Below are 56,323 nucleotides of genomic sequence, written 5' to 3' on the forward strand. Positions count from 1 at the left end.
ACGACGTGCGCGAGGAGAACCGGGAGTATGTCGCGAAGGTGGACGACCAGGTGGAGGGCAACGCCGAACTGACCTCCATGCTGCACGCTCTCGAAGAGCGGTACGACGCCTACATGGCCGGATCGAACCTCGGCCAGCCGATCATCCACCCCGGCGATCTGCCCAGCGCGGACGAGCTCGCCGCAGAGCTGGAGCGCTTCCTGGCCGACCGTCGCACCGACGATCACCGCCGGGACGACGACCGCCGCGGCGACGAGTGGCGAGGCGACGACCGCCGCGGTCGACGCTGAGCGGAATGCCCACCGTCCCCGCGACGTTATGGATGCTGTGGGGATCCTGATGGACTGTTGCGCACGGTCTGTCCGATGATGTATGCGACAATGGATCCCTGACCCGTTGTCGAATCGCGGTCGGCTCGTGACGAGGCGACCACGGACTTGACAAGGGTCTTACTCCTGTCCGAAAACCCGACGCCTGCGTCGGTGAAAGGCAAGACGTGACCTCAGGCACGAAGACCACCCGCTCCCGCAAGGTCGAGGAGGAGGAAGCCACGGAGTCCGCCACGGAACAGGCGACGACCACGACCGCCGCCAAGAAGGCGGCGTCGAAGACTCCGGCCAAGTCGAAGGCGGCCCCGAAGAAGGCGTCCAAGAAGACGGCGTCCGATGACGACGAGGAGATCGACGACGACGTCGAGCTCGACGACACCGACATCGAGGACGCATCGGACGACGATTCCGGCGACGACGCCGCCGAGTCATCGACCGGGGCGACCGACAAGAAGGGCGATGACGACGAGGACGATGAGGACGGCACCACGAAGCCGGCCTTCTCCGAGCCCCTTCCCACCGGCGCCATCGTCATCTCCTCGAGCGACGAAGACGATGTCCCTGTCTACTCGACGCAGATCACCGGCGCGACCGCCGATCCGGTCAAGGACTATCTGAAGCAGATCGGCAAGGTGCCGCTGCTGAACGCGGCCGAAGAGGTCGAGCTCGCAATGCGGATCGAGGCGGGACTGTTCGCCGAAGAGAAGCTCTCGCACATGTCGGCGTCGGAGAAGTCCAGCCAGCTCGGCCTGGACCTGCAGTGGGTCGCACGCGACGGCCAGCGCGCCAAGAGCCACCTGCTCGGGGCCAACCTGCGTCTGGTCGTCTCGCTCGCCAAGCGCTACACGGGCCGCGGCATGCAGTTCCTGGACCTGATCCAGGAAGGAAACCTCGGTCTGATCCGCGCGGTCGAGAAGTTCGACTACACCAAGGGCTTCAAGTTCTCCACGTACGCGACGTGGTGGATCCGTCAGGCGATCACGCGCGCGATGGCCGATCAGGCACGCACCATCCGTATCCCGGTGCACATGGTCGAGGTCATCAACAAGCTCGCCCGTGTGCAGCGGCAGATGCTGCAGGACCTCGGACGCGAGCCCACGCCCGAGGAGCTCTCGCGCGAGCTGGACATGACGCCCGAAAAGGTCATCGAGGTGCAGAAGTACGGCCGCGAGCCGATCTCGCTGCACACCCCGCTCGGCGAGGACGGCGACAGCGAGTTCGGTGACCTCATCGAGGACACCGAGGCCGTCGTTCCGGCGGATGCCGTCGGGTTCACCATGCTGCAGCGCCAGCTCGAGTCCCTTCTGGACTCGCTGAGCGAGCGCGAGGCAGGCGTGATCCGCATGCGCTTCGGCCTGGGCGACGGACAGCCCAAGACGCTCGACCAGATCGGCGACACCTTCGGCGTGACACGCGAGCGGATCCGTCAGATCGAATCGAAGACCATGGCGAAGCTCCGTCACCCCTCGCGGTCGCAGTCGCTGCGGGACTATCTCGAATGAGCGCCGAGGTCCCCAATGACGGCAAGGCGCTCACTGTCACCGTCGAGGGGACGACGTTCGCACGGATTCCGATCCGTACGCGCGTCGTCATGCCCGGCGACAGCCTCGATGAGGTGATCGCGGAGTACGCGGCCGACCAGGTGACGGACGGCGACCTGCTGTTCATCACCGAGAAGATCGTCGCGATCACGCAGGGCCGTTCGTACACGCTGGACGAGATCCGACCGCGTCGCCTGGCTCGATTCCTGTCGAAGTACGTGACGAAGACCTCTTACGGCATCGGGCTCGGCATGCCGGAGACGATGGAGATGGCCCTTCGGGAGTGCGGTACCCCGCGCATCCTCTTCGCTGCGGCGATCAGCGCGGTGACGAAGGCGTTCGGACGCCGCGGCGACTTCTACCGCATCGCCGGCGACAAGGCGCGTGCGATCGATGGTCCGACCAACGGCACCATCCCGCCCTACGACCGTGCGGTCGTTCTGGGCCCGACGCGCCCGGCCGAAGTGGCCGCACGCGTCAAGTCGCTGCTCGGCCGGAACGTTCAGGTCGCGGTCGTCGACATCAACGACATCGGCGGGAACATTCTCGGCTCCACACTCGACAGGGCAGGGGAGCGTCAGCTCGTGCGGATCCTTGCCGACAACCCTCTGGGCCAGGGCCGCGAATCCACCCCCCTCGGAATCATCCGGGCGGCGTGAGACCGCGCCGACAGACGCGAAACGCCGGCGACCTCGTGTGAGAGCGCCGGCGTTTCGCGTCGGCGATCAGAAGCCCATCGCGGCGCGGTAGCGAGGAAGGTGACCGTGGCGGATCCCCGTCGCGGAAGGCTTGTTCTCGAAGACACCCGCGCCCCAGTTGCCCTCGACCAGGACCGGTCCGGTGGGGGTGACGACGACGTCCCAGCCGACGTAGCGCACCTCGGGGATCACGAGTGCGACGTCGGTGATGAGTGCACGCACCTCTTCCATCATCGGAAGCCGGTAGTCGGCGATGCGGAAGCCGGTGTCGGGGTGGGTCTCGAAGAGTTCGCCCGCGGTCGAGTAGCCCATGCCCATCGCTCGCCCGTCCTCGTGGAGCGCGGTGTAGAAGCCGCCGAACGACGCCTGGTCGCTGACCTGACCGCGACCGAACTTCTGCGCCATGTTGATGATCTCGACCGTGCCGTCGTCCTTGACGAATGTCGTGACCCGGGTCGTGTTCGCCGTTCCGGGAGCGATGGCTTCCAGGTCCGGGTGCTGCACGATGCGCTCTTCGATGAGCACCTCACCCTTCGCCAGCAGCTCGGCGTGGAACGCGGGCCAATCACTGACGGCGCTCGCATCGTAACGACGAACCCCGAGCCCGGACTTGCTCACCGGGACTTTGGCGATGAACACGGGATGCCGCTGGGCGAAGGCCTCCAGCTCGTCGGCGTTGCCGTCGACAAGCTCCAGCCACTGACGTCCCAGGAAACGGTCGAAGTCGCGGTTGAAGTCGACTTTGTTGTGGAAGCGATGCACCTGGGCGGGATCGTCGTAGCGGTTCGAGAGCTCCAGCGCGAGGGGACTGGTGACCCAGGTCGCCCGTTCGGCGCGCGTCAAGATGGCGAAGTCGAACTCCATGTAGTCGTTGAATCCCACGCGATGTCGCGCGGCCGACCAGAGCATGTCGGCGAACACGAGCGGATAGCTCTTGTCGTGTACGCGAGCGGTGAAACGGGCCCTCTCACGCACCGACGCGAGATCGAAACCGCGCGCACGCTCGAACAGCACCTCGAATCGGTGCAAGAGAGGAAGGCCTCGACGCGTCATGACAGAGTCCTTCCGGGACAGGTGGAGAAGGGGAACTCCGCCAGTCTACGTGGGAGGCCTCAGCGCGCGTCGGCGAGACGAGCCGTCTCGTCGTGCCAGGAGGTCGCGACAGCGCGCAGCTTCTCTTCGTACTTGCGTCCGTGGTGCGCGCAGAACAGCAGTTCGCTGCCGTTGACCTCGGCCGCGATGTAGGCCTGGGCGCCACACGAGTCGCAACGGTCCGTCGCGGTCAGTCGGTACTCGAGGACGTCAGGCTCAGCGGTGGTCGACATGCTCATTTCGGTTCCTCCTCGGTACATGAGATGCGGTGCGATGTCATGACATACAACCACGCCGTGGGGTCAGCAATGCCGCGATCCGGTTACATTTCGCTGTGCGCGTACCCCGCCCCCGCGCTCATCGTCCGCGGTAGTCGGGGCCTCTGTGTGTCGCAGCCGAGGTGTCCGCGGGGCTGGATACGCTTGAGAATTGTGACCGCCGAGTATTCCGCCCACCACCTCCAGGTGCTCGAGGGCCTGGAGGCTGTCCGCAAGCGTCCCGGCATGTACATCGGCTCGACGGACTCGCGCGGGCTCATGCATTGCGTCTGGGAGATCATCGACAACTCGGTCGACGAAGCCCTCGCGGGCTACGGCTCGCGAATCGACATCGTCCTGCACTCCGATGGCAGCGTCGAGGTCCGCGACCGTGCGCGCGGCATCCCGGTCGACGTCGAGCCGCGAACCGGGCTGAGCGGCGTGGAGGTCGTCTTCACGAAGCTGCACGCCGGCGGGAAGTTCGGCGGCGGCTCGTACGCGGCGTCGGGTGGCTTGCACGGCGTCGGCGCCTCCGTCGTCAATGCCTTGTCCGAGCGCCTGGATGTCGAAGTCGATCGCGACGGCAAGACCTATGCGATGTCGTTCCGTCGTGGAGAGCCCGGCCAGTTCGCGGGGCCCGGGCCCGAGTCGCCGTTCACCCCGTTCGAGAAGGCCTCGCAGTTGCGGGTCGTCGGCAAGGCTGCCAAGGGCGTCACCGGAACGCGCATCCGCTACTGGGCCGACCGTCAGATCTTCACCAAGGATGCGACATTCCACGCCGAGGAGCTGGAGCAGCGGGCGCGTCAGACGGCGTTCCTCATCCCGGGTCTGGAGATCGCGATCATCGATCAGCGCGGAGAGGAGATCGTCGAAACGTCCCATCGCTACGACGGCGGCATCTCCGAGTTCGCGGACTTCCTCGCGCCCGATGCGGCGATCACCGACACCTGGCGACTGACCGGGTCGGGGACGTTCACGGAGACCGTGCCCGTGCTGCAGGCGGGCGGAGCGATGGTACCGACCGACGTCGAGCGCGAATGCGAGGTCGACATCGCGTTGCGCTGGGGGACGGGCTACGAGACGGTCACGCGCTCGTTCGTGAACATCATCTCGACACCCAAGGGCGGAACGCATCAGGCGGGCTTCGAGCAGGGCCTGATGAAGGTCGTCCGCAGTCAGGTCGAGCAGAACGCCCGACGCCTCAAGGTCGGCGCGGGGGAGAAGCTCGAGAAGGACGACATCACCGCCGGCCTGACGGCCGTGCTCACCGTTCGCCTGCCCGAACCGCAGTTCGAGGGCCAGACGAAGGAGATCCTCGGCACGCCCGCGGTCCGCTCCATCGTCGCGAACGTGGTGGCCAAGGAACTCGCCGAGCGATTCTCCTCGAGCAAGCGCGACGACAAGGCGCAGACCGCGCTGCTGCTCGACAAGGTCGTGTCCGAGATGAAGGCGCGGATCTCGGCTCGCACGCACAAGGAGACACAGCGTCGCAAGAACGCCCTCGAGTCGTCATCGTTGCCGGCGAAGCTCGCCGATTGTCGCACCTCCGACGTGGAGCAGTCGGAACTGTTCATCGTCGAGGGTGACTCCGCTCTGGGAACGGCGAAGCTCGCGCGTAACAGTGAGTACCAGGCGCTGTTGCCCATTCGTGGCAAGATCCTCAATGTCCAGAAGGCGTCGATCAGCGACATGCTCTCGAACGCGGAATGCGCGGCGATCATTCAGACGATCGGCGCGGGCTCTGGCCGAAGCTTCGATCTCGAAGCGGCGCGTTACGGCAAGATCATCCTGATGAGCGACGCGGACGTGGATGGCGCGCACATCCGCACGCTTCTGCTGACGCTGTTCTTCCGCTACATGCGTCCGCTGATCGAGGCAGGTCGCGTGTACGCCGCCGTCCCGCCGCTGCACCGGGTCATCGTGGTCAATCCCGGTTCGAAGCCGAACGAGACGATCTACACCTACTCGGAGCAGGAGCTGCACACGCTGCTCGCGAAGGTGCAGAAGTCGGGACGGCGCTGGCAGGAACCCGTCCAGCGCTACAAGGGGCTCGGCGAGATGGACGCGGACCAGCTGGCCGAGACGACGATGGACCGTTCCGGACGGCTGCTGCGACGCGTGCGAGTACAGGATGCCGAGGCGGTCTCGGGCGTGTTCGAACTGCTGATGGGCAGCGACGTGGCACCACGTCGCGACTTCATCGTCACCTCCAGTGACCGACTCGACCGTGAGGCCATCGACGCCTGAGCTCGTCCGGACCCTCAACGACGCGGGGCCCGAGACCGATCTGGGGGGATTCGGTCTCGGGCCATCGCCGCGGCTACGGGGGACATCCGGATGACGTCGAGCCCCGAACGGTCTCTTCGTCCCCGAAATCACGGACGTCTCGCGCCGTGCCCTGTGAAGAACCGACTGGGGATCAGTTCTTCGGCTAGCAAAAGGTTAGGCGCGCATAGGCGGCGCCAACGTGAACCATCGGTGGAACCGACTGCGACTTTCGTCTACTTCGACGCGTATGCGTAAGTTTTTTCCTGATCAGCCTGAAAGGGGCAGTGACGCGCTCACGACCCACCCCTGGGATTTCCGTTCCGATTCGAAGGTGCCGCCGAACAGTCGGAAGCGCTCTCGAAGACGCATGATGCCGTAGCCCGACGCCGGGAGTCCGGCGGTGCGCGCCGGCGGTGAGTCGTCGGCGAAGGTGAGGTGCACCCAACCGCGCTCGACGCGGAGAACGATGGAGACCGTGTGGGCGCCGGTGGCGTGCTTGAGCACGTTCGTCGCGCTTTCGCGGATGACACGGGTCAGCGCAACAAGGGATGCACTCGGCAGTCGGAGGTCGGCGGGCACGTCCGCGGTGACCGCGATACCCGCCTGTCCGAGTTCTTTCGTGACCGCGGCGATCGTGCCGGTGATCCCGTCGGGCGACGAGACGCGCTCGGGGGAGAGATTCTCTTCGCCGCGCACCATCCCGAGCACGCGACGAATGTCGGTGAGCGCTTGCACCGCGGCTTCGCGGATCGCCGTCTGCGACTGCGACCGCGTCTGCACGTCTTCGGTGCGGTCCAGGACCGCGGCGTGCAGGGCGACGATGGTGATCTCGTGGGCGACGATGTCGTGCAGCTCGTCAGCGATGAGGTCCCGTTCGTGTTTGAGCTGCTCGGCGACCTCGCGCTCGCTCACCTCGAGTTGTAATGCCAAAGATTGAGCCCTCTCGAACTGTCGCCGGATCGCCAGCCCGATCGAGAGACTGACGAGGCTGAGGAGGGCTATGACAAAGGCGCCGAGGGGTTGGAACCCGGTCTCGGGCCGAGCAAGAACGGCGGCGAGCCATGCCGCCAATGTCACGACGTACACGGCGGTGAGCATCGCGCTGCAGGTGAACGCAACCAGCCCCACGACTGCTGCCCCCGCAAGGAGGCTGTCGGAGACTCCGGTGATGCCGGCGATGAGAGCAGCCACGGAGAGGACGACTGTCGCGACCGGCGGCCGCCACGCGAAGATAGCGACAGCCAACGTGATGGTCGTCGTCACGATTGCTGAAACCACGCTGTTGGCGATTCCCGTACTCGCCCGGAAAAGCGAGTCGATCACAACCGCCGCAGCGACGAGAATAATGACAAGCCGACGCGCCAACGGGCGTAGTGGCTCGTATGCCCAAAAGGGCGTCCGCACATAACGGAGCAGGTTCTGACGGACGGAGGTCACATCGCGATTATCTCGCGAACGCGCCGCCACTTACTTCCAGAGACCCAGCTGCTGTCCGATCCAGTACCACATGTGTTTCACCTCCTGCAATCTCTCGAATCGATTCTTCAAACAGAGGTCATCTCGCACGACCGACGGATGGCTACATCGATAGCGACTTTCGTCGACATCGCGCGGAAAAGAACGAGTACGGGCGCTTCGTAAGATGGTGCTGTGACCGAACCGATTCGCGTGATCATCGTCGACGACGAGTCGCTGGTGCGCGCCGCACTGCGCGTCTTCCTGGACTCCTCGGACGGGTTCGATCTCGTCGGCGAAGCCGACAACGGCATCGACGCGATCGCGCTGGTGCGCAGCGCTCACCCCGATGTCGTGCTCATGGACGTGCAGATGCCCAAGATGGACGGCATCGAGGCCACTCAACGCCTCACGCGTGAGTTTCCCGGTATCAAGATCGTCGCACTGACCACGTTCTCCTCGGAACGGGTGATCGTCCCCATGCTCAGCGCCGGCGCTGCGGGCTTCCTGGTGAAAGACACGTCGCCCGACCGCATCCTCGACGCGGCGCGCCTCGCTCACGAGGGCGGGTACGTTCTTTCGCCGCGCGTCGCGAAGGAGCTCGTCAGCTCGGTGCAGCAGAACGAACCGCCCGCACCGCGCCAGCTCGGCCGCGACGAAGAACTCACCGAACGCGAGCTGGAAGTGGTCACGCTTCTCGCGCAGGGAATGTCCAACGCGGAGATCGCCGCGGCGATGTTCGTGTCCGAAGCGACGGTCAAGTCACACCTCGGCCGCATCACGGCGAAGTGGGGCGTGCGCGATCGCATCCAAGTGCTGATCCGCGCAACCCAGTACGGTCTCGTCTCTCTGGGCTGACGACCGTCAGGCGATCGCCGTGCCGACGGCCGCGACGACCGCATCCAGTGGCTGTCCGGAGGCATCCCGCTTCGCCCCCGGCTCCGGCAGAGTACGCACGGCGCCGTCCGCCGCCAATGCCCGCGGATGCGCACCGATCCAGGCGAGAGTGAGGACGTCCTCGCCCTTCAGAAAGCGCTGAGCGCGCACGCCGCCGGTCGCGCGACCCTTCGGCGGGAACTCATCGAACATCGACACCTTCGCGCTTCCCGCGTCTGTCCCGGCGATCGCCTGGGAGGACCCGGCGATGGTGACGACCACCGCGTCCGCCGGTTCGGTCACCACGTCGAAGGCCACGACGGAGGCTCCCGCGCTCAAACGGATGCCGGCCATGCCGCCCGCCGCGCGCCCCTGCGGGCGCACGCTCGCCGCGTCGAAGCGCAGCAGCTGGGCGTCGGAGGCCACGAAGACGAGCTCGGCGCCGTCGGGGGCGACGGCGGCGCCGACGACGAGGTCTCCGTCCTTCAGCGCGATGATCTCGGCCTCGTGCTTGCCGGGCGCAAGCTCCGAGGTTGCGACACGCTTGACGACACCCTGGGCGGTCCCGAGGGCGATGACGATGTCGCCGAGGGGCACGACGGCCACGACGTGCTCGCCCGATGCCAGGCCGAGGTACTGGTCGGCGCGTGTGCCTGCCCCGAGCTGCACCGCATTCGCCGGCACCGACGGCAGATCGACAGGGGTGAAGCGCACCAGGCGGCCGCGCGTGGTGACCGCGCCGAGCTCGCCCCTCGTGGTCGTGTCGACAGCGGAGAGGATGCCGTCGTGCTTCGCACGCCGTGTCGGAGCGACGATCTCGCCGGAATCACCGAGTTCGGCACGCACCATCCTCCCGGTCGCGGACAGCAGCACCCGGCACGGGGAGTCGGCGATCTGCAGGTCGGCCGCCGCGGCGCTGCGAGAGCGGGCCGCCACGGGTCCGCCGTTGAGCAGAAGCGTGCGGCGGGGTGTGCCGAACGTCTCCGCAGCGGCATCCAGCTCTCGGGCGACCTGCTGACGGAGGAGCACATCGCTGGCCAGCAGCGCCTCGAGGTCGGCGATGTCCTTCTTGAGGGTGTCCTGTTCGGACTCCAGCTCGATGCGGGAAAAGCGGGTGAGACGCCGCAGACGCAACTCCAGGATGTATTCGGCTTGCACCTCGGAGAGGTCGAAGACGCTCATCAACTTCCCGCGGGCCTGCTCGGTGTCGTCAGAGGCGCGGATGACCTGGATGACCTCGTCGATGTCGAGGATCGCGATCAGAAGACCCTCGACGAGGTGGAGACGTTCCTGCTTGCGGGCGAGACGGTAGCGGCTGCGACGCGTGACGACCTGGATACGGTGGTCGAGGTACACCCGGAGGAGGGGCTTGAGGCCGAGCGTCTGCGGCTGCCCGTCGACGAGGGCGACGTTGTTGATGCCGAAGGAGTCCTCGAGCGGAGTGAGCCGGTAGAGCTGCTCGAGCACGGCTGCGGGGTCGAACCCCGTTTTGATGCCGATGACGAGGCGCAGACCGTGATTGCGGTCGGTGAGATCGTTGACGTCCGCGATGCCCGTGAGCTTCTTCGCGTTGACGGCATCCTTGATCTTCTCGATGACGCGCTCGGCACCCACCATGTACGGCAGCTCGGTGACGACGATGCCCGTGCGACGCGGGCCGAGCGACTCGATGGATGCCTTCGCGCGCGTGCGGAAGGTACCGCGTCCGCTCTCGTAGGCCTCGGTGATGCCGTCGAGCCCGACGATGATGCCGCCGCCGGGGAGATCCGGGCCGGGGACGAACTCCATGAGCTCGGCGGTGGTGGCGTCGGGGTTCTCGAGCAGATGGATCGCGGCGGCGACGACCTCGTTGAGGTTGTGCGGAGCCATGTTGGTGGCCATGCCCACCGCGATGCCGGAGGCACCGTTGACGAGCAGGTTGGGGAAGGCGGCGGGGAGGACGGCTGGCTGCTGGAACTGACCGTCGTAGTTGGGCACGAAGTCCACGACGTCCTCGTCGAGGTTCTCCGTGAGAGCGAGCGCGGCCGGAGCCAGGCGCGCTTCCGTGTACCGCGCCGCCGCGGGTCCGTCGTCGAGCGAACCGAAGTTGCCGTGACCGTCGACCAGCGGCACCCGCAGCGCGAACGGCTGAGCGAGGCGCACGAGCGCGTCGTAGATCGCCGAGTCGCCGTGCGGGTGCAGCTTTCCCATCACTTCGCCGACGACGCGCGCACTCTTGACGTGCCCTCGGTCGGGCCGAAGACCCATGTCCGCCATCTGGAACAGAATGCGCCGCTGCACGGGCTTGAGGCCGTCGCGAGCGTCGGGAAGAGCACGCGAGTAGATGACCGAATACGCGTACTCCAGGAACGAATCCTGCATCTCGGCGGAGACGTCGACGTCCTCGATGCGGCCGTGATCTTCGGGGATGGACGCGGTGCGCGAAGCTGCCATGGATCTGCGGTTCCCTCGGTGCTCGGGTGGGCCGGGAAGTGGGGCCGCGCGCCATATGCGAGACTGGCCCCGATGTCGTTCAGCCTACCCGCGGACCCGCCCACAGCCCGGAGCCTCACCGCCATCGTGCCGCAATTGCTTGCGTCACTGTCCGACGCCGGTGACTGGTTCGTCTCGGCCCGGTCGGCGATCCTGGTCCTGGTCGACGGACTCGGGCGCGGCAATCTCACCGCTCGTGCCGGACACGCACGTTTCCTGACGGCGGCGATGACGAAGAAGGATGCCGCGCGCAGCACGTTCCCCTCGACGACGGCCACCGCCCTCACCGGGCTTCTCACCGCGACCGACGCCGGCACCCACGGCATCGTCGGATACCGCGCCCGCATCCCGGGAACCGATGTCGCCCCCAACCAGCTCAAGGGGTGGGAGACCGACGGGCTCGACCCGATGACCTGGCAGCGCGCGCAGCCGCTGCTGGAACGGGAGGCGAACGCCGGTCGGCCCACGTTCGTGGTGAGCAAGGGCCTGTATCGCGACAGCGGCTTCACGCGGGCGATCCAGCGCGGGGCCGAGTTCGTCGGCGCCGCGACCCCGGCCGAGCGCCTCACCGCCGCCGCCGCACGCGCGTCGGCGAACCCGGGCGCGCTCGTTTACGTCTACATACCGGAACTCGACACCCTCGGTCACGCGCACGGCTGGGAATCCGAGCGATGGCTGCGGGGGCTGGAGGAACTCGACGCGGACCTTCGTCGGTTCGAAGCGATGCTCTCGCCGGGCGTCGGCGCGCTCGTCACGGCGGATCATGGAATGGTCGACGTGCCGGCGCATCGGCACGTGCTGCTGCGCGACGGGGACCCGCTGTTGCATGATGTGGCCCTGGTGGCCGGCGAGCCTCGAATGCTGCAGCTCTACACGGCGGACGGCAGCGCCGCGGCCGTCGCCGCGCGCTGGCGTGAAGCCGAGCAGTCGCGCTCGTGGGTGATGACACGCGGGGAGGCGATCGACGCTGGCTTGTTCGGCCTCCACGTGCACCCCGATGTCCGCGATCGCATCGGCGATGTGCTCGTCGCGGCCCGGACGGCGGTGGCCTATTACGACGACCGCGTCGCCGACAAGAAGCCGCAGCGCATGATCGGCCAGCACGGATCCTGGACGGATCAGGAACGCATCGTTCCTCTGATCAGACTCGGTGCCTTCGCGAACGGCTGATCATCCGGCCCCGCGACGCCCCGTCGACTCACCCGTCTTCGGTGCGCGCTCCGAAGACGATCTCGTCCCACGACGGCATGGAGGTGCGCCCCTTGCGGCGCGACGAGTCGCTGATGACGGTGTCTTCGATCGCGGATGCCGTGTCTTCGGCATCCGTCCCCGCTTCGTCATAGCCGGGCTCGAGCGCGTCGAACAGAGCCACGGGGGAGTGCGGACGCTCGGTCGCGGGCTCCTCCTCGGGCATGGGCTCGCGCTGGCCGCGACGGCGGCGCAGCGCCTCGAGCAGATCCGCTGTCTCGGCGGACGTCACCGCGTGATCGGGGGCGCGCTTGATCGCGGCATCCTGGACCGCGGGAGCGACCGGCACCCGCACGTCCGGTCGCGCGATGTCAGCGTCGGGCACGCCGGCGTCGGCGTCCAGACGGCGCGGGCCGAACGCCCCCGAGTCGAAGCGCGAGGCGTCCTTCAGCGGAGAGGTATCGAGCGCGCGCAGGCGGGGGATCAGTCCTTCGGGCAGCGAGCCCTGACGCGAGAGCTGGGTCGCATCGGCGTTGAGCGGAGCGAGACTGCTCCGGCGCGGGTCGAAGCTCCAGCGTGCATCGTGGTCGACGTCGTTCGCGGTGAACTCCAGCTTGACGACCCAGCCGTCCTCGTCCTTCCAGCTCGTCCAGCGTTCGCCGCTCGCCCCCGCCTCGGCGAGCTTCGCACGCACCGCGACCCCGAAGGTCGGCTGCGCCGCGGCATCGAGTTCTCCCGCGATGAGCACCGGGACGGCCAGAGCCTGCCCCACGATGTGCTCACGCTCGGCGAGGACGGGACGTTCGAAGCGCTGCACGTCTTCCAGGCGAGCGCCCAGAAGCTCCGCGACCTCCTGAGCCGACAGCCCGGAACGGATGTGAGCCTGGATGTCGCGGGGGCTCGGGCGCGCCGCACGCGGCTCGCTGTCGCGCTGTGAGCGACGCAGCTGGCTGCGCAGCGTCTCGTCGATCGGCAGCGCGTACCGTTCGCCGGACTCCGTGGCGAGAACGAGGACGCCTTCCTCGGTTCCGATCACCTTGAGCTGTTCCATGCGAAACACCCTCCCGTTCCCTGTTCGGGCACGATTCGATTGCCGGGCCCATGCTGTCACAGCAGTTCGTCGCACTCGGGAATATCGCGGGCGCGCCGCGAGTTCCATGCGACGCACCCGCCGGAAGCGGGCACGCGCACGACGATCATTTGCGAAATCCGAACCCGTCGTGCAAACTATCGCCGCCCCACGTCGGTCCCCCCGGCCGCGAGTCGGCACTTTGGCAACACACCTGGAAGTTGAGAGCATGGCGACCGATTACGACGCCCCCCGTAAGACCGACGACGACAGCGAGTCGATCGAGGCTCTGAAGGAGCGCGTTCCCGACAAGATGTCCGGGGCCGTCGACGTCGAGGATGCCGACAACCCCTCGGGCTTCGAGCTGCCCGGCGCCGACCTCTCCGACCTGGAGCTGGACGTCGTCGTGCTGCCCCCGCAGGAAGACGAGTTCACCTGCATCGAGTGCTTCCTCGTGAAGCATCGCACGCAGATCGACCACGAGACCACCGCCGGCGCCGTCTGCATCGAGTGCGCCTGAAGACCGTCCGCCCGGCGGGATCGGCCCCGCACCGGCGCTGACCTCAGCGCGACTGGGCGCGCCTGATCGCGGCGACGACGCGATCAGGCGTGCGCGTCGAGAACACCCACTCGGTGACGGGGTCTCCGGGATCGATGACGGAAACGCGGACCACGGGGTCGATCCCGCCGCGGAACATGTGCCACGCGGTCGCGGACAGCTGTGGACCGCGCGCAGCACGGGCGTCATCTGCCCACAGCGGCTCGGCGGGGCCGAGCTGATCCACCGGGATATGCGCACGACCGACCCGGAGTTCCCCGGCTCGCACCTCCACGACCGGAGACGCGAAGACGAGCAGGCCGATCAGCACCGCTGCCACGGCGATGCCCGCGGCGAGAGCGATGGTCGCGTCCAGCGGGACGAACACCAGTGCGACCATCGGAGCGATCACCGCCGAGCTGAGCAGCGTCCACAGCGACGGGCTGAGCCGTTCGCGGTAGCGGACGTCGGAAACGGGAGCGGCTGGAGCGGCGATGTGCATTACCCTCGTGGAGTGATCGAATCCGTGGACGTTCCCATTATCGCGCCGCAGGTTCCCGTCTACGCACATCCCGGCGACGCCGGCGCCGATCTGGTCTCGTCGGAGAGCCTGCGACTGGAACCCGGCGCTCGCGCGCTGGTGGGCACGGGGGTGCGGATCGCCCTGCCCGATGGATACGCGGCCTTCGTCGTGCCGCGCAGCGGTCTGGCCGCCAAGCACGGCATCACGATCGTGAACGCACCCGGGACGATCGACGCCGGCTACCGCGGTGAGATCAAGGTCGCTCTCCTCAACACGGATGCCCATGAGGCGTACGACATCACCGCCGGCGACCGCATCGCTCAGCTGATCGTGTTGCCCGTTCCCCGCGTCCGCTTCCTCCCCGTCGACGACCTGCCCGACACCGCGCGCGGAGAGGGCGGGTTCGGCTCGACGGGCTACCAGACAGGAGTCACCGCATGAGCGATGAACTGCAGCCCACCGGCGCGGGCGACCGCGCATCGACCGGCCCCTTCGACGAGGCAGAGGCGAACCCCGTTCGTCCGTACATCGATCTGGGTGGCATCAAGGTGCTCCCGCGTGAGGGGCTGAACCTTCGCCTCGAAGTCGAGGAGCAGACCAAGCGCATCGTCGCGGTCGGCCTCGACTACGCCGATTCGACCCTGCAGGTGCAGCCGTTCGCCGCGCCCCGCTCGAGCGGATTGTGGGACGAGACCCGTGACCAGATCCGTCAGCAGATCCGCCAGCAGGGCGGGCGCGTGGAGGAGCGCCACGGCCCGCTCGGCGCCGAACTGCTCGCCGAGGTCCCCGTCGTGAGCGGGCCTGATGCGGTCGCCGGAAAGCGCCTCGCGCGGTTCATCGGTGTCGACGGGCCCCGCTGGTTCCTGCGCGGTGTGATCGGGGGAGCGGCCACGACCGACGTCGAGGCCGCCGCCCGCGTCGAGGATCTCTTCCGCTCGATCGTGGTGGTGCGAGGCGGCAGCCCCATGCCGCCGCGCGACCTCATTCCGCTGAAGATGCCCGCCGCCCCCGGCACCGCATGAGCTCGCCCGCGCAGGAGCCCGAGGACGCGGCATCCGCTCCGCTCACGCCACCTCCGCCGTCCGCATCGGACCTCCTCGGAAGCGCGCTCGGCAACGCCGCGCGACGCGCCGGTCTCGATCCGTCGCGGCAGGCTCACACGGGACACGTCGTCTGGGCCGCCATGGGCGGCTGGCGGGGAGTGCTGGAGAGCGTGCTTCCCGGCCTGGCGTTCGTCATCCTGTTCACGACCACGGCCGATCTCACACTCTCGCTCGCGCTCTCGGTGGGCGCTGCGGCCGTCTTCACGATCGTCCGCCTCGTTCAGCGCTCGCCCGCCAGTGCGGCACTGGGGGGACTCATCGCCACCGGTGCCGCCGCCGCCCTCGCACTGTGGACCGGCCGAGGACAGGACAACTTCGTCCCGGGCCTCATCACCAACGCGGCCTACGGGACGGCGTTTCTGATCTCGGCTCTCGTCGGGTGGTCCTTGATCGGACTGGCCGTCGGCTTCCTCATGAACGAGAGCACACGCTGGCGCAGCGATCCGCGCAAGCGCCGGGTGTTCTTCTGGCTGGCGATCGCCTGGGCCGCACTGTTCTACCTGCGCCTCGCGGTGCAGCTTCCCTTCTACTTCGCCGGCGATGTCACCACGCTCGGCACCCTGAAGCTCGTGATGGGACTGCCGTTGTTCGCCCCGCTCGTCGCCGTCACCTGGCTGGCCGTGCGGGCGGTCTATCCGCGCCACCACGACGCCAGCGCGGCATCCGAGGCGTGATAGATTTATCTTGACATCAAGATAAATTCCTTCGCCCGTAATGCGCCAGAGGCGCCATCCACGGGTAAGGACAACCTCACTAGCCCGCCGCCGCGGCGGCGGGGATGATGGAGAATCAGGCGACGGCCGTCCATGCCCGACCCTGACCCCGCCGACCGACTGAGCCCGCGGCCTCAGGAACTCCCAACGAAGGAGAGCAGACGTGTCCACTGTTGACAGCTTCGGAGCCAAGAGCACCCTCACGGTCGGTGGCACCGACTACGAGATCTACCGGATCGACACCGTCGCCGGGTACGAGAAGCTCCCGTTCAGCCTGAAGGTGCTGCTCGAGAACCTCCTTCGCACCGAGGACGGCGCCAACGTCACGAAGTCGCAGATCGAGGCCCTCGGCAACTGGGATGCCGATGCGGAGCCCGATACCGAGATCCAGTTCACCCCGGCGCGCGTCGTGATGCAGGACTTCACCGGCGTGCCCTGCATCGTCGATCTCGCCACCATGCGCGAGGCCGTCACGGCCCTCGGTGGCGACCCGGCGAAGATCAACCCGCTGTCGCCGGCCGAGATGGTCATCGACCACTCCGTCATCGCCGACCTTTTCGGCACCGACAACGCGCTGGAGCGCAATGTCGAGATCGAGTACGAGCGTAACGGCGAGCGTTACCAGTTCCTGCGCTGGGGCCAGACCGCGTTCGACGACTTCAAGGTCGTCCCGCCGGGAACCGGCATCGTCCACCAGGTGAACATCGAGCACCTCGCGAAGGTCATCTACGACCGCACCGGCCGCGACGGCGTACTGCGCGCCTACCCCGACACCTGCGTCGGCACCGACTCGCACACCACCATGGTCAACGGCCTGGGCGTGCTCGGCTGGGGCGTCGGCGGCATCGAGGCCGAGGCCGCGATGCTCGGCCAGCCCGTGTCGATGCTCATCCCGCGTGTCGTCGGCTTCAAGCTGACCGGGGAGATCCCGGCGGGCGTCACCGCCACCGACGTGGTCCTCACCATCACCGACATGCTGCGCAAACACGGCGTGGTCGGCAAGTTCGTCGAGTTCTACGGCGCGGGCGTCGCTTCGGTGCCGCTGGCCAACCGCGCCACCATCGGCAACATGAGCCCGGAGTTCGGCTCGACGGCCGCGATCTTCCCGATCGACGACGTCACGCTCGACTACCTGCGCCTCACCGGTCGCGACGAGCAGACCGTGGCTCTCGTCGAGGCATACGCGAAGGAGCAGAAGCTCTGGCACGACGCCGACAGCGAGCCCGTGTTCAGCGAGTACATGGAGCTCGACCTGTCCACGGTCGTCCCCTCCATCGCCGGCCCCAAGCGCCCGCAGGATCGCATCCTGCTCAGCGAGGCCAAGTCGCAGTTCGAGAAGGACATCGTCAACTACACGACGCCCAGCGTCTCGAACTCCATCGTCGACCTCGAGTCCAAGCACTCGTTCCCGGCATCCGACCCGGGCGCGGCGCCCGGCGACGAGGAGCCGCAGACGCGTGAGGTGCACATCTCCAGCGGCGCCCCCGACGCGGCATCCAATCCCGTGCCCGTCACCTCGCCCGCCGGAGACTCGTACCTCCTCGACAACGGTGCCGTGACGCTTGCCGCGATCACGTCGTGCACCAACACGTCGAACCCGTCGGTGATGATCGCCGCCGGCCTTCTCGCCCGCAAGGCGCGCAACAAGGGCCTCAAGCAGAAGCCGTGGGTGAAGACGACGCTCGGCCCCGGTTCCAAGGTCGTCACCGATTACTACGAGAAGTCGGGGCTCGACAAGGACCTCGAAGGCCTCGGCTTCTACACGGTCGGCTACGGCTGCACCATCTGCATCGGCAACTCCGGACCTCTCATCGAGGAGGTCTCGGCGGCGATCAACGAGAACGACCTGGCCGTCACGGCCGTGCTGTCGGGCAACCGCAACTTCGAGGGCCGCATCAGCCCCGACGTGAAGATGAACTACCTCGCCTCGCCGCCCCTCGTCGTCGCCTACGCCCTCGCCGGCTCCATGCACTTCGACTTCGAGACCGACCCGCTCGGGAAGGACTCGGAGGGCAACGACGTGTTCCTCAAGGACATCTGGCCCTCGCCGGACGAGGTGCAGGAGGTCATCGACTCGTCGATCTCGCGTGACCAGTTCATCAAGCAGTACGCCACCGTGTTCGACGGCGACGAGCGCTGGACGAGCCTGCCCACGCCCGAGGGCCCGATCTTCGAGTGGGACGCCGATTCGACGTACGTGCGCAAGGCGCCGTACTTCGAGGGCATGTCCATGGACCTGACCCCGGTCACGGACATCCACGGCGCTCGGGTGATGGCGACCCTCGGCGACTCGGTCACCACCGACCACATCTCGCCCGCGGGGAACATCAAGGCCGGCACGCCCGCCGCGCAGTACCTCACCGAGCACGGTGTCGCGCAGAAGGACTTCAACTCCTACGGCTCGCGTCGTGGCAACCACGAGGTCATGATCCGCGGCACGTTCGCCAACATCCGCCTCAAGAACGAGCTGGTCGCCGCGGTCAACGACGGTCAGATCGTCGAGGGTGGCTTCACCCGTGACTTCACGCAGGAGGGCGGCCCGCAGTCGTACATCTTCGACGCGTGCGAGAACTACCGCGCCGAAGGCACCCCGCTGGTCGTCTTCGGTGGCAAGGAGTACGGCTCGGGCTCGTCGCGCGACTGGGCCGCGAAGGGCACGTCGCTGCTGGGCGTCAAGGCGGTCATCACCGAGAGCTTCGAGCGCATCCACCGCTCCAACCTCATCGGCATGGGCGTCGTGCCGCTGCAGTTCCCCGAGGGCCAGAGCTGGAAGTCGCTGGGCCTGGACGGCACCGAGATCGTCTCTATCGAGGGCCTCGAGCAGCTCAACGAGGGCGTCACCCCGAAGACCGTGAAGGTCACGGCGGCCCCCAGCGAGTTCTCGCCGGAAGGCAAGGAGACGATCGTCTTCGACGCCAAGGTGCGCATCGACACCCCCGGTGAGGCGGATTACTACCGCAACGGCGGCATCCTCCAGTACGTGCTGCGTTCGCTGGTCTGAGCGCCGGTTATAACGCCCCGGCATCGGTCCCTGCAAGGGGACGCCGATGCCGGGGCCTCGGCGTTTGGGCGACGTAGACTCGGAGGATGAGTCTGCTCGCTTCGATCACCGGTCCGCGCGACCTGGACTCCCTGTCCACCGAGCAGCTCGAGCAGCTCGCGCAGGAGATCCGTGACTTCCTCGTCGAGAATGTGGCGCGCACGGGCGGTCATCTCGGACCGAACCTCGGCGTCGTGGAGCTCACCATCGCGCTGCACCGGGTCTTCAACTCTCCCGACGACCCCTTCGTCTTCGACACCGGCCATCAGTCGTATGTGCACAAGCTGCTCACCGGCCGCCAGGACTTCCGCGGGCTGCGCTCGCGCGACGGACTCGCCGGCTACCCGCAACGCGCGGAGAGCGTCCACGACGTCGTCGAGTCCTCGCACGCGTCGAGTTCGCTGAGCTGGGCGGACGGCATCTCGCGGGCGTTGACCCGCACCGGCCGCAAGGATCACCACGTCGTCGCTGTCGTCGGTGACGGCGCGCTGACGGGCGGGATGACCTGGGAGGCACTGAACAACATCTCCGACGACAACGATCGCAATCTGGTGATCGTCGTCAACGACAACGGACGCTCCTACGCTCCGACGATCGGGGGGATGGCTCGCTATCTGAACCGGGTGCGCACCACCGAGGGCTATGAGAGCCTGCGCAAGAGCTCGGCATCCTTCTTCCGTCGCCTCGGACCCATGGGGCGCGCCGTCTACCGTGGTGTCCGCGGCGGCACGCATGGATTCCTCTCGCGCTTCTCCAACAACGAGGCGCTGTACTCGAACCTGGACATCAAGTACCTCGGGCCGATCGACGGACACGACCTCGTCGCGCTGCAGGAGACGTTGCAGCTGGCCAAGGACTACAGCGCCCCCGTGATCGTGCACGTCATCACCGAGAAGGGCCGCGGTTACGAACCCGCGCGCAACGACGAGGCCGATCAGTTCCACGCCGTCGGCAAGATCGACCCGGCGACGGGCGAGCCGCTGGGCTCTTCGGATGCCGTCGCCTGGACCGACGCCTTCGCCGATGCACTCGTCGCGGCCGGAGAGCGTCGCGACGACGTCATCGCGATCACCGCGGCGATGCTGCGCCCGACGGGCCTGCAGCCGTTCGCGCAGCGCTTCCCCGACCGTGTCTACGACGTCGGCATCGCCGAGCAGCATGCGGTGGCTTCCGCGGCGGGGCTCGCGTTCGGCGGGCTGCATCCCGTCGTTGCGATCTACGCGACGTTCATGAACCGCGCCTTCGACCAGGTGCTCATGGATGTGGCCCTGCATCGCGCGGGAGTGACGTTCGTTCTCGATCGCTCGGGTGTGACCGGGCCCGACGGCCCCAGCCACCATGGTGTGTGGGATCTCGCGATGCTGCAGCTGGTCCCCGGCATCCGCATCGCCGCACCCCGCGACGAAGCCCGCTTGCGGGAGGAGTTCGACGAGGCGATCGCGGTCGACGACGCCCCCACGGTGATCCGCTTTCCCAAGGGCGCCGTCGCGGTCGAACAGCCGGCCCTCAAGCGCCTCTCGGACGGTGTCGACGTGCTGTGGCAGAACGGGGCCGAGGACGTTCTGCTCGTCGGCATCGGCCCGATGACGCAGCTCGCGGTCGAAGTCGCCGAGCGTCTGCGCGCCCAGGGCATCGGAGCGACCGTCGTCGATCCGCGCTGGGTCGTTCCCGTGCAACCCTCCATCGTGAAGCTCGCGGCCGCCCATCGTCTGGTGATCACGATCGAGGACGGCATCCGCGTCGGTGGCGTCGGAACGCGCGTGCGCCAGGTGCTGCGCGAAGCGGGCGTCGACACGGCCGTCGACGAGCTCGGCCTTCCCGATGCCTTCATCGATCATGCGACACGCGAGCAGATCCTCGAAGACGCCGGCCTGTCGGCCGCGAAGATCGCGCAGGACGTCGTCGCGCAGGTGCTCGGCACGCGTATCCCCATCGCGCGGCCCTCCACCGAGACGGGTGCCATCTGGACCGTCCAGGGCGGCGCAGACAGCTCCGAACACGCAGACCACGGCGACGGCCGCGGCTGATCGCAATCAGCCGTCGAGCCGGAGGTCCTCTTCCTCCATCACGGGTGCTCGCCGCTGCGGCGTCCGCGCGCCCTGCCACCGGCCGTAGACCGTCGCGGCCGCGCAGACGCCGAGCGTCAGCGTGACGAATGCCGGATCGAGGGTCACCGTGCTCGACAGCGCGGCGAAGACGGCGATCGCCGCCGCACCGATGACGGCACCGAAAACCGCGAAAACACCGAGGTGGATCCAGCCGCGCCGCACGCGACGAAGCGCGTAGCCGACGGCGGCGGCAACGGGAAGTCCGACGATCGTCACCACCATCGAGACGAGCCCGCCGAAGAAGGCGACCCAGACGGCCGCGTACGCCGCCATCGTGAGGGTCGACGGATCGAAGGGCGCGCTGCCGGCGGCGAGCGTCCACGCGACGGTCGCCGCCGCGAGCAGCACCATGAACGCCAGCCACGCGTGCGTCGCACCACGCCAGAGCTGCTCGCTCGTGAACACGCGGGACCGATTCGGCTCGCTCACCGGCCCGCCGCCGCAATCAGCCCGAGCAGGTCGCGCACGACCCCGCGCACGATCGGCAGGCGCGCGAGCGGCAGCGTCGTCCGCAGCAACGCGAGACCCCGATCGAGCAGACAGCGCGTGCGCTGCTGTCCTTCCGAGCGGTCATAGACCCAGAAGAGCGCCAGCAACAGGTGCGCGAGGAAGAGCACCGTGGGCAGCGCCTCAGCGAGGTCCTTCGGGACCGTTCCCGAACGCGCCCCGTGCACCGCCTCCGCGAACAGGCCCTCCGTGATGGCTCGGGCCTCGCCGGACGCCTCGGCGAGAGGATTGATCTCCGAGCGCGGCGAGACGGCGGCGGAGAGGAACTCGGCGGCGTGCTCGTGGTACGCGGTGAGCTGGTCGAGCCCCGTGCGGTACACGATCGCGATGCGGTCGACGAGGTCGTCCGCATCGACGAGAGCCGGAACCGCCGCAGCGTGATGGCCGCGCTGCACCTCGAGATAGAGCTCCTGGACCAGATCGTTCTTGGTGGCGAAGTGGTAGTACGCGTTGCCGACGGACACGCCCGCCTCCTGCGCGATCAGACGCATGGTCGTCGCGTCGTACCCTCGGTCCCGGAACGACGTCAGCGCGATCTCGCGAAGGCGCGCACGCGTCCGCTCGCTCTTGGACGACGGCTCCTCAGAAGTGAACATGTTCGAAAAATAGCACAGTCCGTACCGTGACAGCATGGATGGATGAGCTCCGCCAACCTCACCCGCGAAGAGACGGCGGCTCGCGCCGCCGCCATCCGCCTGCACGCCGTCGAGGTCGATCTCGACCTGCGTTCGGCTCCGGATGCCGCCGCCACGACCTTTCCGACACGGTCCACGCTGGAGTTCACCGCGAGCACCGACAGGACCTGGGTCGACTTCATCGGCGCGGCCGTCGACGCCGTCACGGTGAACGGACGGTCCCAGCCGGTGGTGTGGGACGGGGCCCGCGTCCAGATCTCCGGACTCCACTCCGACGCAGCGACGGCGAACGTTGTCCGCATCGAGGCCTCGGCCCGCTACAGCACCTCCGGAGAAGGGCTTCACCGGTTCCGCGATCCCGTGGACGGTGCGACCTACCTCTACACGCAGTACGAGCCGGCGGACTGCCGGCGAGTCTATCCGTGTTTCGAACAGCCCGACATGAAAGCGCGCTGGAGCTTCGCCGTCGCCGCGCCCACCGGGTGGGCGGTGCTGTCCAACGGCGCCGAGTCGTCGCGGGAGGAGGTCGACGGGGGAGTGAGTGTCCGCTTCGCGGAGACGTTGCCGCTGTCCAGCTACATCACCGCGGTCGCCGCAGGTCCCTACCATCGCGCCGAGGGCACGTACGCCGGCGCCGACGGCGAGATCCCCCTCGGTGTGCTCTGCCGCGCATCCTTGGCCGCACACCTCGACGCGGATGAGATCCTCGACATCACCCGCCGCGGACTGTCGTTCTTCGAGAAGGCCTTCGACTACCCCTACCCCTGGGGCACGTATGACCAGATCTTCGTGCCCGAGTACAACCTGGGCGCCATGGAGAACCCCGGGCTCGTGACCTTTACGGAGGCGTATGTGTTCCGCGGCGCCGCCACGGCCGCACAGCGCGAGGCGCGCGCGAACACGATCCTCCATGAGATGGCGCACATGTGGTTCGGCGACCTCGCGACGATGCGATGGTGGGACGACCTGTGGCTCAAGGAGTCGTTCGCGGACTACATGGGGACGCACGCCGCGGCGGCCGTCGGTGGGTTTCCGGACGCCTGGGTCAGCTTCGCGACCCGGCGCAAGGGATGGGCGTACACGCAGGACCAGCTGCCCACGACGCATCCGATCGTCGCGGACATCCCGGATCTGGAGGCGGCCAAGCTCAACTTCGACGGCATCACCTACGCGAAGGGCGCCTCGGTGCTCAAACAGCTCGTCGGGTTCGTGGGCGAAGGCGCCTTCTTCCGGGGTGCTCAGCGCTACTTCGCCCGCCACGCCTTCGGCAACACGACGCTGCCCGATCTGCTGCAGGCTCTCGAAGAGGCTTCGGGACGCGACCTACGGGCTTGGAGCGCCGCGTGGCTGCAGACGACCGGGGTCGCCGACGTGCGTGCCGAGCGCACCGCGGAAGGCCTCGCTCTGGCGGTTTCGGAGGTCCGCCCGGACCGTGTGAACGTCGGACTGTACGCGGAGGCCGAGGGCCGTCTCGTCCGCCGTGGCTCGGCCTCCGCCGACATCGTCGGCGCACGGACCCTCCTCGCCGACGCACCGCTCGAGGACGTCGTGCTGGTGGTCCCGAACGACGACGACCGCACGTACGCGAAAGTGCGGTTGGATGCCGCGTCGACGGATGCCGTCGCGCGCGGACTGTCCACGATCGACGACACGCTGGCGCGAGCGGTCGTCTGGGCGTCGCTGTGGAACGCGGTGCGCGACGGCATCCTGCCCGCGACGGACTACGTCGACATCGTCGCGCGGCATGCGCCGCGGGAGACCGACGCAGCCCTGCTCACCGAGGCCGCGACGCGGGCCGCGTTCACGATCGCCCACTTCGCCGCCGATCGCGACCGGCCGGCGCTGGCGGCCGGCTGGCTGGAGACGGCGTGGAGCGCCCTACAGCGCGCGGTTCCCGGTTCGGACGCCCAGCTCATCTGGGCCCGCGCCGTGGGTGCGGCGGCGGCGGTCTGCGACGACCGGGCGACCGACCTCGGCGCGATCCTCGCCGACTCCGCGCCCGCCCCGGCGGGGCTGCGGCTGGACCCCGATCTACGCTGGGCGTGGCTCGTCGCCCTCGCCGCGACGGCCCACGCGGATGACACCGACATCGAGCGCGAGCTCCGCGCCGACGACACCGCGTCCGGTCGTGTCGCCGCACGCACGGCGCGAACCGCCCGCCCCGACGCCGACACCCGCGCCCGCGGCTGGCACGACGCGTGGTCGGACGAGACACTGACAAACGACCACCTCGACGCGACGATCGCGGGCGTGCGAGCCGGTGGGCGGCGGGACCTCATCGCCGGATTCGACGACGAGTACTTCGCGCGCATCCTGCCCGCGTGGCGGTCGCGGTCGATCGAGATCTCCCGGCGCCTTGTGGTCGGCCTCTTTCCGGCATCCCCGTCGCTCGACGCCGCCGACGCGTGGCTGCGGGACCACCCCGACGCACCCGGAGCCCTGCGCCGCCTCGTCATCGAGCAGCGCGACGGCCTCGCACGCGATCTGCGCGTGCGGGCGGCACAGCCGTCGAGCTGATCGCGCGCTCGCGCACACCGGAAGCGGAGACGGAAAACGGAATCGGATGCCGCGCGAATGCGGCATCCGATTCCGTTGCCACCATCCGAATCCGTGGTGACGGGCGAAGGGCGGGAGACGGCGCGTCAGGCGCCGATGCCGCGGATCGGCGGGTGGTGGAAGGTGTCGCCGAACGCGCGCTCGGATGCACCCTCGCGATCGAGGTACGGCGAAGCCCCGCCGTCGATGAACGGCCAGCCGGCGCCGAGGATCAGGCACAGGTCGATGTCCTCGACCTCGGGAACGACGCCCTCGTCGAGCATCAGCTTGATCTCGGTGGCCAAGCCGTCCTGCACGCGCCGAAGAATCGTGTCGGCGGATGCCGGGGCGGAGCCCACATGCCCCTTCAGCGCCTTCTCCGCCGCCTTCGAGAAGCCGGTGACGCGCCCGCCCTTGTCCTTCTCGACGACCTCCGGCAGCTCGGCGAGCTGGTGGAAGTTATCGTTCGCGTAGAAACGGTCGGGGAACGCGTGGACCATCGTGTCCTGGACGTGCGCCGCGACCTTCCACCCGACCAGATCGATGAGCTGGAAGGGTCCCATCGGCAGTCCGAGCGGCGCGAACGCCTTCTCGACATCCGCGACGGGGGTGCCCTCGTAGACGGCACGCGCTGCCTCGCCCATGACCTTGGCGAGGAGGCGATTGACGACGAAACCCGGAGCATCCGCCGTCAGCACGGCGTTCTTGCCGAGGCCCTTCGCCACGACGAAAGCCGTCGACAGCGCGGCATCCGTCGTGGTCGGCGTCTTGACGACCTCGATCAGGGGCATGACGGCGACCGGGTTGAAGAAGTGGAAGCCGACGAGCCGTTCGGGGTGCTCGAGCTTTGATCCGATCTCCTCCACCGACAGCGACGACGTGTTGGTGGCGAGGATGGCGTCCTCGGCGACGATCTTCTCGATCTCGCCGAAGACGGCCTGCTTGACGCCCACCTCCTCGAAGACCGCCTCGATGACGAAGTCGCAGTCGGCGTACAGGCTCTTGTCGGTCGTGCCCGTCACGAGCGCGCGGAGCTTGTTCGCGGCGTCGGCGTCGAGGCGACCCTTCGCCTCGAGCTTGCCGATCTCGTCGTGGATGTAGGCGACGCCCTTGTCGACGCGGGCCTGGTCGAGGTCGGTGATGAGCACCGGCACCTGGAGCTTGCGCACGAACAGCAGCGCGAACTGGCTCGCCATGAGTCCCGCGCCGATGATGCCGACCTTCGTGACCTTCTTCGCGAGGGTCTTGTCGGGAGCGCCGACGGGCCGCTTGGCCCGCTTCTGCACGAGATCGAACGCGTACATGGATGCCGCGAACTGGTCGCCCGTGACGAGATCGGCCAGGGCCTCGTCTTCGCGCGCGAAGCCCTCGGCCTTCGTTCCGCCCTTCGCCTTGTCGAGCAGCTCGAGTGCGGCGTAGGGGGAGCGTGGGACGGTGCCGATCTTGGATTCGAGCATGCCGCGCGCGACCTTGATCGCGATGGGCCACTTGGTGAGCCGCTCGATCTTGCCCGGCTCGTTCTTCCGCTCGACCTTGACGGCCCCCGTCAGGACCCCGTCGGCCCAGGCGAGCGAGCTCTCGAGGTAGGTGGCAGCAGGGAAGATCGCGTCGAAGATGCCGTAGTCATACGCCTGCTGCGGCTTCAGCATGCGGTTCTGCTTCAGGGGGTTGCTGATGACGACCTCGAGGGCATTCTCGATGCCGATGAGGTTCGGCAGCAGGTACGCGCCGCCCCAGCCGGGGATGATCCCCAGGAACACCTCGGGCAGGGCGATCGCGGCTGCGGAGGCGTCGACCGTGCGGTACGTCGAGTTCAGCGCGATCTCCAGCCCCCCGCCGAGGGCGAGACCGTTGACGAAGGCGAAGGAGGGCACTCCGAGCTCGCCGAGCGACCCGAGCACCTTGTGCCCGAGCTGCGCGACCAGACGGGCGTTGTCCTTTGAGCCGACCCGTGTGATGTCGGAGAGGTCCGCGCCGGCGGCGAGGATGTACTGCTTGCCCGTGATGCCCACGGCCTGGATCTCGCCGGCCCCCGCACGGGCCTTGAGGCTCGCCAGCGTCGCCCCGAGCTCGGTCAGTGTGGCCGGACCGAGCGTGTTGGGCCGCGTGTGGTCGCGACCGTTGTCGAGCGTGATGAGCGCGAGGATCTTGCCCGAGGGCAGGGTGATGTCGCGTACCCGCGAATGGGTGACGACCTCGCCGTCGGCGAGCGCGGTGAGGGGGGAGAAGTCGATCTCGTCGTAGTTCGTCATGTCCGTCGTCCTCTCAGCGCTTGCGGCCGTTGTAGTGCGGGTTCTCCCAGATGACCGATCCGCCCTGCCCGAGCCCCACGCACATCGCGGTGAGTCCGTAGCGGACATCCGGTCGCTCGGCGAACTGCGCGGCGAGCTGGATCATCAGACGCACACCCGACGCGGCGAGCGGGTGGCCGAGGGCGATCGCCCCACCCCACTGATTGACCCGCGGGTCGTCGTCGGCGATGCCGAAGTGATCGAGCAGGGACAGCACCTGCACGGCGAAGGCCTCGTTCAACTCGAACAGACCGATGTCGTCGATCGTGAGCCCGGCCTTCTTCAGCGCCTTCTCCGTCGACGGGATCGGGCCGATGCCCATGATCTCGGGTTGCACGCCGGCGAAGGCGAAGGAGACCATGCGCATCTTGGGGGTGAGCCCGAGCTCCTTGACGGCACCGCCGCCCGCGAGCAGCGACATCGTGGCGCCGTCGGTCAGCGGCGAGGACGTTCCTGCCGTCACCCGCCCGTGCGGTCGGAACGGCGTCTTCAACGCCGCAAGGTCTTCCATCGTCGTCTGCGGGCGACGGCCCTCGTCCTCCGTGGCCAGGCCCCAGCTTCCCTCGGCATCCTTCACGGCGACGGGAACCAGATCGGGCTGAAACTTGCCGGCCTCGTAGGCGGCCTGCGCCTTGTGCTGGCTGAGCATGCCGAAACGGTCGGAGCGCTCCTTGGTCAGCTGCGGGAACCGGTCGAAGATGCGCTCGGCGGTCACGCCCATGTTCAGCGCACCCGGGTCGACCATCTTCTCCGCCACGAACCGGGGATTCGGGTCGGCGTTCCCGCCGATGGGGTAGTGGCCCATGTGCTCGACGCCGCCGGCGAGGGCGACGTCGTACATGCCGGCGCTGATCGAGGCTCCCATCATGGCGACGCTCGTCATGGCACCGGCGCACATCCGATCGATCGCGAACCCGGGCACGGTCTGCGGCAGGCCGGCGAGGATGGCCACCGAGCGCCCGAGCGTCAGGCCCTGCTCTCCGGTCTGGCTGGTCGCGGCGATGGCGACGTCGTCGACGCGAGCGGCGGGAACAGCGGTGTTCCGGGCCATGAGTCCGATCGTCGCCTTGACCGCGAGGTCATCCGCGCGGGTGTTCCAGTACATGCCCTTCTCGCCGGCGCGACCGAACGGGGTGCGCATTCCATCGACGAAGTAGACGTCCGAGAGCTCGGCCACACTGCCTCCAAGGGTTGAGATTCAGTCCAGCGTACGATGAAACTCAGTCTCACAGAAACGCTTGGATCGATTCTACGACGCGAGGTCGGACGCAGCCTCGGCTGTCTGCACGGATTCGACAAAGGCGCCGGCGATCACCGCCGCCGTGGCCTCGATCTGCCAGGGCCGGGCGCCGTGGGCCGCGAGCGCGTGACCGATGGATGCCGGGTCGATCTCGGCCGGGGGAGCCCATGCGACACGACGCAACGTGTCGGGGGTCAGGAGATTCTCGGTCGGCATCCGCAACTCGACAGCGAGCTGTTCGACGAGCGGGCGCGCCGCCTTCAGTCGGAGGTCGGCTGCCGGGTTGCGCTCCGCCCACGCGCGCGGGGGCGGCATCCCGTCGCCGGACGCGCGCTCGGCGGGCAGCGCGGGATCGGCACGGCCCGCCTCGATCGCGGCCCACCAGCGGTCGAGCTGACTGCGGCTCGCTCGGCCGGTGAAGTCCTTGACGCGGGCGAGGTCCTGCTTGGTCTTGGGGTCGGCGATGACGACGGCCACCAGCGCCCGATCCGGGACGAGCCGACCGGGCGAAGTGTCCTGCTCGCGCGCGTACTCCTCCCGCGCGATCCACAGGGCCCGAGCGACGGCGAGGGCGCGGCGACCGCGCACGGTGTGCAAACCGCTGAGGCGTCGCCAGGGCTCCTCGCGAGCGGGCTTGACGGGCCGCGTGCGCACCGTCTCGAACTCCTGAGCCGCGATGTCGGTCTTTCCCTGCTCCTCGAGCTCGTCGCGCAGCACGTCGAAGACGTCGACCAGATGCAGCACGTCCAGCGCGGCGTACTCGAGCCAGGGCTGCGGAAGCGGACGGGTCGACCAGTCCGCCGCCGAATGCGCCTTCGCGAGGGTGATCCCCAGGGCGTCCTCGACGACGGCGCCGAGGCCGACCCGCTCATGCCCGAGCAGACGTGCAGCGAGTTCGGTGTCGAAGATCTGCGGCGGCTCGAGGTGCTCTTCGCGCAGCGACGGGAGGTCTTGGCTCGCGGCGTGGAGGATCCAGGTGATGCCACCGATCGCATCCTGCAACGGCGAAAGATCGCCCACCGCCGGCGGGTCGATGAGGAAGACGCCGGCGTCGCGCCGGTACACCTGGATGAGGTACGCCCGCTGGGAGTATCGGAAGCCGGATGCACGCTCCACGTCGACGGCGACGGGGCCGGTGCCCGCGGCGAGCCCGGTGGCGGCGGCGGCGAGCCCGGCGGCATCCGTGATGACGTCGTACTCAGCCACGCGTTCCCCTTCCTGATGCACCCCGCTGCGAACCGAACACGGCGATGCCCTCTGATCCCGGCGGCAGACCCGCCAGCATGCACACGAGCTCCGCCCACGCCTCCACGTGGGCGCTCAGGTCGCCCGCGGGCGTCCAGGACGACCGCAACTCGATCTGCGCCCCGTCACCCTCCTCGGCGAGCGAGCCGAACCCCTTCGACAGGGTCTTGGTCGCCGTTCCGGACTCTGCATGGAAGGCCGCCCCGCGCGTCTGAAGCGCATCGACGAGCCATGACCAGGCGACGTCCGCGAGCAACGGGTCGACGCCGATCTCGGGTTCGAGCGGAGCTTGCGCAAAACACACGATACGCCACGGACCGCCCCAGGAGTCCGGTTCGGCCGGGTCGTGCATGAGGACGAAGCGCCCGGTTCCATACGGCGAGTCCAGCCCGTCCGCATCCGGACGGACGTCTCCCGCGAAGGCGATCGCCTCCGGGGCGAGGCTCGTCGGGGCGGCGATCTCACGCACGGAGAAGTCGGACCGGAAGGTCAGGGACCGCAGCTGTTCTGCGGCGCGCGCGAAGGCCGGTGTCTCAGCGGCGGGACGGGTGTCATCCACGGTCACAGACTAGGATGGGCCCACGATGAAGGCACCCAGGCGCGCCGCCCTCGGCGCCTCACGAATCGGCGCTCCGGCCACCCTGCGGATGCTTGCCCTCTTCCTTGCGGCGGCGTTGTTGGCAACGGCCGCGATGGCATTCGCCGTCGCCCTGCGCATGGCCCGACGCGTGGTCACGCCGTCACGGCGCGTGCCCGACACGCGCATCGTCGACATCGACGTGCCCGCCCAGACCATCACGCTGGCGCGCACGCCCGACACGGTGCTGCCGGGGCGCTACGGCCTGTTCACGACCGGCTCGGCCGACTATCTCAAAGTGGGCTCTGTGCTGGCCAGCGACGGCGAGACCGTCAAGCGGAAGCTCCTCACGCAGGTCGGCGGCGAATCGAGCCTCGCCGCCGATGCGGCGTTCAGCGGCTGGTATTACGAACGGCCGGAAGAGCTCCATCTGCCTTTCACGCACGAGCACGTGCCTGCCGCGATCGGCGCCTGCCCGGCCTGGCTGTTCCCGGCCGAGCCGCGGAGCGACGCGGACCACGAGACCTGGGTCATCCAGATCCACGGTCGTGGCACGACGCGAGCCGAATGCCTGCGCGCAGTGCCGGTGTTCCACGCCCTGGGCATCACGTCGCTCGTCGTGTCGTACCGCAACGACGGTGAGGCTCCGCGCAGCCGTGCCGGAGCCTACGCGCTCGGCGCCACCGAGTGGCGCGACGTCGATGCCGCCGTCAGCTGGGCCCTGCGCCATGGTGCCCGCCGCATCGTGCTGATGGGCTGGTCGATGGGGGGTGCGATCGCCCTGCAGACGTCGCTCGGGTCCGCACATCGCGAGCAGATCGAAGGGGTCATCCTCGATTCACCCGTCGTCGACTGGCGCACCGTCCTCACCTACCAGGCCCGGGCGCTGCACGTGCCCACGCCGGTGACCGATCTGGCGATGGGGGCCCTCCGCACCGGATGGGCGGCTCCCGCCATCGGCGCCGACGGACCCATTCCGCTCGACCGGCTCGACATCGTGGCGCGCGCCGCCGAACTGCGCCACCCCGCCCTGATCCTGCACAGCGACGATGACGGATTCGTTCCGTCGAGCGCATCGCATCGTCTGGCCGATGCACGCCCCGATCTCGTCGAGTTGCAGGTGTTCCGCACCGCCAGACACACCAAGCTCTGGAACTACGACCAGCAGCGCTGGACCGACGCGATCGGCGATTGGCTGCGCGCACACGACCTGGTGAGCGCACCGGCGGTCGACGAGGGAGAACGATGACATCCACCGACTCCGGCACGATTCGCCTCGTCGATCGTCAGCCGGCGGTGTCCGGTGCAGAGATGGTCGCCGCACTCGTGCCGCCGCCGCAGTTCGACGGTGCGACCTTCGACACGTATCGCGCCGATCCGTCTTTTCCTTCGCAGCAGGAGGCCAAGGAACGGCTCATCGCGTTCAGCCTCGGCGGGGGTCCGGCTGAGCGCGGCGGACTCTTCCGCCGCGCGAAGAAGGTGCCGGAGATGAAGCCGGGCGTGTATCTCGACGGCGGGTTCGGCGTCGGCAAGACCCATCTGCTCGCGGCCATCTATCACGCGATGCCGGCGCGACGGAAGTACTTCGGATCGTTCATCGAGTACACCGCGTTGGTCGGAGCACTCGGGTATCAGAAGACGGTCGAGCTCTTCCGCGGAGCGGACCTGCTGTGCATCGACGAGTTCGAGCTCGACGACCCGGGTGACACCATGGTGATGACCCGGCTGCTGGGGGAGCTGGTCCCCACCGGCACGCGGCTCGCGGCGACATCGAACACCCCGCCCAATGCGCTCGGCGAAGGGCGATTCGCCGCGCAGGACTTCCTCCGCGAGATCCACGCCATGGCATCGAGCTTCGAGACCATCCGCATCGACGGCACCGACTACCGTCAGCGCGCCCTCGATGGGCACGCCGAGGTGTGCGACGACGACGCCTACCGCGCGGCGATCGATGGCGCCGCGGCATCCGGTGTCGTCTCGGACGACGCCTTCGCCGAACTGATCCGCCATCTCGCGACCGTGCACCCTTCGCGCTACGTGCGCCTGATCGAGAACCTGTCGATGATCGGCCTGCGTGACGTGATCACTCTTCAGGACCAGTCCGCCGCGCTGCGCTTCGTCGCCTTCGTGGACCGGGCATACGACGCGCAGATCCCGGTGCGCGCGACCGGTCGCCCCCTCGACGAGGTCTTCGGCGAAGAGATGCTCGCGGGCGGCTATCGCAAGAAATACCTGCGCGCGATCTCACGCCTCAACGCGCTCACGCATTCCTGATCGCCCTCAGCGGCGAAGCCCGCCACCCCGAAACGTGATGTTTACCTGGACGCGGCGCGCGTAACCAACGCGAAACACGACGCGGATACCGGCGGTAACCGCGTACCGCAACACTGAGTGCGCTGGGACGTCCCGACCCCGAAACCGCGGCGACCCGGTCCGAGTTACACAACACATCAGTGAGGACCTTCATGGACAGCGGAAATCTCGCTTGGTATATCGCCGCTACGGCTCTCGTGCTCTTTATGACGCCGGGCGTGGCTTTCTTCTACGGCGGCCTCGTCAAGGCGAAGAGCGTCATCAGCATGATGATGATGAGCTTCGGCGCGATGGGTCTCGTCGCGGTGCTCTGGATCCTCTACGGATACAACATGCAGACCGCCGACTGGTGGGGCGGCATCCTGGGCAACCCCTTCTCCGATTTCGGCCTCGGCGCGATGGCGACCGGTGAGAACGCGACCGTGAACCTCACGGCCGTCGCCTACGGCGCCACCTTCGCGATCATCACCGTGGCCCTCATCTCCGGCGCCATCGCCGACCGCGCCCGCTTCGGCTCATGGATGATCTTCGCGTTCTTCTTCGCGACGATCGACTACTTCGCCGTCGCCGGCTGGGTGTGGAACACCAACGGCTGGATCTTCAACCTCGGAACCACCCTGGGCTTCTCGACCGAGGTGATCGACTACGCCGGTGGAACCGCTGTCCACATCAACGCCGGTGCAGCCGCGCTCGCTCTCGCCCTGGTGCTCGGCAAGCGCGTCGGCTTCCAGAAGGGCATCCACAAGCCGCACAACGTGCCGCTGGTGATGCTGGGAGCAGCGATCCTGTGGTTCGGCTGGTTCGGCTTCAACGCCGGCGCCGCGGCCTTCTACGCCGCTCCCGAGGGCACGAGCGGTGACATCCTCTCCGGCATCGCCGGCGTCGGCTCGCCCGCCGGCCTCATCGTGCTGAACACGCTGGGCGCCACCGCGGCGGCCATCCTCGGTTGGGCGATCGTCGAGAAGCTCAAGGACGGCAAGCCGACCGCCGTCGGCGCCGCCTCGGGTGCCGTCGCCGGCCTCGTCGCCATCACGCCCTCCTGCGCCAACCTGGCGCCGGGCTGGTCGCTGCTGCTCGGCATCATCGCCGGCGCGGTCTGCGCCCTCGCGGTCGAGCTCAAGTGGCGTCTCGGCTTCGACGACTCGCTCGACGTCGTGGGTGTCCACCTCGTCGGTGGTCTGATCGGAACGCTCTACCTCGGCTTCTTCGCCACGGGCACGGGCCTGTTCCTCGGCGGCAACGCCGAACAGCTGATCCTCCAGGCGATCGCGGCGGTCACCGTGCTGGTCTTCTCGTTCGTCGTCGCCTACGTGCTCGGTTTCATCATCGAGAAGACGATCGGCTTCCGCGTCAAGAACGAGGACGAGATCGCCGGTATCGACACCGTCGTGCACGGCGAAGAGGGCTACGCGCTCGTCGACTGACTCGCATCCATCGAAGGGGCGTCGGATCTCACGGTCCGGCGCCCCTTCGCCGTCCGAAGACGTGCGACAGCGGTTGGTAGCGTGAAGCCATGGCATCTCGCGACGGCCGCGGCCCCCTGACGTCCCTCGTTCGGGGGATCCTCGGCCTCCTCGGTGGCCGCTCACGCTCCTCGGCGCCGGCGAAGAGTCCCCGGTCGCGCCCCACCACCACCACACCCGCGCTCAGTCCCGGTCAGGGCGGGCAGACGGCGACCCGCGAGGTCCGCCCACCGGTGCGGGGCAGGCTGACGATCACATACGCCCCGCAGCGCGACGGCGCTCCCGATGCCGGCGAGATCGTGTGGACCTGGGTGCCATACGAGGAGAACGACGGGCGCGGCAAGGACCGCCCCGTACTGGTGATCGGCCACGACGGGGCCGACCGTGTGTTCGCGGTTCGTTTGACCAGCAAGGCGCACGACGGCGACCGCGACTACCTCTCCATCGGCACCGGGCCGTGGGACTCGCAGGGCCGCCCCTCGTGGGTCGACATCGAGCAGCTCTACAGCGTGCACGTGCGAGGGATGCGGCGCGAGGCCGCAGCACTGGATCGCCGACGGTTCGGCGCCGTCGCCGCGGCTCTGCAAGGGCGCTACGGCTGGCTGAACGAGGTCTGAGGCGGCGGGGGCTTCGGGGGCTACTCCGAAGCGCGCTGGAGCGCAGGGGCGAAGATGATGATCGCGGCGCCGAGCAGGGCCACAGCCGAGCCCACATAGTCCCACAGCGTGGGTTTGAAGCCGTCGATCACGATTCCCCATGCGAGCGAGCCCGCGACGAAGACACCGCCGTACGCGGCCAGCACACGGCCGAAGTGCGCATCGGGCTGGAAGGCCGCGACGAACCCGTAGCCACCGAGGGCGATCACGCCGAGGACGGCGAAGAGCCAGCCCCGATTCTCGCGCACCGACTGCCAGATGAGCCAGGCGCCGCCGATCTCGGCGATCGCCGCGAGGACGAACAGAACGATGATCCGCGCGGTGGTCATCACGCCAGTGTGTCAGGCTGGCGTGTCGGTCGTGTTTCCCACTCCCGTGCGCGATCGCCTCGGCATCCGCGCGAAGAAGGGCTGCGGCCAGGCGCCGAGCGCCAGCACGGCGAGCACCGTCTGCACCAGCCCGGTGAGGAAGTACACGCCGTGCAGCGGCGACCACACCAGCAGCAGGGCGATCTCGACGAAGATCCAGATCATCATCACGAGACCGGATGCCGCATGCAGCCCCCACGCGAGCACGTACCGTCGTCGCTGCGCGATGAGCGTCACCAGCTGAGTGCCGCCGACGACGACGCCCAGGATGAGTCCCGGCCACGCCCAGGAGGCAAAAGGCGTGCGCGCGAGCCATTCGTTTGGCATTCCGACACTGTCGCCGCCCGCGACCACGAGGAGCACACAACCGGCGAGAGCCGAGACCAAATTGAAGAGGGCGACGACCACCAGCGTCACGCGGATGCCGGGGGAGACGCTCATGACCGCGACGCTACGCGGCGTGCGGTGCCGGGCGTCCGGCGGAACGCCGTGAATAGAAAACCCCCGGCTGAGCCGGGGGTTCGATGGTGGGCGATACCAGACTCGAACTGATGACCTCTTCCGTGTGAAGGAAGCGCGCTACCAACTGCGCCAATCGCCCAAGACCCGTGCGGGCCGAGACTCGATGCTACCGGATGCCGGGCTCCGGCACGAATCGTCCGGCATACGACACACCGGGACACGCGCGGGGCGCGCTCAGTTTTGCGATGGCGAAATAGTCGGCTAAAGTCGATCAAGTTCCCGGGGCAACCAGGGAGCACGCGGATGTAGCGCAGTTGGTAGCGCATCACCTTGCCAAGGTGAGGGTCGCGAGTTCGAGTCTCGTCATCCGCTCAAGTGCAGGGATCGTTTTTCGAAGCGATCACGGCACGTGGGGTCAAACCACACGGTTAATCCACACGGTGGCGTGGCCGAGCGGCTAGGCACCGGCCTGCAAAGCCGTTTACACGGGTTCGAATCCCGTCGCCACCTCGCCTCATAACTGAATAAGCCTGTATAGGCGCGATTGGCGCAGCGGTAGCGCGCTTCCCTGACACGGAAGAGGTCACTGGTTCGATCCCAGTATCGCGCACAAGAACAACCCCGGTCAGCCGGGGTTTTTTTGTGCCCGAATGCGGGCCGGGCAACATCTGGGCAATATCGGTCCGCGACCTCGGGCAATAGTGCAACTGCTCCGCTGTGTGACTAGAACCGCAGTATGACCAGGGAAAAGTCCACGGCTCCGGCCGGAACAACACAGGATCTCGAGTTCCTCGCAGAAACTTCGTCGATCGCCATCGGCCCGGGGGGAGAGACGGCCGAGTACGTGTTCGTCACGCCCGAGGTGGCGGCGGAGTGGTTGGCACGCAACATCGACCGCAACCGCAACGTGAAGAAGAGCCGCATCAACGGGTACGTACGTGACATCCAGTCCGGCAACTGGGTGCTCACGGGCGAAGCCATCAAGTTCGATGTCGACGGGCAGCTGATCGACGGGCAGAACCGTTGTCACGCGATCGTGGCCGCCGGTTGCGGCGCGTGGGTACTCGTCGTTCGGGGGATCAGCCAGGAAGCCCTTGTGGTGTTGGACTCTGGGTCGGCGCGGAACACGGGGGACATGCTCGTCATCACCGGCCTGTCCGAGCGTGCGGACGCGAAGGACGTCGGTGCGATCGCTCGGCTCCATGTCGCGTGGAAGAAGGGCGACGTGAAGCATGCGGCATCCCACATTGGTGGGAGCGCGCAGCTGACGAAGACGGAGATGGCCGAAGCAGTCATGTCGATCTCTGATATTGACTTCGCCGCCCGGTTCGCCCGCAACGTGTACAGGTACATTCGTCTGCCCGTGAGCGCGCTCGGCGTCGCGTTCCTCGAGTTCTCCGCCATCGACGTGGACGACACAGCAGAGTTCTTCAACCGCATCCGCGATGGCATCCAGACGGGCCCGGGAGACCCCTTCCTGACACTTTCCCGACGTGTGGCATCCGACCTGCAGGCCGGCGCGTCCCGACGCATCCTCCCGGGGCAGGCCCTGTTCTACCTGTTCCGGACTTGGAACGCGTACCGCGGGGGAGAGACCCTCCTGAAGCTGCAGATCGGATCGCCGCAGGCGGGATTCTCGCCGATCCCGCAACTGCGGTGACCGCCTTCTGCTCAGTGGCGATCCAGCCTGATCGCAGTTCAGTGGCGTACTGTTTTTTGTGGTACACAAATGACACTGCTAGGAGGTGACCACATGCCTGACGAAATCGTTGTATCTCACGACATCGCCCCGATGGACGCTGCTGCGTTCCTTGTCAGCCTCGACCAACTTCAGTCGGAGCCCGACATGACTCCCCTCAAGCTTCAGAAATTGCTCTACATCGCTCAGGCAAACTACTTGGCGTCCACCGGCCGGCGTCTCTTCTCTGCCAACGTCGAAGCGTTTGAGCACGGCCCACTCGTTTACCACGTGTGGCGGGAGTACATGGGTCACGATGTGATTAGGCCCAACGCGCACCCTCGTGGGGCGGACGTACCGACGGACGTCGAGAGCTTCCTTTCAGCGGTCTGGCAACGCTTCGGGTCCAAAAGTGCCTCGTGGTTGCGGGGCTACACTCACGCCCAGACGCCGTGGCAGAACCACTACGACCCGCACGGGTTCCGGTGCGTCATCCCCGATGCCGAGATGCGCGAGTACTACCGCCAGCGCGTGCCCGCGCGCGAGCGTGTGCTCCATGATTCGGTGGTAACCGTCCCTGCGGCGATGCTTGAGGCCGACGACGACGCCGAGGCACAGTTGCTCGCGTTCCTACGGGGATGACATTCACGACTGCCGAGTTAGCCTTCGAAGGCGAGCTAACGGATTTTGAGTGCGGTCTCGAATCAGTCGACGATTGGTTCCGCAATCGCGCATGGAATGCTCGACAGTTTGTTGCAACTCACGTGTGCAAAGTCGGGGCCGATCGTGTGGCCTGCTTCGCGTTGCGGCACGTGATCGTTGAAGTGACAGACCTTCCGAGTCTGTTCCGAGCGGGCGCCAGCAATGGCCGGTCTATCGGCATCTTGCTAGCTCAGATGGGCGTCGAGTCGGCCCATCAGGGTGCAGGTTACGGCAAGGAAACCGTCAGGGAAGCTATGCGTGTAGCTGCGAGAATCCACGCTGCGAGCCCGGTTCAACTCTTCGTTGTCGACGCCGAGAACGAAGAGCTGGTCCCCTTCTACGAAGGCATGGGCCTCCGACGAATCCCCAACACATTTCGGCTGATGGCGCCAATGTCCCGAATTGTGCGCGCGTTGGCCGCCGCCTAACCGGCCATTCTGCTCAGGTGCGGCCCGCTTAACGCTTCGTGACTGCGTTGCGCCACACGACTGTGTCCCGCTGCCCGCGTTCGCTGTACCACTCGACGATCACGACCCGATCGTTCCACCCCTTCGCGAACGCCGCGATCCTCGTCGCCGGCCCTTCAGGCCACGTGATCCACACCCACACTGAGGGGCGCTTCTTGGCCCACTCGATCGGGTTGGGCCCGTACGCCTGCTGGGGGAGCGTACAAGGGCTCTGAGGGCTGTTCGCGAGCTTCTCTGCCGCGATCTTGTCGTAGTACTCGGAGTAGCGCTTCGACGTGCCCAACCGGATTCTCCTGTCCTCCGGCCGAGGAGATCAGGATAGAAGGTCGCCACCGACATCAGCCACCGCGGATACCGCGGAAGCTGTCTGCGCCCGTCGGGCGCTCCACCCACGGGGAAGGGTCGGAGTGGCCGCACCCTCGACAGACATATGCGGACCAGGCGCGATGCATAACCGTCCCGCAGGAAGGGCAGCGCGGCTCAGCGAGGTAGTCATCGTCCATGGCCCACCAGAGTACCGGCGCAGTTACTCCGACCAACTGGAGTATCCACGTTGGACGCCCGCGGGCTACTCTCTGGACTATGGCGCTGATCAAGAAGCTCATCTATGGGTCTGAGGAGTTCCGCCTCGCGGACGACACCGACGTCAATGACCTCATGGCGAAAGTAGAGCTCGCGCTCAGCGGAGGAACAACCCGCTGGGTCGAGTTCGAAACGAGCAAGAGAACGGAGCGCATCATCGTTACGCCCGGCGTACCCATACGTTTGCAGACCTACGAGCCCCAGCCGGTGCGCACCGCCCGAGTTCTCTGAGCACGAAGCGGAAGAGAGCATCGTGCGCATACGTGAATGGCTGGATATGCGCGTGCAGATCATCAGCGCGATCCAAGACGGGAACCCATCCGCACCCGGGCAGCTGAATGCTCTGCAAACCGGACTAGCGGACCTCTTCTACGCCCTCATGCTGATGGACGAGCGGATGAGTCAGATAGAGCTTCGCCTCGGCATGACGCCTGTCGAGATCCCTACCAAGACTGACTATCTCCCTGAGCTCGTCGCGCGTCTGCAGCATGCGGAGCGCCCGGATGGAACGGACGATCGGAGGGCCTGACCGCAGGACCACAGCGATAGCTGCCAACACACCGGTTCTCCGTCCAACTCGGTTGGTCATCAGGAGCTCCGGGCTGCGAAGGTGATACGTTCTGCGGCGATGCGGGCGACTTCCCGTTCAGACATTCCCGGTTGAGGGTTGATGATCTGGTGAACGGTGACGCCCGCGGCTTGCTGCTGCGGTGCCGAGATGAATACGGGTTGGGCGTACTGCGGTGTGGTGATGTAGCCGGCGTACGGGTGGGGTGTGCTGCCGTAGTTGATTGCGTCCAGCATTGAGCGGTGTCGGGCGGCGGCTTCGGCTTTGACGACGTACTCCCCGTTGGAGAGGAGCGCGGGGATGCTGTCGCTTGTGCTGGTGCCGGGTCCGTAGACGGGGCCGCCGGATGCGCGTTGGACGGGGTCGGAGCGCAGCCCTCCGTAGACGCGGTCGCCGACGACGACCTGGTCGGTGGTGAGTTTGAGGGTGATGGTGCGGCCGTCGTATGTGCGGATGAACGTGTCGATGGTGGTGCGGGCGGCGGCGGTTTCGGCGATCATCTTCCACTGGGTTTCGGAGGGGATGCGGAAGATCTGGTCGGCGAGGGCTTGGGCTGCCTCGGCGTTGTAGCCGAGTTGTTGTGCCCGGTCGACGAGGGTTTGCCGGCTGTTCTCGAGCGTTGCGCGGTATCCGTCGGTGTTGCCGTCGAGGGCGAACTGCGCGTCGGCGGCGTCCCGCGCTTTCTGGGCGAGGTCGACGAGGAGTGCCATGTTGTCGCGTCCGGCTTGGGTGGACTCGTCGAGGGTGGCGTTGTACCCGTCGACACCATCTGCGGCTTTCTGGATGGTGTCGTCGATCTTGGCGAGGGAGTCGCGGTAGTTGAGGTTCGCGGTGATCGCGTCCTGCCCGACTCCGTTGGCTTTGTTGATCGTGTCGATCAGGCTGTTGAGCTTGTCGCTGAGGTCCTGCACGTTGTTGGACGCGTCGAGGTACGCGTCGGCGGCGTCCTTGGTGCTGTCGGTGTTGCGGTTGGTGGTGCCGGTGAGGGACTTCTGCGCTTCTGCGGCGTCTTTCGAGCTTTGGGCGGTGTCGTCCTGTGCGCCGCGGAGCTGCTGCACCTTCTCGGTGAGTTGCTGCATCGCGATACCGAACTCGACACCCTGCCCCTTGTCGTCGTAGGCGGCTTGGACGCGTTCTTTGAACTTGTCGAACTCTGCGGCGCTACCGGTGACGGCTTTGGTGACCTCGTCGATGGAGATCCCGAGCTTGCGGGCGTTGTCGACCGCGGAGCCACGATCCATCCACAAGAAGCTGTCTTTGAGGGCGAGCTGTTCAGCGATGAACTTCTGCGCCGCCTTCTCGCCCTGAGCGAGTGCATCCGCATACGCCTCCGCCCTGGCGCGCGCTTCCGCTTGTGCTTGCGCGAGAGCTCCGACGATGGCGAACACACCGCCGATCGCGAGAGCTGCACCGCCGGCCGCGAGGCCGACGGTCTTCAGGCTCAGCCCGGTGACCGCGAGCGCATTCTTGAACTCTGCGATCTTCGGGACAGCGAGCAGCGCGGAGCCTCCCGCAAGGCTGATCGCCGCTGCGGCACCGCCGGCGGCGAGGACGGCGGCTTGGGCAGGTTCGGGGAGCTGGTTGTACATGTCGACGAGTCCGGTGAGGCCCTGCACGAGCGCGCGGAGGGAGTCGTTCGCGGCACCACCGGTCTGGATGAGCGCGGTGTCCATCGCCCCGCCGAGGGCTTCAATGTCACCCTTGAGATTGTCGAGCCGCATCCGTGCGGTTTCGGCGGCGTAACCCTGATCGTTGACTGCGTCGGTCCACTTCGTGATGCCCTTCGCGCCCTCGGTGTAGAGGACGTTCGCGGCGCGGACGGCGTCGGAGCCGAAGATGATCGACATGGCGGCGTTGCGCGCTTCGGGGGTGAGCCCGGACATGGCCTGCTGGAGGTTGCCGGCGAACTTCTCCATCCCGATGAAGTTTCCCGACGCGTCGTACGCGCTGATCCCGAGCTCCTTCATCTTGTCCGACGCTTCCTTCGACTGCGGAGTGAGACGCTGCAGCATCGTCTTGAACGACGTTCCGGCGTCGGAGCCGAGGAGACCCTGGGAGGCGAACGCCGCGAGCGTGGCGGTGGTCTCCTCGATCGACAGCCCGGTTGCCGCGGCGACCTGACCTCCTTGAGCGAGCGCCTGCGACAGATCGGAGACGTCACCCATCGCCTTGCCCGCGCCCGCCGCGAGAAGGTCAGCGACGTGGGACATGTCCGAGCCGCGGAGGTTGAACACCTTCAGGGCGGTGGCGGCGATACCGGCGGCGTCGGCAACGTTCAGCCCACCGGCCGCGGCGAGATCCAACGAGGCCGACAGCCCGCCGGAGAGGATGTCGGCGGTGGAGACGCCGGCCTTGGAGAGCTCTTCGATCGCGTTCGCGGCTTCGGTGGCAGAGAACACTGTGGACGCGCCCGCCTCGAGTGCCGCATCCCGCAGCTGCCCCATGCCCGCCGCAGTTTCGTGCGTCGCGGCTTCGACGTTTGACATGGCCTGGTCGAACTCGGCGAACCGTGCGATCGCCACCCCGATGCCGGCGGACAGGAGAGCACCCATCGCGACGCCCGCACGACCCACCTGGCTGAACGACTCGCGCGCCTGAGCAAGCTTCTCCGACTCGGTGCCAAGCTCACGGGTCTTCTGCGCCGCCTCTTCGAACCGCCTTCTGAAATCCCCGATCTCCGCCAGCAGACGGACCTTGACGACACGTTCACCCATGACGCTTCTTCCTCTCGCGCAGCGCGATCAACGCCGCTTTCTCCTCTTCCGGGGCGCCGACGTGAATCCACCACAACGCCGCGACCACGTCCTCACGATCCGACGCGGTAAAGACCCTCAGCACCCGCTCCCACTGATCCGGGGTCGGATGCTCACCGTTGATCACGATTCGATCCACCGGATACCGGGCCAGCACCTCATCGGTGTTGCAGCCGAGCTTCGCGTCCTGCGTGTTCCCCGGACGGGGCAGCCAGCATGCGATCTGGTTCCACTCGCCGCCGTTGATCTCCGTCAACGTCATCAATGCGATCGACTTACCGAACACCACCTCGACGTCGATGGTTTCCATCTCGCGGCGCATCGCCGCTTCAAGGTCCGCATCGAACCCGGTCAACGGCGGTTTCGGATTTGCTTCCTCCAGCAGTGCATCAATCCCACTCACGTCATCTCCCTTTCAAACCAGCGAACTGAAACGTTTTGAACCTGACAGACCAAAAATTGCCCTCCCCGGCGGTCATTTGGGGATCGGCTTCGGAGGGGCGCCCCCCACCCTTCTGTCAGACCGTGGTGAGGTCGACGTAGCCCTCGCGGGCGAGCGTTGTGGTGCTGAGGCTGGGTGACGTGATGATGCGTTCAACAATGTTCCGGTCGTAGTTGAAGACGAGTTCGAATGCCTCGGCGGCTTTCACTCGGTCTGAGGCGGTCGCGACGGCGGGCGAGACCTCGACGAGTGTGTCCGTGATGACGTCCTGATCGTCCCGCTCACCGGTTCGAGTCAGTTCAGTCGTGATGAGGCTTCGGCCTTCTGTGACGATCGCGCTGAACTCGTAAGGGTCGGTGGTGGCGCGGAGCCGTGCGGCTACCGCCCGGTGTATGTGCATGCCGCTCTGTACGTTCGCGAGGATTTCGCTTCGGACTCGGTCCCATGCGCGGCTGATGCGCATTTCGGTGAGCAACGGATCGTTGGATGGCGTGAGAGCCGCTCTGGCAAGCTCAGCATCGAAGAGGCCGCGGGTCGCCTTGACGAACTGAGCCACCTGTGTCGTTGCCTTCTCTAGTCGGGCTGTCCACGAGCCTGCGGCGACCAAGATGCCGATCTTTTCGAGGGCTAGTTCCTGGCTGCCACGGCCTTCGATCGGGTCGGCTCGGATGCCTGCGGTCTTCTCGTAGAAGTCGTCGACGATACTTCGGAGGCTCGCGTCTGCGGTAGCAGCGATCTGGGATGTCGCGGGGATGGCACTCCAGCCATGTCGTTCCCCGTACTTGATCGCTGCCGTCGCGAGCGCGTCATCGCCGGCCGCGATTGCGCGGGCGTACTTATCCTGGAGCGCTCGCTCGGAGTGCACCCATCGGTCGAGTTGCGCGTATGCGTCTTGGTAAGTGATCTGGGTGAAGATGTCGCTCATCTCGTTCCCCTTCTGTCTCGGTAGTGGGCGAGTGATTCTCGGTTGATTCGCCATCGTCCTTCGGCGTTTGTGGCGTGTAGGTGTCCGCGTTGGATGGCCTGACGTACACCTCGGTCGGTCATGCCGAGCTGTGTTGCTGCTTGGCTGGTACTGAACCATTGGGGCGAGTCTGCGGCTTGTTCCGGCACTGTTGCATCCCTTGTTCCGGTCGCGGAACTGATCCAGGCCCGGGCGGCGACTCGCATGGCCACGAGGACGGCGTCGACTTCGGGGTCTATGCCGCGATGATCCGCCCGGAATCCGTCGAGGCCCGCTCGAATGCCGAGGTACGCACAGACGCGCGCCGGCACGACGACGACAGGGCCACGCTCGCCGTGCACGTAGTGGGTTGCGTCGCGGGTCATGGCAGCCACCCGCGTCGTTGCACCTGCGGGAACACGGGGCACGTGTCTTCGTGCATCGCCTGCACGACCGGCTCGTTTGTGACCGGGTTGATGACGACACGGGTCCAGGGGATGCACGTCTTGCACGCCTCAAGCCACACACGGTGTGGACGGTCTGGGCGCATCATGCGGGCACCGCCTCTTCGGTCATGCTCCCGGGATGCGCTCCGTGCTCCCCCTCTAGGGGAGGGGAGCACGGGAGCACACCGCTATCCCCATTGCTCCCGGAGCGCTCCCGGAGCTCCCGGAGCGCTCGGAGCGCTCGTGTCCCACCCCACTGCATCCGGTTCTGCACATCCCGCTGGCTCGTCGGCGGCGGAACGAGCGCAGCGAGAAGGTCGACGTCGTCTACGGGTGCTGCCTTCGGCGTAGGCATCAGGAATCGCGCCAGGGGAGCGCCATCACGTTGTTCGAGAACAAAGTCCGCGATCACGGGCTCGCGTTCGCCTTCACAGAGCGAGCGGAGGTACCCGTGCCTGTCCTTCACGATCGAAAGCCGTGCGGCACCACCGTGCCCGGGGCGAAAGGGACGGATGCTCGCTACTCGGATCAGTGCGCCGTCAACGGCTCGCTTCTTCGCCATGGTGCCCGTCGCTCCATAAGTGGCGGAGTCGGCGTTCTTGGCCTCGTGGTCGATCGCAATCACGCCGGCACCGCGACGAGCCAACGCTGTCAAAACGAGCCTGTTCACGGTTGTGTACTCGTCAGCGTTATTGCTGTTCGCGCCGAACATGGGCACCAGCTCACCGATACTGTCGACGACGGCAACGGTTGGGAACCACTGATCGCGGACGACCGCGAGAAGCGAGTCGGAGTCCTCCGGGATCGCGAGGCGAAACCGATTCGGATCGCAGAGAACGTCTGTGGGAACTCCGAAGTCCCGCAGTCGCGTCAGCAGAGGGCCTGCGCCGTTGTGGTCGAGGTCGATCCACAGCACAGATCCCCGGCTGAACAGCTCGTCTGCGGCCATCGCGCCCGCGACGAGCGTCTTACCGGCCTCAGGTGAGCCGAGTAGGACGTTCACCGCTCCGGCGTACATGAGACGTGTCCCGTCGCTCCTGCGGCCTCCGACGCCCGTCTTGGGCGGTTCGAAAGCGCCAGATAGAACCCCAGCAACATCGACATACTCGGCGGCGCTCATCGAGCCCCCTCCGAGGGGTGCTGGCTGTTCATCGAGCGAAGACGGTTATCCATCGCGCGACGAGCAGCGACGACGTCGAACGCTTTCAGCTGCGCCTCGTGACGTGCCCGCTGTTCGGCGGAGTTGTTTGCGACGTAGTACCAGTAGTCCGCTTCACGCTCGGCTCGGTCGACGCGCTCCTGCACCCGGTCGCACCCAGATCGGAACCCGTAGGACCAGACAAGCCACAAGTCCCACGGCAACTCGTGGGGTTGGAGTTCACCGGAAATGAACTGTTCAGCGATAGAATCGAAGTACGCCTCCACAGCGTTCTCGAGCCCCGGCACTGCCGGGGTTTCGACGTTCAAAGCACGCCACTAACGAACTGGAGCGGCTTCGAGTTGCTCAGAAGGGTTGCCGAGTTCACTCGAATCAACCGAGGCCCTAGGCGTCGACCTTCGATTGAACCGTCGGTAATCCGTCGACGGATGGTCCGGGTGGAGACCTGCAGCAGTTCTGCCGCTTGATCTATCGATATCCAGTTGGCACTCTCGACCATAAGAAAACCTCTCAGGCAGGGTCAAAGACCCTCCGCTGAGAGGTTCGAAACGGTGCTGCTGTTGAATCCGACCAGCACCCGTCGGCCCTCATATTCTACAGGCCAATACGTGACAGATCTAGACGCGCCATGCCGCTAGATGACACGGATCTCACCATCGCGTCGAGAGTCTCCGAGCCGAGTACGAAGTGCCTGCCGCACTTGGGACATATCCGCGACCATCTCGCCCTCCAGCGCGGTGGGTTTGATAGTGCAAATAGCTGCCGTATGTCGGACTCTTCGGCGGGCACCCACCCTCCGCGAGTATCTTCGATCAGATACTGGTCAGCAGGCGGAGTCCCACCGTCCGCGTATACCTCAGACCACCAGGTCTGGTCTTCGGGCTCACGTCCGTACTTCTGAAATCGACCGAGCACTCGCCGCGAATGCCGACCTGCGTCGGTGCACACTATCGTCAATGGTTGTGCGCCAGGTGCCGCCGGACTCCAAATACCCATCGTTTCCTCATTCTGCCGGCATGTCTCCCCGACTGGAGAGGGTACCGATTCGCGACACCCTTCTCCTTTGCTCACCCCGGTCGACCTTCCTCTGAGTCCCGGAGGGGCAAGGGTCTCAGCATTTCCTTTGACCCTTCTCGTCTGCGTCCCCCCGGCAGGATTCGAACCTGCGACCAACGGATTAGAAGGCCGTCGCTCTTCCACTGAGCTACGGAGGGGAAGGGGTACGCACAATCTGCGCATCCCGTGACGAGGTGAGTTCTGCAGTAAGGACGTGAAGGGTGTGCAGGGTTCGCACACCCTTCACGTCATGATCCGACCGTCGCGCCTCGGGCGATGCTGAGCAGCCGTTCCAGTTCTTCGTCTTCGTCGCTCCCCGTCACTCGCGCCACTGCCAGGATGTCCGCGAGGCTCCACCGCGTCTGCCTGCATAGGAGGTTACCGACGCGAGCCGCCGGCAACCCGAAGGCTGTCGCCGCCTGCTTGAACGTCCACCCACGCTCGGCGACGAGAGTGCGAACCTCCGCCGTCACCGCGTCATCAACGGAATGCGCACGGTGTCGGCCTTCCTCTGTCAACGTGCGCAGGAACTCGTCGTACGCGTCTGCCATCCGCTTGTAGAGCTCGCTGAGCTCGCGGAGCGAGTTGGTCGACTCTCCGGGCTCCAGCCACACCTCGTACTGGTCAAGAGCCGCTTCCAAGCGTGGCTGGCCTGTGGCGTCGATCTCGAGGCTGAAGTCCTGTTCGAACTCTCCGACGGTGACGACGCCGCGCTTCTCGTGAATGTCGCCGTACTGAGCGACCTCGGGGTTCGTGTGGTCGAGCTCGCACCAGGAGTACTTCGGGCATGGGTTCGTCATCGCGCACCTCCGCTCTTGTTGAGACGCACGAGGTCATGCCTGCCGGCCCGGTAGCAGGCGCGCTCGACGGACTCCTGCTTCAGCCCGTACGCGCGGGCAACCGCGGCGATACCCTGGCCGCTGCGGATCATGAACTCGACTTCCTCGACGATGTCGGCACGCTTCGAGTACGGGCGCGACGGGCCGAGAGATGCGGCGAAGAACTCCGCCAGGCGCCGGCTCTGGAACAGCCGCTCTCGCACCCGCCCCTCCTCCCGAAACTGAACACGCCAGCGGCTTCCACGCTGCGTCACGGCGGTCATGACTGCAGCTCCAAAGCGTCCGCGGCGACAAGGAGGTCGGCTGCATACTCTCGCAGCTCGTTCGGAGTCACCTTGATGCCATCGCCGCCAGCGAAGGAGAGGAACCTTGCCCCTCCATCCATTGGCGTGAGAATCCCGCTGTCACTCGTTGCAGCGATGGCGACCTCGACCGCGCCGTGTCGGTAGGAGTACTCGATGCCCATGGAGCCGTCAAGCTCGAAGTACACCGCCACGTGATTGCACCATGCGGGCGCGTTCGCCATGACTTCGGGCCGATAGGCGAGGTCTGAGTCTGTCCACCCGTCGGGGCGAAGCGTCGGCGTCAGGATGTCAGCCATCAGTTCGCCCCGTTCTCAAGCGCATCCGCTGCGGCAAGCAGCTCCGCCGCCTCCTGACGGATGCTGGTCACCGTCGTCCGATCCTCAGCCGAGTCGTTGAAGTACAGGGTCACGCCGTCCTCCCGTCGGAAGGTGACTTCGCCCGTCGAGATGTTCAGCTCAGCGGAGCACCCGAGACCCACGGACGTACCGAAGCGCCCGTAGTACGCGATGACGATGCCAGAGTCGTCCAGATCGCAACGGATCTCGTCCGCCCAGGCAGGCTTCGCCGCGGCGATCTCCGGATGCAGGGCGATGAGCTCGTCATCGCAAGGCGCAGGTGAGATAGTGGTCATGGTCATTTCGGCTCCAATGTTGTGTGACCTTGCCCCTGTTCCGAGTTGCCGCTCGGGCGGGGGCACTTTCATGACGGCGGGCGCCGCCACGCTCTACGCGAGTTCAGACATCCGCCTCGCCAGTTCTTCGTCCCGCCCGGCGGTGTGCTGGTAACGCATCGCCGCCGCGACCGTGGAGTGTCCCAGACGCGTCTGCAACTCCTTGAGCGTCGCACCAGCTACCGCTGCCCTCGTCGCCCCGTAGTGGCGTAGCCCGTGGAGGGGAAGGTCCGGCCGCTTCGCAGCCCTCCGCGCCGCATCCCAATGCCGATAGAACGTCGAGTACGCGAGATGCGTGCGACCGTCCGCCGCGGGGAACAAGAGTGAATCCGGGAACCTCGTGACGTGATCCTTCAGGTGACCGATGACAACGCCGTTCACGTGCGGCGGCAGAACGATCGACCTGACACCCGCCTCAGACTTCGTCGGGCCGACAACGAAACCCTGACCCGTCACATGGGTGACGCCTCTCGAGACGTTGACGACGATCGTCGTCCCATCACCGTCACCGACGACTTCGATGTCCTTTCGTCGAAGCTCCGTCAGCTCCCCGAACCTCACGCCCGTCCACGCCGCCAGCATGATCGCCGCCTTGAGGTTCTCGGGCATCGCATCGGCCATCTTCTGCAAGTCAGCAGCGACCGGGGGAGTCGTCTTCTTTCCGGTCGACGCCGACGCCGCCCCCCGAATCTGACACGGGTTCGATTTGATCCGCCCATCCGCCACGGCCGTCGCGAGGATCGACTTCAACAGCTCATAGGCACGGGCGGCCTGAGTCTTCGTCCCAGCCGAGATGAGTGCCGAATACCAACTGCGAACATCCTCCGAGGCAATCGCAGACAGACGAGCGCCCGCAAACTGGCCGAGGGGTCCTCTCACGAGCCGGCGGTACTCCGTCGCGGTACGTGGGCGCAGGTGCTCGCCGAAGCGGTTCGTGCGCGTGCTGATCCACGTCTCCGCATAGTCGGCGAACGTCTCAGTGCGCCCCAGGCGAGCCTGCTCAATTGCCCGGGTCTCCTGGGAGGACCATGATTCGGCGAGGATGTTTGCCTGTTGCGTCGCCAGCCATCCGCGCGCGTCCGTCATGGTGTCGAACGTGTGAGGCGCGAAGTGACGGACTCCGTCCGGCCCGACGTAAGACGCCTGGTACCGACCCGAGTCACGGCGGCGAATCGCGCCGAAGGACTCGCGCCGCTTCCGCTTCTTGGCAGCCACCGGCTCTCCTTGGGCAATATCGGGCAATATCTCGTGGACTTTCGTGTCCACTTCTGTCTGCCAGTGACGTTAACACTGGGTCCCGACATTCCGCAAGAAATCAAGGGTTTTCGGCGCGATCACGGGCCAATCGCCCAGTTGCGTGGATACAGTTTCGATCCCAGTATCGCGCACAAGAACAACCCCGGTCAGCCGGGGTTTTTTTGTGCCCGAATGCGGGCCGTGCAACATGCGGGTTCGACGCTGGAAACGCAGAGAGGCGGGACGCGGCACTGCGACCCGCCTCTCCATAGCTCGCATCAGCTATCGAAAGTGGAACTCGATGACCCCCAGGCCATCACGATCACGATAGGGCCTCGCGCTGCCAGGAGGCAACGAAAAAGGCGGGACGTTTGCATCTGACGTCCCGCCTTGCGCAGGTCGTCTCGGGAGACGGCTCTGCGATGTGATGGTCCCCAGACCGTTCACCCTCTCACCGTAGCCACGTGCCATCGCCCAGCGACGCAGGTCGCTCGGCGTGCCGTACCCCTTCTCGGCGCGCTTTCTTGGCGCCGTCTTGGAGCGATGCCGACATCATCGGAGAGTGCCTGACCTGCGCGACCTGCCCGATCAGCTTCCCCCGCCGGCTGCACAGTCGCGCGTACCCGAGCCGACCCTGATCTTCTGGGTCACGAAGGCCACGTCGACCGCTCTGGGTGAAGCCGTCTCCGACTACTCCATTCGCATCATGGCTCCCGAGCTCGCGGTTCTTCTCGGCTTCGCCTTCTTCGTCGGCGCCGTCGGCTTCCAGCTCACGCGCCGGCGATACGGCCCAACCGCGTACTGGATGGCCGTCGCCGCCGTCGGTGTGTTCGGCACGATGGCCGCGGATGTGATGCATGTCGCCCTGGGCGTGCCGTACATCCTCACCGCGGCGATCGGCGCGGCCGGCCTGGCGGTCGTCTTCGCGGCGTGGCGCCGCACGGAGGGGACCGTGTCCGTGCACGCGATCACAACGACACGCCGTGAGCTCTTCTACTGGGCCGCCGTCGTCGGAACCTTTGCGCTCGGCACCGCCGTCGGAGACCTGACGGCGGTGGGCCTCGGCATCGGGTACGTCGGCTCCATCGCCCTGTTCACGCTGGCGATCGCAGCGATCGCCGCGGGTTTCCGGTGGGCCCACTGGCCCGCGGTGCCGGCGTTCTGGGCCGCGTACGTCCTCACACGACCGTGTGGGGCCTCCGTCGCCGACGCCCTCGCGAAGCCGGCCGCCGACGGCGGCGCGGGCATCGGATCCGGCTGGGTGGCGCTTGCTCTGGCCCTTCTGATGGTCGTTCTCGTGGCGATGATGGGGCGGCGTGCGGCGACCCTCGCACCCGCCGCAGCCTGAGCGTTAGGCTCGCCGCATGGCCCACCTCGTGCTCACCGTCGTCGGCGACGATCGTGCCGGACTCGTCAGCGCTCTCGCCCGCACCATCGCCGATCACGGCGGCAACTGGGAGCAGAGCGAACTCGCCGAGCTGGCCGGCGCGTTCGCGGGCATCGTGCTCGTCGCGGTGCCCGACGACCAGCAGCGAGCCCTCGCTGCCGCTCTCGGCAGTCTCGACGGACTGTTGCGCGTGACGACGCACGACGCGCCGGCCGCGGCATCCGCCGACGCGCCTCACACCGTCTCGTTCACCGTCCTGGGCAACGACCGCCCGGGCATCGTCCGCGACGTCACCGCCGCCATCGCCGCGCACGCGCTCAGCATCGACACGTTCCGCAGCCGCACCCTCGACGCACCCATGTCCGGGGGCACACTGTTCGAGGCGACCGTCACCGTCAGCCTGCCGGCCGCAGCGGATGCCGAGACACTCACCTCGGCACTCGAAGCCCTCGCGGGGGAGATCCAGGTCGATCTCACCGTCGCCTGAGCCGAGAGGGCATCTCCGTGAGCGGTCGTCAGTGCAACGCGAGCGGGATGACGGCGAGCGCGACCGTGAGGGGGGCGACGACGAGACCCAGGAGAATGTAGCGCTTCCAGGGCACATCAACCCCGACAGCGTGCAGACGCTCGTGCCACAGAAGTGTGGCCAGCGAGGCCCACGGGGTGATCAAAGGTCCCGCGTTGACGCCGATGAGCAGAGCGGCGAGGCGCACCGGGGAGCCGGCCGCCGACTCCAGGGCGAGATAGGCCGGCAGGTTGTTGACGACATTCGCTCCCAGCATGCCGACGCCCGCGACTTGCCAGAGGGAAAGGAGATCTTCACCCGAGCCGGTCGCCGCGGCCAGGAGCAGTCCCGAGCCGAGGGCCTCCGCCGCACCGACGGCGAGGAACAGCCCCGAGGCGAAAACAACCAGCTGCCACGGCACGAGCTCCCAGCGCAGGGCGGTCGGCGAGCGCCACGCGAAGACGATCGTGAGCACGACGGCGGCGCCCAATGCCGGCATCCACGGTGCAATGCCGATGACCAGCAGCGGCATCATGACGACGAGGACGACGGCCGAGATCCGCAGGAGCACGGGGTCGGACACCCGGGGCGGACGGGCGGGTGTGAAACGACCCCGCAGATCGCGCCGGTTCGTAAGCCACAGCAGGATCACCGTGACAACGGTTGCGATGATCGCCGACGGTCCCAGCAGACCGAGGAAGCCGAGCGCGTCGAGGTCGCCGAGACGATGGGCGGCGAGCAGGTTGGTGAGGTTGGACACCGGCAGGAACAGCGACGCGGTGTTGGCCAGCCACACCGTCGCGAACGCGAAGGGCATCGGCGACAGGCCGTTGGCGCGCGCGACGGCGACGACCACCGGTGTCAGCAGGACGGCGGTGGTGTCCAGCGACAGGAAGGCGGTCACGACGGCGGCGAACGCGACCACCATGAGCCACAGCACGATCACCCGGCCGCGCGAGAGGCGCGCCAGGCGCGCTGCGGCGGCGTCGAACACACCGGCGCGCGCCGCGAGCTCCGCGACGATCGTCACGGCGACGACGAACAGAAGGATCGGCCACACGCGGTCGCCGATCTCCAGCGCCGCGTCCACCGGCAGAACTCCGAACACGACGGCTGCGCCGCCCAGGAGCAGCAGCACCGCTCCGATCACGGCAAGCATCACGGCATCCATCATGGACCCTCATCGACCAGTCCCGGGCGGCGATAGACTGCACACATGGAACTGAGCCGGATCACCGCCTTCGCGACCGGCGCGCGCACGCCCGGCGTACGAACGATCTGGGCCTGAGCGGGCGGGGCGCACGGCGCCCGAAGCTGAGCATCCCATCCGATCCCTCTCCTGGAGACCCTCCCTTGACCGATGTCTCACCCGCGGCGGACGTGACCTATCCCGCCGACGGCTTCGCCCTGTTCCCCGACCGTTCCGTCGTCGCTCTGCGCGTCAACGGCGACCTGAAGGACCTCTCCACCGTCGTCACGGCCGATGACGCGGTCGAGCCCGTGCTGGTCGACAGCGCCGACGGTCTGTCGATCCTGCGCCACTCGACCGCGCACGTCATGGCCCAGGCCGTGCAGCGCATCAAGCCGCAGTCGAACCTCGGCATCGGCCCGCCGATCACCGACGGCTTCTACTTCGACTTCGGCAACGTCGACCCGTTCACGCCCGAAGACCTGAAGGCCATCAAGAAGGAGATGGAGCGCATCGTCCGCGAGAACCAGCGCTTCGTCCGCCGCGTCGTCGACGAGACCGAGGCACGCGAGCTCATGGCCGGCGAGCCGTTCAAGCTCGAGCTCATCTCGCTCGCCGGTGGTCCGGGCTCGGGGGCCAACGCCGCCGAGGGCGCCTCCGCAGAGATCGGCGCCGGCGAGCTCACGGTCTACGAGAACGTGAACCGCGAGGGCGAGGTGGTCTGGCGCGACCTCTGCCGCGGGCCCCACGTTCCCGGCACCCGCTACGTCGCGAACGGATGGGACCTCACCCGAGTGGCCGGCGCGTACTGGCGCGGCAGCGAGAAGAACCCGCAGCTGCAGCGCATCTACGGCACCGCGTGGCCCACCAAGGACGAGCTGCGCGCCTACCAGCAGCGCCTCGAGGAGGCCGCCAAGCGCGACCACCGCAAGCTGGGCAAGGAACTCGATCTCTTCTCGTTCCCCGACGAGATCGGCCCCGGCCTCAGCGTGTTCCACCCCAAGGGCGGCATCATCCGCTACGAGATCGAGCGCTACATGCGCGAGCGCCTGCTCGCCAGCGGCTACGAGGTCGTGAACACCCCGCACATCACCAAGGGCGACCTGTTCATGACCAGCGGTCACCTGCAGTGGTACGCCGACGGCATGTACCCGCCCATGGTGCTCGACGAGGTCGTGGATGCCGACGGTCACGTCAGCCGCGAGGGCCAGGAGTACTACCTGAAGCCCATGAACTGCCCGTTCCACAACCTCATCTTCCGTTCGCGCGGACGCTCCTACCGTGAGCTGCCGCTGCGCCTGAGCGAGTTCGGATCCGTCTACCGCTACGAGAAGAGCGGCACCCTCTCCGGCCTCACGCGCGTGCGCGGGATGACCCAGGACGACACCCACATCTACGTCACGGCCGACCAGGTCAAGGGCGAGCTCACCCACAGCCTCGACTTCGTGCTGCAGACGCTGCGCGACTACGGCCTCAACGACTTCTACCTCGAGCTCTCGACGAAGGAAGACGGCAACCCGAAGTTCATCGGGGCCGACGAGCTCTGGACCGAGGCGACCGAGACGCTGCGCGAGGTGGCCGAGGCCTCCGGTCTCGAACTCGTGCCCGACCCGGGCGGCGCGGCCTTCTACGGACCGAAGATCTCGGTGCAGGCGCGCGACGCGATCGGGCGCACCTGGCAGATGTCGACCATCCAGCTCGACTTCAACCAGCCCGAGCGCTTCGAGCTCGAGTACACCGGCCCCGACGGCGAGAAGCACCGCCCGGTGATGATCCACCGCGCACTGTTCGGCTCGGTCGAGCGGTTCTTCGCGATCCTGCTGGAGCACTACGCCGGGGCCTTCCCCGTGTGGCTCGCACCCGTGCAGGTCGTCGGCATCCCCGTCGCGGACGACTTCGCGCCCTACCTCGACGAGATCGTCGCGCGGCTGCGCGCCGCCGGCGTGCGGGCCGAGGTGGACCACTCCGACGATCGGATGCCGAAGAAGATCCGCACCCACACCACGCAGAAGGTGCCGCTGCAGCTCATCGCGGGGGAGCAGGACCGCTCCGGTGGCACCGTCTCGTTCCGCTTCCGCGACGGGTCGCAGACCAACGGCATTCCGGTGGATGAGGCGATCGACAAGATCGTCGCCGCGATCTCGGGCAAACTGCTCGTCAACACTGCGGAGGACCTGGCGTGAGCGCGGGGGACGCCGACGGTGATGCCCGCCTCGAGGAGGCGAGCGCTTTCGCCGGCGTCCCCGACGGCTTCCAGCGGCTCTGGACGCCGCATCGCATGGCCTACATCAACACCGGTGCCGACGCCCTGCGCGGCTCGGGCTGCCCGTTCTGCGCCGCGCCGCAGAAGTCGGATGCCGACGGCCTCATCGTCCACCGCGGCATCACCTCGTACGTCCTGCTCAACCTGTTCCCGTACAACTCGGGTCACATGCTGGTGTGCCCGTACCGCCACATCGCGACGTACGACCAGGCGACCCCCGAAGAGGTTGCCGAGATCGGTGAGCTGACCCAGGTCGGCATGCGGGTGCTGCGCGCCGTGTCGCGCTGCGACGGCTTCAACATCGGGATGAACCAGGGGGCGGTCGCGGGCGCGGGCGTCGACGAGCACCTGCACCAGCACATCGTTCCGCGGTGGAGCTCGGATGCGAACTTCTTCCCGATCATCGCCCGCACCAAGGCGCTGCCTCAGCTTCTCGGCGAGGTTCGCGAGGCCGTCGCGGCGGCCTGGCCGGCGTGAGAGCGGGCGGTCCCGACGACGGCGCGGAGCCGTTCGCGGTCGACGCCAGCAGATTGAGCGCGCTCCCGGCATCCACTGCCGAGCTGTGCGGCGACATCACCGCCTTCGACGCCCGCCGCGCCGAGGCAGAGACGAGCGAGCGTCAGGACCCGCTGTACTGGGTGGATCTCGAGGTGGCCCGAGGGTGGGTGCTCATCGGCGACAACGGGCAGGGCGATGAGTGGTGGCTCGGGCCGCACGGCGACGTGTGGTTCTTCGATCACACCGACGGCGAGCGTGCCGTGTCGCGCTTCACGCCGATGCACGTCTCGATCACGGAGTGGCTGATGGTGGGGCACGTGCTGCACGCGCTCGAGCAGATCGACGAGCCGGCCGCTCGTGACCACGACCGCATCCGTGCCGCGCTCGACGCGATCTCGCCCGAGCTCAGTGTGCGCTGGCCGTACGAGCTGTTCTGACCGGGCGCGGCGTTTCGACTCGCTGCGCTCGCTCAACGACCGGAGTGGAGACACCCGCCGGTCGTTGAGCGAGGCGCGCAGCGCCGCGTCGAAACGCCGCCGCGTCGAAACGCCGAACCTCAGCGCACCCGCGTGACGGGGAACTGCAGCCGCGGGTGGGCGTAGAACTCCTGCGCCTCGACAAGCTGCAGCTCGCGCTGCCCGGAATCGAACGTCGTCTGCAGCAGGTCGTAGACGCTCGAGACGGTCTTCGCCAGCGCGTCGGCGGCGTCACCGCTCGCACGATAGTGGGCCGTGAACAACGCCGCCGTGACATCGCCCGACCCGTTCGCCTTCATCGGGATGCGGGGCGTCTGCACGATCCACGCACCATCGTCGGTGACGGCCAGCATCTCGATGGTGCCCTCCGGTGCGTCCGGGCGCTCGACCGAGGTGACGAGCACGGTGCGCGGGCCCATCGCACGCGCGGCATCCGCCGACGAGAGCGTGGAGTCGAGATCAGCGGGATCCGTCTCGGTGAGAAAACCCAGTTCGAACTGGTTCGGCGTGATGATGTCGGCCGCGGGGACGACGCGATCGCGCAGCAGGATCGGGATGGCCGGCGCCACGAAGCAACCGCTCTTGGCATTGCCCATC

The 56,323-nt window shown here is 67.2% G+C and carries 56 protein-coding genes and 5 tRNA genes (2 of these 61 cut by a window edge); 30 read left to right on the forward strand and 31 right to left on the reverse strand.

Annotated elements, in window-relative coordinates; all coding sequences use genetic code 11:
- The 3 genes from ACT53O_RS07155 to ACT53O_RS07165 form a co-directional block, all read left to right on the forward strand.
- Positions 1–290, forward strand: partial view of a proteasome assembly chaperone family protein gene (locus ACT53O_RS07155; RefSeq protein ID WP_039415941.1) — the 3' portion only. It extends 679 nt beyond the left edge of the window; only the last 290 of its 969 coding nucleotides appear in the window; the start codon falls outside the window, past its left edge; it ends in the stop codon at positions 288–290.
- A gap of 206 nt (positions 291–496) precedes the next feature.
- Positions 497–1,831, forward strand: coding sequence for an RNA polymerase sigma factor (locus ACT53O_RS07160; protein WP_112931504.1), 1,335 nt, complete (start codon positions 497–499; stop codon positions 1,829–1,831).
- Positions 1,828–2,529 (forward strand): coenzyme F420-0:L-glutamate ligase, encoded by a 702-nt coding sequence (locus tag ACT53O_RS07165; protein WP_039415943.1) that lies wholly within the window; start codon positions 1,828–1,830, stop codon positions 2,527–2,529. The genes ACT53O_RS07160 and ACT53O_RS07165 overlap by 4 nt, the downstream gene beginning before the upstream one ends.
- Before the next feature lie 66 nt (positions 2,530–2,595).
- On the opposite strand, the gene ACT53O_RS07170 is transcribed toward ACT53O_RS07165, so the two are convergent.
- Complete coding sequence (locus ACT53O_RS07170) at positions 2,596–3,621, reverse strand: sugar-transfer associated ATP-grasp domain-containing protein (RefSeq protein ID WP_039415944.1); 1,026 nt, start codon at positions 3,619–3,621, stop codon at positions 2,596–2,598.
- Between the two features lie 59 nt (positions 3,622–3,680).
- Positions 3,681–3,899, reverse strand: coding sequence for a DUF7455 domain-containing protein (locus ACT53O_RS07175; protein WP_036317645.1), 219 nt, complete (start codon positions 3,897–3,899; stop codon positions 3,681–3,683).
- Between the two features lie 192 nt (positions 3,900–4,091).
- On the opposite strand from ACT53O_RS07175, the gene ACT53O_RS07180 reads away from it, so the two are divergent.
- Positions 4,092–6,164, forward strand: a complete 2,073-nt coding sequence (locus tag ACT53O_RS07180) for a DNA gyrase/topoisomerase IV subunit B (protein WP_039415945.1) — start codon at positions 4,092–4,094, stop codon at positions 6,162–6,164.
- A gap of 288 nt (positions 6,165–6,452) precedes the next feature.
- Here the strand turns inward: ACT53O_RS07180 and ACT53O_RS07185 are convergent, their stop codons facing one another.
- Entirely contained in the window at positions 6,453–7,376 is a 924-nt protein-coding gene (locus ACT53O_RS07185; protein ID WP_294943646.1) for a sensor histidine kinase, read from the reverse strand.
- A gap of 459 nt (positions 7,377–7,835) precedes the next feature.
- Between ACT53O_RS07185 and ACT53O_RS07190 the strand changes: the two genes are divergently transcribed.
- Positions 7,836–8,498, forward strand: a complete 663-nt coding sequence (locus ACT53O_RS07190; protein WP_135949827.1) for a response regulator — start codon at positions 7,836–7,838, stop codon at positions 8,496–8,498.
- 6 nt (positions 8,499–8,504) lie between these two features.
- On the opposite strand, the gene ACT53O_RS07195 is transcribed toward ACT53O_RS07190, so the two are convergent.
- Complete coding sequence (locus tag ACT53O_RS07195; RefSeq protein WP_135949828.1) at positions 8,505–10,949, reverse strand: DNA gyrase/topoisomerase IV subunit A; 2,445 nt, start codon at positions 10,947–10,949, stop codon at positions 8,505–8,507.
- Positions 10,950–11,021: 72 nt separating this feature from the next.
- On the opposite strand from ACT53O_RS07195, the gene ACT53O_RS07200 reads away from it, so the two are divergent.
- On the forward strand, positions 11,022–12,158 hold the full coding sequence (locus tag ACT53O_RS07200; RefSeq protein WP_476151651.1) for an alkaline phosphatase family protein: 1,137 nt from the start codon (positions 11,022–11,024) through the stop codon (positions 12,156–12,158).
- A 28-nt stretch (positions 12,159–12,186) separates the two neighbouring features.
- Here the strand turns inward: ACT53O_RS07200 and sepH are convergent, their stop codons facing one another.
- Positions 12,187–13,227: a septation protein SepH gene (sepH, locus tag ACT53O_RS07205; protein WP_295778327.1), complete on the reverse strand. Its 1,041-nt coding sequence runs from the start codon at positions 13,225–13,227 to the stop codon at positions 12,187–12,189.
- Between the two features lie 247 nt (positions 13,228–13,474).
- On the opposite strand from sepH, the gene ACT53O_RS07210 reads away from it, so the two are divergent.
- Positions 13,475–13,765, forward strand: coding sequence for a DUF4193 domain-containing protein (locus ACT53O_RS07210; RefSeq protein WP_036317658.1), 291 nt, complete (start codon positions 13,475–13,477; stop codon positions 13,763–13,765).
- A gap of 43 nt (positions 13,766–13,808) precedes the next feature.
- Here the strand turns inward: ACT53O_RS07210 and ACT53O_RS07215 are convergent, their stop codons facing one another.
- Positions 13,809–14,285 (reverse strand): DUF3093 domain-containing protein, encoded by a 477-nt coding sequence (locus ACT53O_RS07215; protein ID WP_135949830.1) that lies wholly within the window; start codon positions 14,283–14,285, stop codon positions 13,809–13,811.
- Positions 14,286–14,297: 12 nt separating this feature from the next.
- On the opposite strand from ACT53O_RS07215, the gene dut reads away from it, so the two are divergent.
- The 5 genes from dut to dxs all read left to right on the forward strand — a co-directional run bounded on the left by dut (position 14,298) and on the right by dxs (position 21,189).
- Positions 14,298–14,747, forward strand: a complete 450-nt coding sequence (gene dut, locus ACT53O_RS07220) for a dUTP diphosphatase (RefSeq protein WP_208657019.1) — start codon at positions 14,298–14,300, stop codon at positions 14,745–14,747.
- Entirely contained in the window at positions 14,744–15,328 is a 585-nt protein-coding gene (locus tag ACT53O_RS07225; RefSeq protein WP_112931510.1) for a DUF3710 domain-containing protein, read from the forward strand. Before dut ends, ACT53O_RS07225 begins: the two co-directional genes overlap by 4 nt.
- Positions 15,325–16,083: a DUF3159 domain-containing protein gene (locus ACT53O_RS07230; protein ID WP_135949831.1), complete on the forward strand. Its 759-nt coding sequence runs from the start codon at positions 15,325–15,327 to the stop codon at positions 16,081–16,083. Before ACT53O_RS07225 ends, ACT53O_RS07230 begins: the two co-directional genes overlap by 4 nt.
- Positions 16,084–16,285: 202 nt before the next feature.
- Positions 16,286–19,123, forward strand: coding sequence for an aconitate hydratase (locus tag ACT53O_RS07235; RefSeq protein WP_135949832.1), 2,838 nt, complete (start codon positions 16,286–16,288; stop codon positions 19,121–19,123).
- 86 nt (positions 19,124–19,209) lie between these two features.
- Positions 19,210–21,189, forward strand: coding sequence for a 1-deoxy-D-xylulose-5-phosphate synthase (gene dxs, locus ACT53O_RS07240; RefSeq protein WP_433721074.1), 1,980 nt, complete (start codon positions 19,210–19,212; stop codon positions 21,187–21,189).
- Positions 21,190–21,195: 6 nt separating this feature from the next.
- Here dxs and ACT53O_RS07245 read toward each other — a convergent pair whose 3' ends face one another.
- Together ACT53O_RS07245 and ACT53O_RS07250 are read right to left on the reverse strand one after the other, a co-directional pair.
- Entirely contained in the window at positions 21,196–21,699 is a 504-nt protein-coding gene (locus tag ACT53O_RS07245) for a hypothetical protein (protein WP_476151652.1), read from the reverse strand.
- On the reverse strand, positions 21,696–22,373 hold the full coding sequence (locus tag ACT53O_RS07250) for a TetR/AcrR family transcriptional regulator (protein WP_476151653.1): 678 nt from the start codon (positions 22,371–22,373) through the stop codon (positions 21,696–21,698). The genes ACT53O_RS07245 and ACT53O_RS07250 overlap by 4 nt, the downstream gene beginning before the upstream one ends.
- Before the next feature lie 42 nt (positions 22,374–22,415).
- On the opposite strand from ACT53O_RS07250, the gene pepN reads away from it, so the two are divergent.
- Positions 22,416–24,929 carry an aminopeptidase N gene (gene pepN / locus ACT53O_RS07255; protein WP_476151654.1) on the forward strand — a complete coding sequence of 838 codons (2,514 nt, stop codon included), beginning with the start codon at positions 22,416–22,418 and terminating at the stop codon, positions 24,927–24,929.
- Positions 24,930–25,054: 125 nt separating this feature from the next.
- Here pepN and ACT53O_RS07260 read toward each other — a convergent pair whose 3' ends face one another.
- The 4 genes from ACT53O_RS07260 to ACT53O_RS07275 all read right to left on the reverse strand — a co-directional run bounded on the left by ACT53O_RS07260 (position 25,055) and on the right by ACT53O_RS07275 (position 30,282).
- Positions 25,055–27,199 carry a 3-hydroxyacyl-CoA dehydrogenase NAD-binding domain-containing protein gene (locus ACT53O_RS07260; RefSeq protein ID WP_476151655.1) on the reverse strand — a complete coding sequence of 715 codons (2,145 nt, stop codon included), beginning with the start codon at positions 27,197–27,199 and terminating at the stop codon, positions 25,055–25,057.
- 13 nt (positions 27,200–27,212) lie between these two features.
- Positions 27,213–28,415, reverse strand: a complete 1,203-nt coding sequence (locus tag ACT53O_RS07265; protein WP_061683123.1) for a thiolase family protein — start codon at positions 28,413–28,415, stop codon at positions 27,213–27,215.
- A gap of 72 nt (positions 28,416–28,487) precedes the next feature.
- Entirely contained in the window at positions 28,488–29,684 is a 1,197-nt protein-coding gene (locus ACT53O_RS07270) for a ribonuclease D (RefSeq protein WP_476151656.1), read from the reverse strand.
- Positions 29,677–30,282, reverse strand: a complete 606-nt coding sequence (locus ACT53O_RS07275) for a DUF3000 domain-containing protein (RefSeq protein ID WP_036315730.1) — start codon at positions 30,280–30,282, stop codon at positions 29,677–29,679. The genes ACT53O_RS07270 and ACT53O_RS07275 overlap by 8 nt, the downstream gene beginning before the upstream one ends.
- 25 nt (positions 30,283–30,307) lie before the next feature.
- Here ACT53O_RS07275 and ACT53O_RS07280 point away from each other — a divergent pair, with 25 nt between their 5' ends.
- From ACT53O_RS07280 to ACT53O_RS07295, 4 genes are all read left to right on the forward strand, one after another.
- Positions 30,308–31,549 (forward strand): alpha/beta hydrolase family protein, encoded by a 1,242-nt coding sequence (locus ACT53O_RS07280; RefSeq protein ID WP_476151657.1) that lies wholly within the window; start codon positions 30,308–30,310, stop codon positions 31,547–31,549.
- The gene (zapE, locus tag ACT53O_RS07285; protein ID WP_112931523.1) at positions 31,546–32,574 is read left to right on the forward strand and encodes a cell division protein ZapE; all 1,029 of its coding nucleotides are present in this window, start codon (positions 31,546–31,548) and stop codon (positions 32,572–32,574) included. Before ACT53O_RS07280 ends, zapE begins: the two co-directional genes overlap by 4 nt.
- Before the next feature lie 191 nt (positions 32,575–32,765).
- On the forward strand, positions 32,766–34,037 hold the full coding sequence (locus tag ACT53O_RS07290) for an ammonium transporter (RefSeq protein WP_036315736.1): 1,272 nt from the start codon (positions 32,766–32,768) through the stop codon (positions 34,035–34,037).
- Positions 34,038–34,126: 89 nt separating this feature from the next.
- Positions 34,127–34,693 carry a type II toxin-antitoxin system PemK/MazF family toxin gene (locus tag ACT53O_RS07295; protein WP_476151658.1) on the forward strand — a complete coding sequence of 189 codons (567 nt, stop codon included), beginning with the start codon at positions 34,127–34,129 and terminating at the stop codon, positions 34,691–34,693.
- Between the two features lie 20 nt (positions 34,694–34,713).
- Here the strand turns inward: ACT53O_RS07295 and ACT53O_RS07300 are convergent, their stop codons facing one another.
- The 3 genes from ACT53O_RS07300 to ACT53O_RS07310 form a co-directional block, all read right to left on the reverse strand.
- Positions 34,714–35,061: a YnfA family protein gene (locus tag ACT53O_RS07300; RefSeq protein WP_039416168.1), complete on the reverse strand. Its 348-nt coding sequence runs from the start codon at positions 35,059–35,061 to the stop codon at positions 34,714–34,716.
- Between the two features lie 12 nt (positions 35,062–35,073).
- Complete coding sequence (locus tag ACT53O_RS07305) at positions 35,074–35,541, reverse strand: hypothetical protein (RefSeq protein ID WP_135949843.1); 468 nt, start codon at positions 35,539–35,541, stop codon at positions 35,074–35,076.
- Positions 35,542–35,625: 84 nt separating this feature from the next.
- Positions 35,626–35,701, reverse strand: a tRNA-Val gene (locus tag ACT53O_RS07310).
- Positions 35,702–35,861: 160 nt separating this feature from the next.
- On the opposite strand from ACT53O_RS07310, the gene ACT53O_RS07315 reads away from it, so the two are divergent.
- From ACT53O_RS07315 to ACT53O_RS07340, 6 genes are all read left to right on the forward strand, one after another.
- Positions 35,862–35,934 (forward strand) — tRNA-Gly (locus ACT53O_RS07315).
- A gap of 67 nt (positions 35,935–36,001) precedes the next feature.
- A tRNA-Cys gene (locus tag ACT53O_RS07320) sits at positions 36,002–36,072 on the forward strand.
- 28 nt (positions 36,073–36,100) lie between these two features.
- Positions 36,101–36,172: transfer RNA gene (locus ACT53O_RS07325), tRNA-Val, on the forward strand.
- Between the two features lie 126 nt (positions 36,173–36,298).
- On the forward strand, positions 36,299–37,222 hold the full coding sequence (locus tag ACT53O_RS07330) for a hypothetical protein (protein ID WP_476151659.1): 924 nt from the start codon (positions 36,299–36,301) through the stop codon (positions 37,220–37,222).
- 93 nt (positions 37,223–37,315) lie between these two features.
- Positions 37,316–37,882: a Panacea domain-containing protein gene (locus tag ACT53O_RS07335; RefSeq protein WP_476151660.1), complete on the forward strand. Its 567-nt coding sequence runs from the start codon at positions 37,316–37,318 to the stop codon at positions 37,880–37,882.
- Positions 37,879–38,370 carry a GNAT family N-acetyltransferase gene (locus tag ACT53O_RS07340; protein ID WP_476151661.1) on the forward strand — a complete coding sequence of 164 codons (492 nt, stop codon included), beginning with the start codon at positions 37,879–37,881 and terminating at the stop codon, positions 38,368–38,370. The genes ACT53O_RS07335 and ACT53O_RS07340 overlap by 4 nt, the downstream gene beginning before the upstream one ends.
- A 28-nt stretch (positions 38,371–38,398) precedes the next feature.
- Here the strand turns inward: ACT53O_RS07340 and ACT53O_RS07345 are convergent, their stop codons facing one another.
- Complete coding sequence (locus tag ACT53O_RS07345) at positions 38,399–38,692, reverse strand: hypothetical protein (protein WP_476151662.1); 294 nt, start codon at positions 38,690–38,692, stop codon at positions 38,399–38,401.
- A gap of 299 nt (positions 38,693–38,991) precedes the next feature.
- Here ACT53O_RS07345 and ACT53O_RS07350 point away from each other — a divergent pair, with 299 nt between their 5' ends.
- Together ACT53O_RS07350 and ACT53O_RS07355 are read left to right on the forward strand one after the other, a co-directional pair.
- A complete protein-coding gene (locus ACT53O_RS07350) occupies positions 38,992–39,222 on the forward strand; it encodes a hypothetical protein (protein ID WP_476151663.1) in 231 nt (76 codons plus the stop codon).
- 52 nt (positions 39,223–39,274) lie between these two features.
- Entirely contained in the window at positions 39,275–39,520 is a 246-nt protein-coding gene (locus ACT53O_RS07355; RefSeq protein WP_476151664.1) for a hypothetical protein, read from the forward strand.
- Between the two features lie 59 nt (positions 39,521–39,579).
- Here the strand turns inward: ACT53O_RS07355 and ACT53O_RS07360 are convergent, their stop codons facing one another.
- The 13 genes from ACT53O_RS07360 to ACT53O_RS07420 all read right to left on the reverse strand — a co-directional run bounded on the left by ACT53O_RS07360 (position 39,580) and on the right by ACT53O_RS07420 (position 49,387).
- Positions 39,580–42,273 carry a phage tail tape measure protein gene (locus ACT53O_RS07360; RefSeq protein ID WP_476151665.1) on the reverse strand — a complete coding sequence of 898 codons (2,694 nt, stop codon included), beginning with the start codon at positions 42,271–42,273 and terminating at the stop codon, positions 39,580–39,582.
- Positions 42,266–42,715 carry a hypothetical protein gene (locus tag ACT53O_RS07365; RefSeq protein WP_476151666.1) on the reverse strand — a complete coding sequence of 150 codons (450 nt, stop codon included), beginning with the start codon at positions 42,713–42,715 and terminating at the stop codon, positions 42,266–42,268. The genes ACT53O_RS07360 and ACT53O_RS07365 overlap by 8 nt, the downstream gene beginning before the upstream one ends.
- A gap of 115 nt (positions 42,716–42,830) precedes the next feature.
- Positions 42,831–43,679: a hypothetical protein gene (locus ACT53O_RS07370; RefSeq protein WP_476151667.1), complete on the reverse strand. Its 849-nt coding sequence runs from the start codon at positions 43,677–43,679 to the stop codon at positions 42,831–42,833.
- Positions 43,676–44,083, reverse strand: coding sequence for a helix-turn-helix domain-containing protein (locus ACT53O_RS07375; RefSeq protein ID WP_476151668.1), 408 nt, complete (start codon positions 44,081–44,083; stop codon positions 43,676–43,678). Before ACT53O_RS07375 ends, ACT53O_RS07370 begins: the two co-directional genes overlap by 4 nt.
- Before the next feature lie 163 nt (positions 44,084–44,246).
- Positions 44,247–45,263, reverse strand: coding sequence for a hypothetical protein (locus ACT53O_RS07380; RefSeq protein WP_476151669.1), 1,017 nt, complete (start codon positions 45,261–45,263; stop codon positions 44,247–44,249).
- The gene (locus tag ACT53O_RS07385; RefSeq protein WP_476151670.1) at positions 45,260–45,610 is read right to left on the reverse strand and encodes a hypothetical protein; all 351 of its coding nucleotides are present in this window, start codon (positions 45,608–45,610) and stop codon (positions 45,260–45,262) included. Before ACT53O_RS07385 ends, ACT53O_RS07380 begins: the two co-directional genes overlap by 4 nt.
- Positions 45,607–45,801, reverse strand: coding sequence for an excisionase family DNA-binding protein (locus ACT53O_RS07390; protein WP_476151671.1), 195 nt, complete (start codon positions 45,799–45,801; stop codon positions 45,607–45,609). The genes ACT53O_RS07385 and ACT53O_RS07390 overlap by 4 nt, the downstream gene beginning before the upstream one ends.
- A 643-nt stretch (positions 45,802–46,444) precedes the next feature.
- Positions 46,445–46,516, reverse strand: a tRNA-Arg gene (locus ACT53O_RS07395).
- A 90-nt stretch (positions 46,517–46,606) separates the two neighbouring features.
- Complete coding sequence (locus tag ACT53O_RS07400; protein WP_476151672.1) at positions 46,607–47,158, reverse strand: hypothetical protein; 552 nt, start codon at positions 47,156–47,158, stop codon at positions 46,607–46,609.
- Positions 47,155–47,460 carry a hypothetical protein gene (locus ACT53O_RS07405; protein WP_476151673.1) on the reverse strand — a complete coding sequence of 102 codons (306 nt, stop codon included), beginning with the start codon at positions 47,458–47,460 and terminating at the stop codon, positions 47,155–47,157. The genes ACT53O_RS07400 and ACT53O_RS07405 overlap by 4 nt, the downstream gene beginning before the upstream one ends.
- Positions 47,457–47,798, reverse strand: a complete 342-nt coding sequence (locus ACT53O_RS07410; RefSeq protein ID WP_476151674.1) for a hypothetical protein — start codon at positions 47,796–47,798, stop codon at positions 47,457–47,459. Before ACT53O_RS07410 ends, ACT53O_RS07405 begins: the two co-directional genes overlap by 4 nt.
- Positions 47,798–48,139 carry a hypothetical protein gene (locus ACT53O_RS07415; RefSeq protein ID WP_476151675.1) on the reverse strand — a complete coding sequence of 114 codons (342 nt, stop codon included), beginning with the start codon at positions 48,137–48,139 and terminating at the stop codon, positions 47,798–47,800. The genes ACT53O_RS07410 and ACT53O_RS07415 overlap by 1 nt, the downstream gene beginning before the upstream one ends.
- 87 nt (positions 48,140–48,226) lie before the next feature.
- Positions 48,227–49,387, reverse strand: a complete 1,161-nt coding sequence (locus ACT53O_RS07420) for a tyrosine-type recombinase/integrase (protein ID WP_347417042.1) — start codon at positions 49,385–49,387, stop codon at positions 48,227–48,229.
- Between the two features lie 583 nt (positions 49,388–49,970).
- Between ACT53O_RS07420 and ACT53O_RS07425 the strand changes: the two genes are divergently transcribed.
- On the forward strand, positions 49,971–50,756 hold the full coding sequence (locus ACT53O_RS07425) for a COG4705 family protein (RefSeq protein ID WP_208657000.1): 786 nt from the start codon (positions 49,971–49,973) through the stop codon (positions 50,754–50,756).
- Between the two features lie 16 nt (positions 50,757–50,772).
- Positions 50,773–51,282: a glycine cleavage system transcriptional repressor gene (locus ACT53O_RS07430; RefSeq protein ID WP_135949210.1), complete on the forward strand. Its 510-nt coding sequence runs from the start codon at positions 50,773–50,775 to the stop codon at positions 51,280–51,282.
- A 28-nt stretch (positions 51,283–51,310) separates the two neighbouring features.
- Here ACT53O_RS07430 and ACT53O_RS07435 read toward each other — a convergent pair whose 3' ends face one another.
- Entirely contained in the window at positions 51,311–52,471 is a 1,161-nt protein-coding gene (locus ACT53O_RS07435) for an ArsB/NhaD family transporter (RefSeq protein ID WP_135949352.1), read from the reverse strand.
- Between the two features lie 182 nt (positions 52,472–52,653).
- On the opposite strand from ACT53O_RS07435, the gene thrS reads away from it, so the two are divergent.
- From thrS to ACT53O_RS07450, 3 genes are read left to right on the forward strand one after another with little or no spacing between them, the layout of a single operon-like run.
- Complete coding sequence (gene thrS / locus ACT53O_RS07440) at positions 52,654–54,672, forward strand: threonine--tRNA ligase (RefSeq protein ID WP_135949211.1); 2,019 nt, start codon at positions 52,654–52,656, stop codon at positions 54,670–54,672.
- Positions 54,669–55,229: an HIT family protein gene (locus ACT53O_RS07445; protein WP_112931528.1), complete on the forward strand. Its 561-nt coding sequence runs from the start codon at positions 54,669–54,671 to the stop codon at positions 55,227–55,229. The genes thrS and ACT53O_RS07445 overlap by 4 nt, the downstream gene beginning before the upstream one ends.
- Positions 55,226–55,687: an SMI1/KNR4 family protein gene (locus ACT53O_RS07450; protein WP_112931530.1), complete on the forward strand. Its 462-nt coding sequence runs from the start codon at positions 55,226–55,228 to the stop codon at positions 55,685–55,687. Before ACT53O_RS07445 ends, ACT53O_RS07450 begins: the two co-directional genes overlap by 4 nt.
- Positions 55,688–55,806: 119 nt before the next feature.
- Here the strand turns inward: ACT53O_RS07450 and pdxY are convergent, their stop codons facing one another.
- Positions 55,807–56,323 carry the 3' portion of a pyridoxal kinase PdxY gene (gene pdxY, locus ACT53O_RS07455; protein ID WP_112931531.1) on the reverse strand. The gene runs 335 nt beyond the window's last position, so only the last 517 of its 852 coding nucleotides appear in the window; its start codon lies off the right edge, out of view; it ends in the stop codon at positions 55,807–55,809.

Source organism: Microbacterium sp. DMC48 (genome assembly GCF_056313825.1).

Coding starts and splice junctions, on each gene's coding strand:
- ACT53O_RS07165 (WP_039415943.1), top strand. CDS start 1,828: ATGAGCGCCGAGGTCCCCAATGACGGCAAGGCGCTCACTGTCACCGTC.
- ACT53O_RS07170 (WP_039415944.1), bottom strand. CDS start 3,621: ATGACGCGTCGAGGCCTTCCTCTCTTGCACCGATTCGAGGTGCTGTTC.
- ACT53O_RS07175 (WP_036317645.1), bottom strand. CDS start 3,899: ATGAGCATGTCGACCACCGCTGAGCCTGACGTCCTCGAGTACCGACTG.
- ACT53O_RS07195 (WP_135949828.1), bottom strand. CDS start 10,949: ATGGCAGCTTCGCGCACCGCGTCCATCCCCGAAGATCACGGCCGCATC.
- ACT53O_RS07200 (WP_476151651.1), top strand. CDS start 11,022: ATGTCGTTCAGCCTACCCGCGGACCCGCCCACAGCCCGGAGCCTCACC.
- sepH (WP_295778327.1), bottom strand. CDS start 13,227: ATGGAACAGCTCAAGGTGATCGGAACCGAGGAAGGCGTCCTCGTTCTC.
- ACT53O_RS07210 (WP_036317658.1), top strand. CDS start 13,475: ATGGCGACCGATTACGACGCCCCCCGTAAGACCGACGACGACAGCGAG.
- ACT53O_RS07215 (WP_135949830.1), bottom strand. CDS start 14,285: ATGCACATCGCCGCTCCAGCCGCTCCCGTTTCCGACGTCCGCTACCGC.
- ACT53O_RS07225 (WP_112931510.1), top strand. CDS start 14,744: ATGAGCGATGAACTGCAGCCCACCGGCGCGGGCGACCGCGCATCGACC.
- ACT53O_RS07230 (WP_135949831.1), top strand. CDS start 15,325: ATGAGCTCGCCCGCGCAGGAGCCCGAGGACGCGGCATCCGCTCCGCTC.
- dxs (WP_433721074.1), top strand. CDS start 19,210: ATGAGTCTGCTCGCTTCGATCACCGGTCCGCGCGACCTGGACTCCCTG.
- ACT53O_RS07250 (WP_476151653.1), bottom strand. CDS start 22,373: ATGTTCACTTCTGAGGAGCCGTCGTCCAAGAGCGAGCGGACGCGTGCG.
- pepN (WP_476151654.1), top strand. CDS start 22,416: ATGAGCTCCGCCAACCTCACCCGCGAAGAGACGGCGGCTCGCGCCGCC.
- ACT53O_RS07260 (WP_476151655.1), bottom strand. CDS start 27,199: ATGACGAACTACGACGAGATCGACTTCTCCCCCCTCACCGCGCTCGCC.
- ACT53O_RS07280 (WP_476151657.1), top strand. CDS start 30,308: ATGAAGGCACCCAGGCGCGCCGCCCTCGGCGCCTCACGAATCGGCGCT.
- zapE (WP_112931523.1), top strand. CDS start 31,546: ATGACATCCACCGACTCCGGCACGATTCGCCTCGTCGATCGTCAGCCG.
- ACT53O_RS07290 (WP_036315736.1), top strand. CDS start 32,766: ATGGACAGCGGAAATCTCGCTTGGTATATCGCCGCTACGGCTCTCGTG.
- ACT53O_RS07295 (WP_476151658.1), top strand. CDS start 34,127: ATGGCATCTCGCGACGGCCGCGGCCCCCTGACGTCCCTCGTTCGGGGG.
- ACT53O_RS07300 (WP_039416168.1), bottom strand. CDS start 35,061: ATGACCACCGCGCGGATCATCGTTCTGTTCGTCCTCGCGGCGATCGCC.
- ACT53O_RS07305 (WP_135949843.1), bottom strand. CDS start 35,541: ATGAGCGTCTCCCCCGGCATCCGCGTGACGCTGGTGGTCGTCGCCCTC.
- ACT53O_RS07330 (WP_476151659.1), top strand. CDS start 36,299: ATGACCAGGGAAAAGTCCACGGCTCCGGCCGGAACAACACAGGATCTC.
- ACT53O_RS07335 (WP_476151660.1), top strand. CDS start 37,316: ATGCCTGACGAAATCGTTGTATCTCACGACATCGCCCCGATGGACGCT.
- ACT53O_RS07340 (WP_476151661.1), top strand. CDS start 37,879: ATGACATTCACGACTGCCGAGTTAGCCTTCGAAGGCGAGCTAACGGAT.
- ACT53O_RS07350 (WP_476151663.1), top strand. CDS start 38,992: ATGGCGCTGATCAAGAAGCTCATCTATGGGTCTGAGGAGTTCCGCCTC.
- ACT53O_RS07360 (WP_476151665.1), bottom strand. CDS start 42,273: ATGGGTGAACGTGTCGTCAAGGTCCGTCTGCTGGCGGAGATCGGGGAT.
- ACT53O_RS07370 (WP_476151667.1), bottom strand. CDS start 43,679: ATGAGCGACATCTTCACCCAGATCACTTACCAAGACGCATACGCGCAA.
- ACT53O_RS07375 (WP_476151668.1), bottom strand. CDS start 44,083: ATGACCCGCGACGCAACCCACTACGTGCACGGCGAGCGTGGCCCTGTC.
- ACT53O_RS07380 (WP_476151669.1), bottom strand. CDS start 45,263: ATGAGCGCCGCCGAGTATGTCGATGTTGCTGGGGTTCTATCTGGCGCT.
- ACT53O_RS07390 (WP_476151671.1), bottom strand. CDS start 45,801: ATGGTCGAGAGTGCCAACTGGATATCGATAGATCAAGCGGCAGAACTG.
- ACT53O_RS07400 (WP_476151672.1), bottom strand. CDS start 47,158: ATGACGAACCCATGCCCGAAGTACTCCTGGTGCGAGCTCGACCACACG.
- ACT53O_RS07405 (WP_476151673.1), bottom strand. CDS start 47,460: ATGACCGCCGTGACGCAGCGTGGAAGCCGCTGGCGTGTTCAGTTTCGG.
- ACT53O_RS07410 (WP_476151674.1), bottom strand. CDS start 47,798: ATGGCTGACATCCTGACGCCGACGCTTCGCCCCGACGGGTGGACAGAC.
- ACT53O_RS07415 (WP_476151675.1), bottom strand. CDS start 48,139: ATGACCATGACCACTATCTCACCTGCGCCTTGCGATGACGAGCTCATC.
- ACT53O_RS07430 (WP_135949210.1), top strand. CDS start 50,773: ATGGCCCACCTCGTGCTCACCGTCGTCGGCGACGATCGTGCCGGACTC.
- ACT53O_RS07435 (WP_135949352.1), bottom strand. CDS start 52,471: ATGGATGCCGTGATGCTTGCCGTGATCGGAGCGGTGCTGCTGCTCCTG.